Origin of the sequence: Hyphomicrobium sp. (genome assembly GCF_036780825.1) — a bacterium.
In the GTDB taxonomy this organism is placed as follows: domain Bacteria; phylum Pseudomonadota; class Alphaproteobacteria; order Rhizobiales; family Hyphomicrobiaceae; genus Hyphomicrobium_C.
This window is the reverse complement of record NZ_DAIQCD010000004.1, coordinates 1-57671: the sequence shown is the minus strand read 5'-3', so window position 1 is coordinate 57671 and position 57671 is coordinate 1. Positions and strand designations below refer to the sequence as shown.

Annotated in this window: 48 protein-coding genes (1 of these 48 running past the window's edge); 30 read left to right on the top strand and 18 right to left on the bottom strand. The window is 66.2% G+C overall.

Annotated features, from left to right (window positions below; translation table 11 throughout):
• Positions 1-737 carry the 5' portion of an ArsR/SmtB family transcription factor gene (locus tag V7P99_RS03380; RefSeq protein WP_333793414.1) on the bottom strand. 277 nt of this gene lie to the left of the window's left edge, so only the first 737 of its 1014 coding nucleotides appear in the window; its start codon is at positions 735-737; its stop codon lies off the left edge, out of view.
• A 332-nt stretch (positions 738-1069) separates the two neighbouring features.
• Here V7P99_RS03380 and V7P99_RS03375 point away from each other — a divergent pair, with 332 nt between their 5' ends.
• The 3 genes from V7P99_RS03375 to V7P99_RS03365 all read left to right on the top strand — a co-directional run bounded on the left by V7P99_RS03375 (position 1070) and on the right by V7P99_RS03365 (position 5826).
• Positions 1070-1669 carry an ABC transporter substrate-binding protein gene (locus V7P99_RS03375; protein WP_333793413.1) on the top strand — a complete coding sequence of 200 codons (600 nt, stop codon included), beginning with the start codon at positions 1070-1072 and terminating at the stop codon, positions 1667-1669.
• Between the two features lie 168 nt (positions 1670-1837).
• Complete coding sequence (gene pepN / locus V7P99_RS03370) at positions 1838-4489, top strand: aminopeptidase N (protein ID WP_333793412.1); 2652 nt, start codon at positions 1838-1840, stop codon at positions 4487-4489.
• Between the two features lie 143 nt (positions 4490-4632).
• On the top strand, positions 4633-5826 hold the full coding sequence (locus V7P99_RS03365; RefSeq protein ID WP_333793411.1) for a sensor histidine kinase: 1194 nt from the start codon (positions 4633-4635) through the stop codon (positions 5824-5826).
• A gap of 45 nt (positions 5827-5871) precedes the next feature.
• Here the strand turns inward: V7P99_RS03365 and mgtE are convergent, their stop codons facing one another.
• On the bottom strand, positions 5872-7251 hold the full coding sequence (mgtE, locus tag V7P99_RS03360) for a magnesium transporter (protein WP_333793410.1): 1380 nt from the start codon (positions 7249-7251) through the stop codon (positions 5872-5874).
• A 422-nt stretch (positions 7252-7673) separates the two neighbouring features.
• On the opposite strand from mgtE, the gene V7P99_RS03355 reads away from it, so the two are divergent.
• From V7P99_RS03355 to V7P99_RS03345, 3 genes are all read left to right on the top strand, one after another.
• Positions 7674-8828 carry a polysaccharide deacetylase family protein gene (locus V7P99_RS03355; protein ID WP_333793409.1) on the top strand — a complete coding sequence of 385 codons (1155 nt, stop codon included), beginning with the start codon at positions 7674-7676 and terminating at the stop codon, positions 8826-8828.
• A 437-nt stretch (positions 8829-9265) separates the two neighbouring features.
• On the top strand, positions 9266-10423 hold the full coding sequence (locus V7P99_RS03350; protein WP_333793408.1) for an efflux RND transporter periplasmic adaptor subunit: 1158 nt from the start codon (positions 9266-9268) through the stop codon (positions 10421-10423).
• Complete coding sequence (locus V7P99_RS03345; RefSeq protein ID WP_333793407.1) at positions 10423-13494, top strand: efflux RND transporter permease subunit; 3072 nt, start codon at positions 10423-10425, stop codon at positions 13492-13494. Before V7P99_RS03350 ends, V7P99_RS03345 begins: the two co-directional genes overlap by 1 nt.
• 79 nt (positions 13495-13573) lie before the next feature.
• Here the strand turns inward: V7P99_RS03345 and V7P99_RS03340 are convergent, their stop codons facing one another.
• On the bottom strand, positions 13574-14323 hold the full coding sequence (locus tag V7P99_RS03340) for an SDR family NAD(P)-dependent oxidoreductase (RefSeq protein WP_333793406.1): 750 nt from the start codon (positions 14321-14323) through the stop codon (positions 13574-13576).
• Positions 14324-14688: 365 nt separating this feature from the next.
• On the opposite strand from V7P99_RS03340, the gene V7P99_RS03335 reads away from it, so the two are divergent.
• Together V7P99_RS03335 and V7P99_RS03330 are read left to right on the top strand one after the other, a co-directional pair.
• Positions 14689-16503 carry an EAL domain-containing protein gene (locus V7P99_RS03335; RefSeq protein WP_333793405.1) on the top strand — a complete coding sequence of 605 codons (1815 nt, stop codon included), beginning with the start codon at positions 14689-14691 and terminating at the stop codon, positions 16501-16503.
• Positions 16504-16602: 99 nt separating this feature from the next.
• Positions 16603-17472, top strand: a complete 870-nt coding sequence (locus V7P99_RS03330; RefSeq protein ID WP_333793404.1) for a TIGR01459 family HAD-type hydrolase — start codon at positions 16603-16605, stop codon at positions 17470-17472.
• A gap of 13 nt (positions 17473-17485) precedes the next feature.
• Here V7P99_RS03330 and V7P99_RS03325 read toward each other — a convergent pair whose 3' ends face one another.
• A complete protein-coding gene (locus V7P99_RS03325) occupies positions 17486-18022 on the bottom strand; it encodes a DUF1285 domain-containing protein (RefSeq protein ID WP_333793403.1) in 537 nt (178 codons plus the stop codon).
• A gap of 368 nt (positions 18023-18390) precedes the next feature.
• Here V7P99_RS03325 and V7P99_RS03320 point away from each other — a divergent pair, with 368 nt between their 5' ends.
• The 5 genes from V7P99_RS03320 (at position 18391) to V7P99_RS03300 (ending at position 26675) form a co-directional block, all read left to right on the top strand.
• Positions 18391-19389, top strand: coding sequence for an AAA family ATPase (locus V7P99_RS03320; RefSeq protein ID WP_442909857.1), 999 nt, complete (start codon positions 18391-18393; stop codon positions 19387-19389).
• Positions 19390-19394: 5 nt separating this feature from the next.
• A complete protein-coding gene (locus V7P99_RS03315) occupies positions 19395-20381 on the top strand; it encodes a DUF58 domain-containing protein (RefSeq protein ID WP_333793402.1) in 987 nt (328 codons plus the stop codon).
• Positions 20378-23299, top strand: coding sequence for a DUF4159 domain-containing protein (locus V7P99_RS03310; protein WP_333793401.1), 2922 nt, complete (start codon positions 20378-20380; stop codon positions 23297-23299). The genes V7P99_RS03315 and V7P99_RS03310 overlap by 4 nt, the downstream gene beginning before the upstream one ends.
• A gap of 50 nt (positions 23300-23349) precedes the next feature.
• A complete protein-coding gene (locus V7P99_RS03305; protein ID WP_333793400.1) occupies positions 23350-25473 on the top strand; it encodes a hypothetical protein in 2124 nt (707 codons plus the stop codon).
• Between the two features lie 293 nt (positions 25474-25766).
• Positions 25767-26675 (top strand): MBL fold metallo-hydrolase, encoded by a 909-nt coding sequence (locus V7P99_RS03300; protein ID WP_333793399.1) that lies wholly within the window; start codon positions 25767-25769, stop codon positions 26673-26675.
• On the opposite strand, the gene V7P99_RS03295 is transcribed toward V7P99_RS03300, so the two are convergent.
• A complete protein-coding gene (locus V7P99_RS03295; RefSeq protein ID WP_333793398.1) occupies positions 26608-27477 on the bottom strand; it encodes a DUF1499 domain-containing protein in 870 nt (289 codons plus the stop codon). The two genes, V7P99_RS03300 and V7P99_RS03295, sit on opposite strands and share 68 nt — an antisense overlap.
• A 198-nt stretch (positions 27478-27675) precedes the next feature.
• On the opposite strand from V7P99_RS03295, the gene V7P99_RS03290 reads away from it, so the two are divergent.
• The 4 genes from V7P99_RS03290 (at position 27676) to V7P99_RS03275 (ending at position 31639) form a co-directional block, all read left to right on the top strand.
• Positions 27676-28650 (top strand): CHAD domain-containing protein, encoded by a 975-nt coding sequence (locus tag V7P99_RS03290; RefSeq protein WP_333793397.1) that lies wholly within the window; start codon positions 27676-27678, stop codon positions 28648-28650.
• A gap of 244 nt (positions 28651-28894) precedes the next feature.
• Positions 28895-29953 (top strand): ferrochelatase, encoded by a 1059-nt coding sequence (hemH, locus tag V7P99_RS03285; RefSeq protein ID WP_333793396.1) that lies wholly within the window; start codon positions 28895-28897, stop codon positions 29951-29953.
• A 120-nt stretch (positions 29954-30073) separates the two neighbouring features.
• Positions 30074-31054, top strand: coding sequence for an SPFH domain-containing protein (locus tag V7P99_RS03280; protein WP_333793395.1), 981 nt, complete (start codon positions 30074-30076; stop codon positions 31052-31054).
• A 120-nt stretch (positions 31055-31174) separates the two neighbouring features.
• The gene (locus V7P99_RS03275; RefSeq protein WP_333793394.1) at positions 31175-31639 is read left to right on the top strand and encodes an NfeD family protein; all 465 of its coding nucleotides are present in this window, start codon (positions 31175-31177) and stop codon (positions 31637-31639) included.
• A 28-nt stretch (positions 31640-31667) separates the two neighbouring features.
• Here the strand turns inward: V7P99_RS03275 and V7P99_RS03270 are convergent, their stop codons facing one another.
• The 6 genes from V7P99_RS03270 to fabD form a co-directional block, all read right to left on the bottom strand.
• Positions 31668-32555 (bottom strand): YicC/YloC family endoribonuclease, encoded by an 888-nt coding sequence (locus V7P99_RS03270; protein WP_333793393.1) that lies wholly within the window; start codon positions 32553-32555, stop codon positions 31668-31670.
• Positions 32556-32649: 94 nt separating this feature from the next.
• The gene (gene mltG / locus V7P99_RS03265; RefSeq protein WP_333793392.1) at positions 32650-34002 is read right to left on the bottom strand and encodes an endolytic transglycosylase MltG; all 1353 of its coding nucleotides are present in this window, start codon (positions 34000-34002) and stop codon (positions 32650-32652) included.
• 377 nt (positions 34003-34379) lie between these two features.
• Positions 34380-35642 (bottom strand): beta-ketoacyl-ACP synthase II, encoded by a 1263-nt coding sequence (gene fabF / locus V7P99_RS03260; protein ID WP_333793448.1) that lies wholly within the window; start codon positions 35640-35642, stop codon positions 34380-34382.
• A 300-nt stretch (positions 35643-35942) separates the two neighbouring features.
• Positions 35943-36185, bottom strand: a complete 243-nt coding sequence (locus V7P99_RS03255) for an acyl carrier protein (RefSeq protein WP_020086632.1) — start codon at positions 36183-36185, stop codon at positions 35943-35945.
• A 327-nt stretch (positions 36186-36512) separates the two neighbouring features.
• Positions 36513-37256 (bottom strand): 3-oxoacyl-[acyl-carrier-protein] reductase, encoded by a 744-nt coding sequence (gene fabG / locus V7P99_RS03250; protein ID WP_333793391.1) that lies wholly within the window; start codon positions 37254-37256, stop codon positions 36513-36515.
• Positions 37257-37295: 39 nt separating this feature from the next.
• Entirely contained in the window at positions 37296-38240 is a 945-nt protein-coding gene (gene fabD, locus V7P99_RS03245; RefSeq protein WP_333793390.1) for an ACP S-malonyltransferase, read from the bottom strand.
• A gap of 185 nt (positions 38241-38425) precedes the next feature.
• Between fabD and V7P99_RS03240 the strand changes: the two genes are divergently transcribed.
• The 7 genes from V7P99_RS03240 to V7P99_RS03210 all read left to right on the top strand — a co-directional run bounded on the left by V7P99_RS03240 (position 38426) and on the right by V7P99_RS03210 (position 44174).
• Positions 38426-38611, top strand: a complete 186-nt coding sequence (locus V7P99_RS03240) for a 2TM domain-containing protein (protein WP_333793389.1) — start codon at positions 38426-38428, stop codon at positions 38609-38611.
• Positions 38612-38912: 301 nt separating this feature from the next.
• The gene (rpsF, locus tag V7P99_RS03235) at positions 38913-39434 is read left to right on the top strand and encodes a 30S ribosomal protein S6 (RefSeq protein ID WP_333793388.1); all 522 of its coding nucleotides are present in this window, start codon (positions 38913-38915) and stop codon (positions 39432-39434) included.
• A gap of 2 nt (positions 39435-39436) precedes the next feature.
• Entirely contained in the window at positions 39437-39685 is a 249-nt protein-coding gene (gene rpsR, locus V7P99_RS03230) for a 30S ribosomal protein S18 (RefSeq protein ID WP_333793387.1), read from the top strand.
• A gap of 206 nt (positions 39686-39891) precedes the next feature.
• A complete protein-coding gene (locus V7P99_RS03225; RefSeq protein ID WP_333793386.1) occupies positions 39892-40890 on the top strand; it encodes a DUF2232 domain-containing protein in 999 nt (332 codons plus the stop codon).
• Positions 40891-40920: 30 nt separating this feature from the next.
• Positions 40921-41538 (top strand): 50S ribosomal protein L9, encoded by a 618-nt coding sequence (gene rplI, locus V7P99_RS03220; RefSeq protein ID WP_333793385.1) that lies wholly within the window; start codon positions 40921-40923, stop codon positions 41536-41538.
• Positions 41539-41718: 180 nt separating this feature from the next.
• Positions 41719-43173, top strand: coding sequence for a YcjX family protein (locus tag V7P99_RS03215; protein WP_442909859.1), 1455 nt, complete (start codon positions 41719-41721; stop codon positions 43171-43173).
• Entirely contained in the window at positions 43170-44174 is a 1005-nt protein-coding gene (locus V7P99_RS03210; RefSeq protein WP_333793383.1) for a TIGR01620 family protein, read from the top strand. The genes V7P99_RS03215 and V7P99_RS03210 overlap by 4 nt, the downstream gene beginning before the upstream one ends.
• 81 nt (positions 44175-44255) lie before the next feature.
• On the opposite strand, the gene V7P99_RS03205 is transcribed toward V7P99_RS03210, so the two are convergent.
• A complete protein-coding gene (locus tag V7P99_RS03205; protein WP_333793382.1) occupies positions 44256-45500 on the bottom strand; it encodes a threonine ammonia-lyase in 1245 nt (414 codons plus the stop codon).
• A gap of 119 nt (positions 45501-45619) precedes the next feature.
• Here V7P99_RS03205 and V7P99_RS03200 point away from each other — a divergent pair, with 119 nt between their 5' ends.
• Positions 45620-46510, top strand: a complete 891-nt coding sequence (locus V7P99_RS03200; RefSeq protein WP_333793381.1) for an NAD(P)-dependent oxidoreductase — start codon at positions 45620-45622, stop codon at positions 46508-46510.
• A gap of 6 nt (positions 46511-46516) precedes the next feature.
• On the opposite strand, the gene V7P99_RS03195 is transcribed toward V7P99_RS03200, so the two are convergent.
• The 3 genes from V7P99_RS03195 to V7P99_RS03185 form a co-directional block, all read right to left on the bottom strand.
• Positions 46517-47008 carry an Lrp/AsnC family transcriptional regulator gene (locus tag V7P99_RS03195; RefSeq protein WP_333793380.1) on the bottom strand — a complete coding sequence of 164 codons (492 nt, stop codon included), beginning with the start codon at positions 47006-47008 and terminating at the stop codon, positions 46517-46519.
• Between the two features lie 90 nt (positions 47009-47098).
• The gene (locus tag V7P99_RS03190; RefSeq protein WP_333793379.1) at positions 47099-47731 is read right to left on the bottom strand and encodes a uracil-DNA glycosylase family protein; all 633 of its coding nucleotides are present in this window, start codon (positions 47729-47731) and stop codon (positions 47099-47101) included.
• 19 nt (positions 47732-47750) lie between these two features.
• Positions 47751-48494 (bottom strand): MBL fold metallo-hydrolase, encoded by a 744-nt coding sequence (locus V7P99_RS03185; protein ID WP_333793378.1) that lies wholly within the window; start codon positions 48492-48494, stop codon positions 47751-47753.
• Between the two features lie 275 nt (positions 48495-48769).
• On the opposite strand from V7P99_RS03185, the gene V7P99_RS03180 reads away from it, so the two are divergent.
• The 5 genes from V7P99_RS03180 to V7P99_RS03160 all read left to right on the top strand — a co-directional run bounded on the left by V7P99_RS03180 (position 48770) and on the right by V7P99_RS03160 (position 53687).
• Entirely contained in the window at positions 48770-50371 is a 1602-nt protein-coding gene (locus V7P99_RS03180; protein ID WP_333793377.1) for a sensor histidine kinase, read from the top strand.
• 106 nt (positions 50372-50477) lie between these two features.
• The gene (locus V7P99_RS03175; protein WP_333793376.1) at positions 50478-50666 is read left to right on the top strand and encodes a DUF1289 domain-containing protein; all 189 of its coding nucleotides are present in this window, start codon (positions 50478-50480) and stop codon (positions 50664-50666) included.
• A 2-nt stretch (positions 50667-50668) separates the two neighbouring features.
• The gene (locus V7P99_RS03170; protein WP_333793375.1) at positions 50669-51376 is read left to right on the top strand and encodes a retropepsin-like aspartic protease family protein; all 708 of its coding nucleotides are present in this window, start codon (positions 50669-50671) and stop codon (positions 51374-51376) included.
• 63 nt (positions 51377-51439) lie between these two features.
• Positions 51440-52000, top strand: a complete 561-nt coding sequence (locus tag V7P99_RS03165; protein WP_333793374.1) for a retropepsin-like aspartic protease family protein — start codon at positions 51440-51442, stop codon at positions 51998-52000.
• Positions 52001-52187: 187 nt separating this feature from the next.
• A complete protein-coding gene (locus V7P99_RS03160; RefSeq protein WP_333793447.1) occupies positions 52188-53687 on the top strand; it encodes a phosphomannomutase/phosphoglucomutase in 1500 nt (499 codons plus the stop codon).
• Between the two features lie 8 nt (positions 53688-53695).
• On the opposite strand, the gene V7P99_RS03155 is transcribed toward V7P99_RS03160, so the two are convergent.
• From V7P99_RS03155 to V7P99_RS03145, 3 genes are all read right to left on the bottom strand, one after another.
• Positions 53696-54538 (bottom strand): sulfite exporter TauE/SafE family protein, encoded by an 843-nt coding sequence (locus V7P99_RS03155; protein WP_333793373.1) that lies wholly within the window; start codon positions 54536-54538, stop codon positions 53696-53698.
• A gap of 8 nt (positions 54539-54546) precedes the next feature.
• On the bottom strand, positions 54547-55548 hold the full coding sequence (gene dusA / locus V7P99_RS03150; RefSeq protein ID WP_333793372.1) for a tRNA dihydrouridine(20/20a) synthase DusA: 1002 nt from the start codon (positions 55546-55548) through the stop codon (positions 54547-54549).
• A 201-nt stretch (positions 55549-55749) separates the two neighbouring features.
• A partial coding sequence (locus V7P99_RS03145) for an efflux RND transporter permease subunit (RefSeq protein ID WP_333793371.1) occupies positions 55750-57671 on the bottom strand: 1922 nt, incomplete at its 5' end.

Sequence of the window (57671 nt, the reverse complement as noted above, 5' to 3'; positions counted from 1 at the left end):
ATGCGCGCCGCCTCGCGAACGGCATGCGCCGGCTCCGAGAGATAGTGCAGCACCTGGTGGATGACGACGCCATCGGCTGCCCCATCGGGAAGCGCTACGTTGTAGATGTCGCCATGGCGCACTTCCGCGTGAGTGAGGCCCGCCGTCTTGAGCCGGCTCCCCGCATACGCCAGCATCGACTGGTTCACGTCGAGGCCAAGGCCGCGCTGGTAGCGGCCCGACAAAACCTCGAGCATGCGCCCCGTGCCGGTGCCGAGATCGACCAGCATGCGCAAAGGCTGCCCGCCGAATGCTGCGACGACCGCCGATTCTACGGCTGTGTCTGAAACATAGAGCTTGCGAATCCGGTCCCAATCAGCCGCGTGCTTTCGGAAATAATCCTGCGCGGTGGCCTCTCGCTCGTGCTTCAAGGCCTCCGCCCGGGCCGCATCACGGCGCAGGACAGGGTCGCTCACGTCCGCCGCGTCGAGAATGCGCCGCGCGAGGCGCCCGCCGCCCGAGCGGTCTGAGACGTGAAAATACACCCAGCTTCCTTCCCGGAACCGCTCGATGAGGCCGGCCTCGGCCAAAAGCTTCAGGTGGCGGCTGATGCGCGGCTGGCTCTGGCCCAGGATCTGGGTCAAGTCCTTGACGTTGAGCTCCCCGGCCGCAAGCAGGAGCAGGATTCTGAGGCGCGTGGTCTCGGCCGCGGCCTTGAGGGCCAGCACGAGGTTTTCGCTGTCAAGAGATCCAGTCATGGCGGCTTCGGCTCCAATCGCCGACAAACATATAAACATATGTTTATGTGTCAAGCATGAGCATTGCCGAAATCAGTCTCACCATCGCCGAATTTCCGTCGCGGGTGGTCGCTAGCATTCCGCGTGCGCATGGACGCTCAACGGCCCTTGGCCCGTTCGCGGGGGATGCTGTCGGCGCGGCTCTCACGGGGCGCGCGGCACGGCTTGGAACGGGACATATTCCCGGCTGCACAGGGCTTTGACTTGTGGCGTAACGCCATGCTCAATGGTAAATGCGGTTGATTTCTCCGCAGGGAGGATTCGGACCGGCAGGAATTGCGGAGCGAAGCTCGATGACGACGGTTTGGCAGCGCCTGGCCCGGGGGGGCGCGATTTTCACGCTCGCGGCAACGGTACTCTCGCTGGTCGCCCTCGCCGGCCCCGAAACGCAGGCCCAGTCGGAAACGCCCGCAAAATTCATGCAGCGCGTGGCAAACCAGCTCATCGCCGCTCAGCGCTCTGGCTCTGAGGCCGAATACGCGACCGTCCTGCGCAGCCATGCCGACGTGCCGAGCATCGCCATCAGCGCCCTTGGCTCCTACGCCCAGAGCCTCGCCAAGTCGGACCGGCCAGCCTATTACGCCGGCATGATCAATTTCATCTCCCGCTACGCCGCCAAGGAAGGCCCACGCTATCCCGTCGCGCGCGCCATCATGGTGGGCCAGACGAAGGAGACGGCGAGCGGTGTCTACGTCGATAGCCGGATCACTCTGAAGAGCGGAGACACCTACGACGTGCGCTGGCGCCTCGTCCGCCGCGGCGGCGTCTACAAGGTGCGCGAGGCCGAGATCATCGGCTTCGAGATGACCACGTTCCTCAACACGTTGTTCCAGAACTACATCGCGGAGAACGGCGGCAACCCGCGCACCCTCGTCATCGCACTCAACCGCTGAGGCGGCAGGCGCTTACAAGGCAGCAATGCCGGAGCTCGCTCCGAGGCCGCGCCAAGCACCTTGCCTTCAAACGGGCTCGCGACGCTATCTATGAAGACACCGGGCCGGCCTGTTCCGCAACGCGATGGCCGTAGCTCACGGCCGGTTCCGCATGCTATCTGAGTTTCCATGAAGACCGACACGCCCCGCCCGCGCCGCCTCAAGGATTACCGACCGCCGGACTACCTCGTCGACCACGTCGACCTCGACGTGGCCCTCGATCCGGAGCGCACGGAGGTGAAGGCGGCACTCAGGATCCGCCGCAACCCCGCAGCCGGCGCGGCCTCGCGCCCCCTCGTCCTTGACGGCGAGGAGCTGGCGCTCACAGCGATCGCGATTGACGGCAAGCCGCTGGCCGCACGGGCCCACACGCAGAGCGAAACCGCGCTTCATATTCCGAGCCCGCCCGCTCGCCCCTTTACGCTCGAAATCACGACGGTCATCAATCCCGACGCCAACAAGGCCCTCGAGGGCCTCTATCGCTCGCGCGGCGTCTTCTGCACGCAGTGCGAAGCCGAAGGCTTCCGCCGCATCACGTTCTTCCCCGACAGGCCCGACGTGCTGGCCACCTACACCTGCCGCATCGAGGCCGATCGCGCCTTGGCGCCGGTGCTGCTTGCCAACGGCAACCCCGTGGCACGCGGGCGCCTCGCGAAGGGCCGGCATTTCGCCGTCTGGCACGATCCGTTCCCCAAGCCCTCCTATCTCTTCGCGCTTGTCGGCGGCGATCTCGGCCACATCGCATCGACCTTCAAGACCGCCTCCGGCCGCAAGGTCGCCCTCAAGATCTATGTCGAGCATGGCAAGGAGGCGCGCGCCGAATGGGCCATGGACGCCCTCAAGCGCTCCATGCGTTGGGACGAGCGGCAGTTCGGGCGCGAGTACGACCTCGACGTGTTCAACATCGTCGCCGTCTCCGACTTCAACCTCGGGGCCATGGAGAACAAAGGCCTCAACATCTTCAACGACCGCCTGATCCTCGCCTCACCGGAGACGGCGACGGATATCGATTTCGAATCCATCGAAAGCGTCGTCGCGCACGAGTATTTCCATAACTGGACCGGCAACCGGATTACCTGCCGCGACTGGTTCCAGCTCTGCCTCAAGGAAGGCCTCACGGTCTACCGCGACCAGGAATTCTCGGCCGACGAACGCTCCGCGACGGTGCAGAGGATCGCCGACGTGCGCAAGCTGCGCGCCACGCAGTTCACCGAGGACGCGGGCCCCCTCGCACATCCGGTGCGGCCGGAGAGCTATATCGAGATCAACAACTTCTACACGGCAACGGTCTACGAGAAGGGCGCGGAGCTCGTCCGCATGATCGAGACCATTCTCGGCGCCGAAGACTTCCGGCGCGGCATGGATCTCTATTTCGACCGCCACGACGGACAGGCGGCGACCATCGAAGATTTCCTCCGCTCCTTCGAAGACGCATCAGGGCGCGACCTCTCCCACTTCATGCTCTGGTACGCGCAGGCGGGAACGCCCGAGCTCGTCTCCACCCTGAGCTATGACAAGGCAAAAAAGCAGGCCGAGCTCAAGATCGAGCAGGTCCTTCCGCCGACGCCAGGCGAAGCCCGGAAGAAGCCGCTGCACATCCCGGTGCGCATCGGACTCATCGGCCGCGACGGCGAGGAGATCCCGCTCAAGCGCGACAAGGACGACGCGATCGACAGTTGCGTGCTGCACGTAACGAAGCGCTCGCAGACGTTCCGCTTCGTGGACGTGCCATCCCCGCCCGTGGCATCGATCCTGCGCGGCTTCTCGGCGCCCGTGAACGTGACGCAGAACCTTTCCGATCGCGACCTCGCCTTCCTGATGGTGCACGACCAGGATCTGTTCAACCGCTGGCAGGCCGCGAACACCTATGCCACGCGGGTCCTGGTCGACATGGTGAAGAGCCTGCGCAAGGGCGAGCGCGCAGGCGCGCGCGCGGTTGACTTCATCGCGGCGCTCGGCGCCTCGATCGCAAAGAGCGAGCTCGAGCCCGCCTACAGAGCCGAGCTTCTGAAGCTCCCGAGCCAGGCGGATATCGCCCGCACCATTGGGCGCAACGTGGACCCCGGCCTGATCTTCCGCGCCCATCGCCAGCTCTCCAAGCTTACGGGCAAGGCACTCGGCGCCGACCTCGAAGCGATCTACGCCGAGATGCGGCCGCCGGCGCGCTTCTCACCAGATGCCGCCAGCGCAGGGCGGCGCGCGCTGCGCAACGGAGCCCTGACGCTGCTCGTCGCGCGCGGCACGGCCGCCGATGAAGCCCGCCTCGCCGATCATTTCTTCACGGCGAGCAACATGACCGACGAGGCTCACGCGCTGACGCTCATCGCGGCCGGCACGGGCGACGTCCGCGAAAGGGCCCTGCAGCATTTTTTCGAGCGCTGGCACGACGACCATCTCGTCATCGACACCTGGTTCTCGGCCCAGGCCCGCTCGCCGCAACGCGCGGCACTCCGCCAGATCCGGGCGCTCACCCGCCATCCCTTGTTCAGCCTCACGGCTCCCAACAAAGTTCGGGCCCTGATCGGTGTCTTCGCACTTCAGAATCCGGTCCAATTCCACCGGCCGGACGGCGCCGGCTACGAGTTCCTCACCCGCCAGGTGCTCGCTATAGACCGCTTCAATCCTTCCATCGCAGCCCGCATGCTGGCCGCTTTCCGCGTCACGCATTCCCTGGAGCCGGTGCGCCGGGCGGCGTCAAAAAGGGCGCTGCAACACATCGCTCGAAATCCCGGTCTGTCACGCGACGTGTTCGAGATCGTGAGCAGAATGCTCGATAAGTAACACGCCGGAAAACTCTGATAGCGCTCATTTAATCTCCCTCGACAGGCGCGACTCGAATCGGTGAAGTAGACATGTGATTCGCCGGGCGGCCGGTGATCCTTCGTCACGCGCAACACTCGAAAATTTGGAATTGGAGACGCAGGATGGCTGGGACCCTGTCGGCCTGTACACGGGAGGAGTCTGGCCTCGGCGACGCCGCGCCGGCCACCTCTCGCACAGAGGCCGAAGCCCGGTCCGGAATCGGCTCCGGCAGGCTATGGCTTCTCCGCGGCGCGCTGGCGCTCCACGTCTCGGCGCTGGCTTTCGCCTGGCTCCATTCCACGTCCCTGCCCTCGCAGGTGCTTCTTGTCAGTGGCATTGCCATCGCGCTGTTCGCGATTGCCGTGCCAAGCGTAGTCCTCCCGTTCCGCACGGCTTCGCCGGTTCGGCCAGCCTCTCAGCCCAAGGCTCCGCCGCACGCCGAGACGTGTGTGAACGCTCTCTCCCCGCAAGAACAGGGCAGCGGGGCCTCGCCCTCCCCGCTGCCCTTCATGGGGGACCGCATCATGCCCGCCGGGCTTCCCGCCGACCTCGGCGGCCTGACCCGCGCCGCCGCTCGCCTCAACCGCCTCGCAACACCCTGCACGCAGCCGTGGGGCGATCTCATGGCCCGGGTCAGCCACGAGTTGCGCACACCTCTCAACGCCGTGATCGGCTTCTCCGACGTCATGCACTCCGAGCTGCTCGGGCCCGTCGGACACCCTCGCTACCGCGAATATGCCCGCCACATTGGCGAGTGCGGCCGCGATCTCCTGAAATCGGCCGAGGATACCTTGGCCATCACCTGCCTCCTCGATCATGACCCGGCCGCAGCCGTCATCTCTCCCGTCGATCTGGCGACCATGGTCGACGAGGCCTGGTCCTTCCATTGCAGTCCGAGCAGCACCCATGGCCTGACGCTCGAAGCGGAGATCCCGGAAGGGCTGTCGCTGCTCGTGGAGCGCCGCCCGATGCGGCAGATCCTCATCAACCTCCTCGCCGAGGCCGTACGGCGCGCCGATGCCCGCGGCACCCTGGGCGTCGTCGCCACCGCGGACGGCGATCTGGCACAGATCGAGGTGTATCTGCGCGGCCAGCCCGGCGCGCCGAGCGTCGGCCAGCCGTCACTGCCGATGTGTCTCGCCCGCGCCCTGCTCGAGCTTGCCGGCGCTTCGCTGATCGAGGTCGACGATCCCTATTCCACGTGGCGCGCCGTCACCGTGCTCAAGTGCGCGGCCCAGCATGACTTCTTCTCTCGTCTTCCCGAGATGAAAGCCCCGGTGCAGGCGGAGCCGCACCACCAGCTCGCCTGCCCCTGAGTTGCATGGGCGAGCGTGCCTCAGAGCCAAGCTCGATATCCGGGCCTAAAAGAGGATCAGGGACGCGAGCCCGAGAAAAGCGAAGAATCCCACGCAATCGGTGATCATGGTGACGAACACGCCCGATGCCGGCGCAGGGTCCAGCTTGAAACGATAAAGGACCAGCGGAATAAGGATGCCGGCCAGCGCCGCCGCGAACAGGTTGACCACCATCGCCGCACCGATCACCGTTCCGAGCTTCGTCGAGCCGAACCACAGGAACACGATAGAGGCCATGATCAGCGACAGCACGAAACCATTGAGCAGACCGACGGTCGCCTCGCGCGAGATGATCCGGCGCGCGTTGATGGCGCCGAGCTTGTTGGTGGCGAGCGCACGCACGGTGACGGTCATCGTCTGAGTGCCCGCATTGCCGCCAATCGACGCCACGACCGGCATTAGTACGGCGAGCGCTACCATCTGCTCGATGGTGGCGTCGAACATCTTGATGACGAACGATGCCAGCACCGCCGTGCCAAGGTTGACGATCAGCCACGGCACGCGGCTCTGGGCCGTCTGGATGACGGTGTCGCCGATGCTCTCGTCGCCGACGCCGCCAAGGGCGCGCATGTCCTCGTCGGCCTCGGACTGGATGATCTCCACCACGTCATCGACGGTGATCACGCCGACAAGCTTGCCGTTCTCGTCGACGACGGGCGCCGAGATCAGGCTGTAGCGCTCGAACTGGCGCGCCACCGACTCCTGATCGTCGGTAGCGAGCACGACTTGCAGATCCGCCTCCATGATGTCCGAGACGGGAACGTCGCGCCTCGTCCGCAGGAGTCGGGAGAGATCGACGCTGCCAAGAACCCGGAATGCAGGATCCACGACGAAGATCTCGGCGAACGTATCTGGAAGGTCGTCGGTCTCCCGCGCATGCTCGATCACCTGGTCGATGGTCCAGTAGGGCGCCACGGCGACGAAGTCGCTCTGCATCAGGCGCCCGGCCGTCTCCTCAGGATACTCGAGCTGGCGCTCGAGGGCCGCCCGCTCGCCCTTGGGCAGGTGGGCAAGAATCTCGTCCCGGTCGGCCTGCTCGAGGTTCTCGATCAGGTAGGCGGCGTCATCCGTGTCGAGTTCGGTGACTGCCTTCGCCAGAAGCTCGTTGGGAAGTGCCTCGGAGAGCTGGTCGCGGACTCCCTCGTCGATCTCCGACAGAACCTCGTAATTGAAGGCCGGCCCCAGCGCCTGGATGAGCGCGACGCGATGCTCCGGGGAGAGAAGTTCGACGACATCCGCGAGATCGCGAGGGTGTAGGCCGGTGACGAGCGCGGCTGCGCGCGGATTGTCCCCGTCGTGCAGCGCGAGCGCAACCTCGCGCACCAGATCCGCGATGCTGACGGCTTCGACATCCGGAGCAACTTCTGTCTCGTCTACACTTGTCATCAATGCTCCATCACGCCATCGCCCGCTATGCGGAGGGTTCGGGGGCGCGACCGCCAGCGGCGGCATCGGCTTCCGCAGCCCGGCCCGCGCCGCTTCGGCGAGAGAGCCGGGAGCTTTGCCATGCGCAGTAGCAGCCGCGTCGCAGAGACAAGACCGAGCGCCCAGCGCCCGCATCGGATGTGGACCAGCTTCTCAAACGGCAGCTTCGAGCACGATCGCACATCGCCGTCCAACCAAAAGCGCCCGTGCTCTAGCATAGCCGTCACCTCTGCGACACTGCGATTGGCGAAAAATATGCCGCTGCCGAGAGCGGTTGCAATTTGGCTACAAACTCATCTACCAACGTTAAGGGGATGCGACGGGCAGAGCTTGCGCCGTCCCGGCCAAGTTCGATCAAGGCCTGCACGAGAGGAGATGACCGGATGAGCGCCAGTCGGTGCACATGGCTGGCCCTGGCGTTCGCCGCTGTGGCCGGCGCCATGTTGGTCTCCGGAAATGTCCGGGCCGAGACCGGCTTCGACGTCCCTCACCCACATGCGCCCCACGGCACACACGATGGCGGCGGCCATGATGGCGGATACGCTCTTTCGGTCGGCCCCGCAGTCGCCACCGTCGATAGGCCGGACATCACGTCCGGTTGCCACGCGCGGCCCGACGCGCTTGGCACCTCGAGGGTGGTCGAGATCGACGCGACCGGCGGGCTCGAGTTCGGAGAGCAGTACCTCAAGGACGAGCCCAAGTTTCTCGAACCCGGCGAAGTCGTCCTGACGTTCGACGATGGCCCCTCACGCCGCTACACCGTGCCCATTTTGAACGCGCTCGACGCGGATTGCGTCAAGGCGACATTCTTCTCGGTCGGCCGCATGGCGATCTCCGATCCGGCGACTCTGCGCGAAGTAGTCCGCCGCGGCCACACCGTCGGCACGCACACGTGGTCGCACAAGAACCTAGCGAGCCTGGGTGACGCTGCTATGAAGCGGGAATTCGAGCTCGGTCTCTCCGCCGTGGCCGCCGCCGTCGGCGGGCCCGTCGCACCGTTCTTCCGTTTCCCCTATCTCGGCCACAGCAAGGCGACGCGCGACTACATCAAAAGCCGGGGCTTTGGCATCTTCGGAATTCACGTCGATTCGAAGGACTTCCGCACCAAGAGCCCGGGCATCGTGCTGCGAAACGTGCTCGCCCAGCTCGACCGCACCAAAAAGGGCATCCTGCTCTTTCATGATATCCAGCCCTCCACGGCTGGCGCCCTGGCGAGCCTTCTCGCCGAGCTCAAAGCCCGCGGCTATCGGGTCGTGCACATAGAGAGCGCGCATCCGGCCATAACGCTGCCTGAATACGATGCGATCGCGGAAAAGGCCCTCGCGTCGAAATCCGCCGCGGCAGCCAAGGCCCCGCTGGCCGACCGCGCCGCGACCTGGCCGATCTCCGGCCCTGACGAGCACGGCAGCGCGCCGCATCCCGCTCCGTCGGCCCGCGCCAGCAAGCCCGCCGCACCAGCCAGCCACCCGGCCAAGCCCCACGACTGGGCAAATCCGGGCAACGATCCCTGGCAGCTCCGCTCCTTCGGCTGGGATTGAGCGGCCGGTCGCCCGCGAGCCGTTATGACTGTGGCTCCGGCCACATTTCGAGCGTAAGCTCCCCTAGGCTGGACCCGTTCAGCCGCGGTTCAGATACGATGCCGCAAAATAGCCTGATCAGACCGAAATGTGGGGCCATTCCCCGTGCTTCCATCGACCGGGGCGTATCCAGAGCCTGATCGTTCGCGATGCGCGTGCTCCGGCTCCGCATCGGGCCCACATCGGGCATGTGACGCCGTCTTACGGCAGACATCTGGAGCGCGCTTATTCGGCGTGCCCAATCCCAACGGAGCGTAAGCGCCCTAGAAACGACGGATTGTGCGTGCTTGGCCCGTTGTTCGGGGCAACTGACACCAGAGGATGCCGCGGACGCGCGGCCGCATTCGTCTCAATCGGTTGTCCGGCCGCGGAACAAACCCCTGGGCAGAAGGACACGCATGGTTAAGGTTTTCATCGCAGGCGCACTCCTTGCGCTCACAGGCGGCGTCACCCTCTATCTTTGGGACGACAAGCCGTGGGACATGGCGCGGAACAGCGTTGCCGCCCTTTGGCAGTCTGCCGCGCCGGCCGATGCCGCCGAGGACGCCCCCGCCCGCAAGCAACGCGATGCAAGACCCGGCACGATACCGAGCGTAACCGTCGAGGCGGCTCCCGCGCTTGCCACCACGTCGACGCAGGACCTGCGCGCCATCGGCACGCTGCAATCCGACGAGAGCGTGCAGATCACCTCTGAGATCCCCGGCCGTATCACGCAGATCTTCCTCGCCGAGGGCGCGCCCGTCGCGGCCGGCGACGTAATGGTGCAGCTCGACGACGCGCTGGCCCAGGCCGAGGTGGCCGACGCACAGGCCCGCTTCACGTTCGCCGAAAGCAACCTCGGGCGCGCCAACTCTCTCGCCCGCTCCGGCAACGTCACCGAGCGCGCGCGCGACGAAGCCTCGACCAACGCCGAAACCACGCGCGCGGCCCTCGAGCTTGCCAAGGTGCGGCTCTCGAAGCATGCGATCCGCGCCCCCTTCAGCGGCGTCGCCGGCATTCGCAAGGTTTCGCCAGGTGCCTACGTCGGCGCCGGAGAAGCGATCGTCAACCTCGAGAAGATCGACGCCCTTAAGATCGACTTTAAGCTCCCGGAGCTGTTCTTGGCCCAGGTCGCCACCGGACAAACCGTCGAGATCACAGTCGATGCGCTTCCCGGCAGCAGCTTCACCGGCACCATCTACGCCATCGATCCGCACATCGACGTGAACGGCCGCGCGCTGTCGATCCGCGCCCGCCTCGAGAACCCCGGCCTCGCTCTCAGGCCCGGCCTCTTTGCGCGCGTCCGCGTAAAGGGTCAGGTGACGCGTAACGTGATCGTCGTCCCGGAAGCGGCGATCGTTCCGCGCGGCGATGACAAGATCGTCTACACGGTGGAGAACGGTCAAGCCCTTGAAGCAAGGGTCGAGCTCGGGGGCCGCAGCAACGGCATGGTGGAGATTCTGGAAGGCCTTGCGGAGAACGCCATGGTCGTGGTCGCCGGTCAGCAGAAGCTGAAGAACGGCACGATCGTCGAGGTCGTCGCCAGCAGCAGCGCACCGGCCGCGCGAGGCACCTGATGAGCCTGTCCGAGTTCTGCATCCGCCGGCCGGTATTCGCGACCGTCTTGAGCCTCGTCCTCATCCTGCTCGGCATCGTCTCCTATTCGCGTCTCACCGTGCGTGAGTATCCGAACGTGGACGAGCCGGTGGTTTCGGTGTCGACACGCTATCCGGGCGCCTCCGCGCGCATCATCGAGACCCAGGTGACGCAGATCCTGGAAGGCTCGATCGCCGGCATTCCCGGCATCGACGTGATCGATTCCCAAAGCCGCTCGGAGCAGAGCCGCATCAGTGTGCGCTTCCGCCCCGACGTCGACCAGGACGTGGCGGCGAGCGATGTGCGCGACCGCGTCTCGCGCGTGCGCGGCCGGCTCCCGGACGAGATCGACGAGCCGGTGATCGCTAAGGTCGAGGCCGATGCGCAGCCCATCATGATGCTGGTGTTCAACTCGCCGGTGCTGAACCCGCTCGAGATCACCGACTACATCGACCGCTTCGTCATCGATCAGATCAAAAACCTGAACGGCGTCGCCGACGTCATGATTTATGGCGAGCGCCGCTATGCGATGCGCATCTGGATCGACCGCGAACGGCTCGCCGCCTTCGCACTCACTGTGCAGGACGTTGAGAACGCGCTTCGCGCCCAGAACGTGGAGCTGCCGTCCGGCCGCATCGAAAGCGCCAACCGCGAGTTCAGCGTGCTGTCGCGCACCGGCCTCGTCACGCCCGACGAGTTCCGCAACATCGTCATCAAGATGTCGGGCACGCACCAGGTGAAGCTTGGCGAGGTGGCGCGCGTCGAGCTGGGCGCCTTCGACGAGCGGCGCGAAAGCCGCTTCGAGGGGGGCACGGCCATCGCCGTCGGCGTGATCAAGCAGGCCGTCTCCAATCCGCTCGACGTCTCGAAAGCCGTTCGCGCCCTGCTGCCCCGCATCAACGAAACCATGCCCAACGGCATGCAGGCCCATGTCGGCAACGACGACGCCATCTTCATCGAGCGCTCGATCGAGGCCGTCTACCACACCATCGGCGAAGCGATCCTGCTCGTGGTGCTCGTCATCATCTTCTTCCTGCGCTCGCCGCGTGCCTCTCTGATCCCGATCGTCACCATCCCGATCTCGCTGATCGCAACGTTCACGCTGATGCTCATATTCGGGTTCAGCGTGAACACGCTGACCCTCCTGGCCATGGTGCTCGCCATCGGCCTCGTCGTCGATGATGCGATCGTGGTGCTCGAGAACATCTATCGGCACATCGAGGACGGCATGAAGCCGCTGGAGGCAGCGATCAAGGGCACGCGCGAGATCGGCTTCGCCGTCATCGCCATGACGCTCACGCTGGCCGCCGTCTACGCGCCGATCGCCTTCGCGCCGGGCAAGACCGGCCGCCTCTTCCTCGAGTTCGCGCTGACGCTCGCCGGCGCCGTCATCATCTCGGGCTTCGTCGCGCTCACGCTGACGCCGATGATGTGTGCACGGCTGTTACGCCACAATCCCGAACCCGGCCGCATCTTCCTCTTTATCGAGCGGATCCTGACCGGGCTCGAGAGCGGCTACCGGCGCTCGCTGACGACAGTCGTACGTCACGGCGTTCTCGTGCTGATGCTTGCCTTGGGCGTTGCCGGCTCGAGCTACTACTTTTTCATCAATCTCAAGTCCGAGCTGGCCCCCGTCGAGGACCGCGGCGTCATCCGCGTGCGCGGCACCGGACCGGAAGGGGCGACCCTCGCCTACACCAGCCGCTATAGCGCTGAGGCCGACGCCATTCTTGCCGGCGTGCCGGAGATCGCCTCGCGCCTCGTCATCAACGGCAACCCGGAGGTGTCCGGCTTCCTGATCTTCGCGCCTCTCAAGGACTGGAGCGAGCGCACCCGCTCGCAGCAGGAGATCACCCGCGAGATCAGCCCGAAGGTGCGCCGCATCACCGGCGTCTTCGCCTTCACGCCCAACCCGAACGCCTTCGGCCAGCGCGGCTCCTCGAAGCCGGTCGAGTTCGTCGTGCAATCGTCGGGCACCTATGAGGAGCTCGACCAGATGGCCACGCGCCTCCTCCAGGCGCTCGAAAGCTATCCCGGCCTCGAAAGCCTCGAGAGCGACCTCAAGCTCAACACGCCGGAGTTCCGCATCGAGATGGACCGGGCCAAGGTTTCGGACCTGCGGCTTGACGTCAACGTCGTCGGGCGCACCCTCGAGACCCTGCTCGGCGGCCGCCAGGTGACGCGCTTCGAGATGAATGGCGAACAATACGACGTCATGGTGCAGCTCGACATTCCGGACCGTTCGAGCCCCGCTGCCTTGGACACCATCTTCCTGCGCTCGCCTTCAGGCGAGATGGTGCAGCTTTCCAACATCGTCCGCGTCGTGGAAAGCGTCGCGCCGAAGGATCTCAGGCGCTTCAATCAGCTTCGCTCGGTGACGATCTCCGGAAACATCGCATCAGGCTACGCCCTCGGCGAGGTTCTCGATCACATCGAGCGCACCGTCGACGAGGTGCTGCCCCAGGGCATCCAGACCGACGTCAATGGACAGAGCCGTGACTATCGCGCCTCGAGCGACAGCCTCGCCATGGTGTTCGTGATGGCGCTGGCATTCATCTACCTCGTGCTCGCGGCCCAGTTCGAGAGCTTCCGCGATCCGCTGATCATCCTGATCACCGTGCCGCTCTCGATGTGTGGCGCGCTCGGGCTGCTCTACGTCGTCGGCGGCTCGCTCAACGTCTATTCGCAGATCGGCCTCGTGACTCTGGTGGGCCTCATCACCAAGCACGGCATCCTCATCGTCGAGTTCGCCAACCAGCTCGAGCAGGCCGGCCGCAAATGGAAGGACGCCGTCATCGAGGCTGCGACGCTGCGCCTGCGCCCGATCCTGATGACGACCGGCGCCATGGTGCTCGGCGCCGTACCGCTCGCCATGGCCACGGGCGCCGGCGCCGAGAGCCGCCAGCAGATCGGCTGGGTCATCGTCGGCGGCATGTCGCTCGGCACGCTCCTGACGCTGTTCGTCATCCCGACGGTGCTAAGCGCCATCGGCTCGTCGCGCCGCACGGCAGAAGACGCCGAGCCGCATCCGACGCCTGCGCCGGCGGAATAGAGCCCTTCGTCGCGATGGAAGCCGAGGTTCATCGCCCTCGGTCCAATGTATTCAGGAGGTCGTTTCTTGGCCGTCGGCCTCAGCAGCAGTGCCCCGCGCTGCCGGTGGCGTCGAGCACATGCCCCGACACGCCCCGTCCCTTTCGGCTCGCAAGCTCGATCGCGACCGCGGCCAGATCGGCCTCCGAGGCCTCCGTCTCTCCGGTGAGGACCGCAACCGACGACGGCGGAGCCACGGCATTGATGCTGATCCCGTGCTCGGCCCACTCGCGCGCAAGGCCGCGCGTCAGGGCTGCGAGCTCAGCGCGCAGCACATCGGCCAGCATCATCGCCCGCCCGCCGGACGCGCTGGACATGCGCACCGCGTTCAGAATGACGCCCTCGCGCCAGACGAGGCGCATGCGGTTGGCCGCCACCTCCGTGAGCCGCAGCGGCAGTCTCAGCACTTCGGAAACGAGGCGCTCCACGTCACCGGGCGTCTCCAATCCGTCGACGAAGGCGCGTTCCACACACGCAAGGTTGACCATCGCGTCGATACCGCCGAGCTCCTGCGCCACGGTCTGCACCAGCCGCGCCGCGTCTGCCTCGCTGTCGAGTGGAGCATCGAAAAGATGCATCTCCCTCGCGTTGTCGGCCAAAAGAGTGGCAAGCTCCGTCAGCGCCGGGCCTGCATCCGGCGACTGGACGATGAGACGCGCTCCGCGATCGGCAAAAGAGCGAGCGACATCGAATCCGAAATCGGTGGTAAGTCCTGTAACCAGCACGCGACAGCCCGCAAGCTCGGGCAACGCCACGCAATCGCACGCGCGCGCAATAACACTCATCGACATCGGGCAACTCTCCTTCGTACGCCGGACAGAGTGAGGCGGCCCGGACATGGCGATAGCACGCCGATTCGCCTAACGACATCTAAACGGCCTCCCGATTCGGGTTCCCTCGCGGCTAGGCCATGGCTGCTTTGCGGCCCTCCCCCGCAAACATTGTAGCCGTTGCGCCACCAAACCCGGTGCATCTTGGCCACTGTCGGCCTATGCGGACGACGGCACTCGCGAAATGCTGGTGATACCGCGGGGAGGCAACGTTGCCTTGCCGGGGGAACGGTCCGACCCTGGGCGGAGCGATTCGTTGGCGGAGGAATCCGTCGTTGAGTTAGGGGGGCGGGTCGCACTGAAGTATCGAGGGAAGAGAAGAAATTATGACCGGAAATCAGACTGCCTCGCAGACCATCGTCGTTGTGGCCATGGGCTTGGTCGCGGGCGCGGCTGCGGTAGCGCTGCATCAACACGCCGGCCTGCCCGGCCCCGTCGCGGCAACGGCCGCTCTCTCGGCTTATCTCCTCCTCCTCACTGCCCATGCCGTCATGTGGCGCCGCAAGCGCCATGCGCTCGATCGGGCGCCCTCCCGTGACCGTGCGGCCGCTCCACCGCGCCATCCCCAGGACGGCATGCTGAAGGCGCCGTCCCCGGCGCCCGGCCTGCCGCAGGCGGCACCGGCATCGAAAGCGGCGCGCGCGCCCGCCCAGGATCCGCCGCCGTTCCGGGCCGACGTGCGGCCGGCGGCTCCGCAGCGCTCCACGACGAAGACCGGCGCCGGCATGCAGCCGCCGCCCCCGGCACCTTCGCGCCAAGCCGATCGCACGGCGCCGCCGCCCCTGCCGCTCCCGGCCGGACGGCCTGCCGAGAGCGCAAATCCCGCGCGCGCCGAGGACCTTCAGGATCTGTGGTCGTTCCGTCCGGCGGCCGAGCAAAAGCTTCCGCCGTTCGTCACCGGGCGCGTCCCGGGCTCCGCCGAGCTGTCTCTGCCCGGCCCCGCCCCTGCACACGACGGCGCCTCGCCAAAGGCAGCGCCGTCCCAGGCTAAGGCCTCAGCCCCGCGCGAAGCCGATGTGGAGGTGATCCAGGACGCCATCAAGCGGCTTCTCGCCGAAGTCAACGCGGCCGAACAATCCCGCGCGCAACCGGCGCCTGCGGCTGACGGCGCAGACGGAGGAAAGGATGCGTCGCGCCCTTCTGCAACCGCCGGCGCATCGCCCGACACCGCCTCCATCGAGCGCTCGATCGCCGCCCTGCGCATGACGGCCGGCACAATGCGGGCCGTCGAATCCGAAGGAAAATCCACCCCCAAGACGGCGTCTCGCGCTGAGCCGGCATCAGAGCCGCCGCCGCTTCCGCCATTCGTCCGGGGCGCTGCCGCCGCCCCGCAGGCAAAACCGCAGCAGCGCCCGCGGTCCAACGCCGACGCCCACGCGCGCCTCATGGCTGACGCCATCTCCGCTGGGCGGATCGACGTCTCGCTTGAGCCGATCCTCGGCCTCGAGGATCAGCAGACACGCCACTATGAAGTGGCCGTGCGCCTGCGCGATGCCGACGGCAACCCGCTTGAGGCAGCGCCAGGCGGTCCGGACCTGCGCGGCACCGGCCTCCTTCCCTTGTTCGACGGCGTACGCGTCACGCGCACGGCCGCCGTCGCGCGCCGCCTCGAGGAGCGGGGGAAGAGCGGCTCCGTGTTCTCGGCCTTCAGCGGCGAATCCGTCGCGGACGAGTATTTCCTCGGCGAGTTGGCCGAGACTCTGCACCAGCGAGCGAGCCTCGCCAGCCAGCTCGTGCTTTCCTTCACGCAGACCGACGTACGGGCGTTCTCGACGCCGGAATGGGATTCGCTTGCCGACATGCGTGCACTCGGCTTCCGCTTCGCGCTCTCGCACCTGACCGACCTCGACATGGATTTCGAGATGCTGGCCGAGCAGGGCTTCGTATTCGCCAAGCTCGACGCGTCCGTGTTCCTCGAGGGACTGCCCGCGCCAAGCGGCTCGATTCCGTCGAGCGACGTCTGCCGCCATCTTGCCCGCCACGGCCTGACGCTAGTCGTCGAGCGCATCGACAACGAGGAACAGCTCGCCCGAGTGTTCGGCTTCGGGGCGCTCCTCGGACAGGGCCAGTTCTTTGGCGGCGCGCGCCCTGTCAGGGCCGATGTGGTGAGCGGCCCGCGCAGCGGGCGCACCGCCGCATAAGGCGCGGCCTTGAATATGGGCATGACACGGCCCGGCTGATGGAAGGGCAAGCGCCTCGCAGCGCTTGCTCCAAGCCTCCTGAGCCAGTAGGCATGGCGCATGGATACGTCGCCCTCGCTTGCCCAATCCGTTCCCATTCTGTCATCGATCGCCGAGCTGGCGCCCGCGCGCGATGTCTGGCTGACGGACATCTGGGGCGTCATGCACAACGGCGTTCACGCTTTCGCCGCCGCTTGTGACGCCTGCACGCAGTTTCGCCGCGCCGGTGGAACCGTACTGCTATTATCCAACGCGCCTCGGCCGTCCGAGCAAATCGTGATCCAGCTGGATCGCCTCGGCGTGCCGCGCGCGGCCTGGGATGCCGTCCTGACCTCCGGAGATGCCGCGCGCGCGCTCGTCGGCGCCTATACGGGCCGGCGCGTGTTCCACCTCGGCCCTGATCGCGATCTTCCCCTTTACGAGGGGCTCGGTGTCACGCTGTCGGAGGCCGCCGACGCCGACGCGGTCTCCTGCACGGGCCTATTCAACGACGAGATCGAGACGCCAGACGATTACGCCGCCGTCCTGGCCGCGCTTGCGGAGCGCAAGGTGCCGATGATTTGCGCCAACCCCGATCTCACCGTCGAGCGCGGCTCCGAGATCGTCTATTGCGCCGGCGCCCTCGCCGCCGAGTTTATCGCTCTTGGCGGCAGCGTCTCCTATGCCGGGAAGCCCTACCTGCCCGTCTACGATGTGGCCTTTTCCATGATCGAGACGCTGCGCGGCACACCGGTTCCGCGCGAGCGCATCCTGTGCATCGGCGACGGCATCCGCACGGATATCAAAGGCGCCGCGGCCGCCGGCCTCGACAGCGTCTTCATCGCGAGCGGCATTCACGTCACGGAGCCTTTGACGAGCGAGCATCTATCGGAGCTTTTCTCTGCAGTCGAAAGACTTCCCCTCGCCGCTATGCCCGCGCTGGCATGGTGACCCTCAGCGCCGCTCAGCTCGGCAACTCGAAGAACGCGCCACCGCTCCATAGGCCTGGGCGCCCATCCGGTCCCTCGTCCGCAAGTTCGACGAGATCGTAGACCAGGGCTCTCGACAGCAATGCCTCGAGGCGGCCGCGGATGCGCACATACGGTTTGAACGCTCCATCGGCCGCGCCAATGGTAAAGCGCAGCGGGTGGTCGGCGTCACAGCGCACGACGTCATCCACGTTGGTGCGGAACAGCAGCGCCTGCTCCGTCCCGCGCCCCTGAACCTGCATCTCGACCGCGATGAAGGGCGCGTCCGCCACGGCCACATCCACCTTTTCCGCCGGCGTGACCAGATAGGTGCGCCCATCCGCATCGCGCCGCAGCACGCGTGCGAACAGCTTCACGATCTCGCGCCTCGGGATGGCGCTTCCCTGGTAGAGCCACTGGCCGTCGCCCGCGATGGCGAGCCCGATATCGCCGCAATAGGGAGGATCCCATGCTTCGACCGGAGCCGCACCCCGCGCATCGGCCTCTCTCAAAAGCTCCTCTAGTCGGTCCATCGATGCGCTGCCTGCATCCCTCACCGTCTGGAAATCGTCTGTTGGAACATAAAATTACACATTATCGTGGATTTTCCGAATGCTGCCGCAACGTTCGAGCGCATGGCGAACGGCGATCCATAAAGGGCAGGCATTCGCAAGAGTCCGGCTTATGGGCAGATGCAGGCTTGCCCTGTGGGTGCCCAATCTGCAGCATAGTCCTCTGGCAACCGCTAAGGAGATTTCCCGAAGCGTCTTACCGAGTATTAACTTGACCGGGGCCCCCGCCAGCCGGTCACATCGAGCGATGTGCAGCAGGTCGCCCGGCAGCCTCCCTGTCCGGCGTCGCACGCCGTAGCCGTAATCCGCAACCCGTGAGCTTGGCCATCATGAGCAACGTAATCCAGACCGACGAGGCAATCGTAGCCAAGCTCGAGGCCGCCGCCGAGCGTGTGAAACGGGCCCACAAGGCCGCCGCCTCCGTCATCTTCGGCCAGGATGTCGTGATCGAGCGCACGCTGATCACCATTCTCTCTGGCGGTCACGCGCTTCTGATCGGCGTTCCGGGCCTCGCCAAGACACTGCTCGTCGAAACGCTCGGGCGCGTGCTCGGGCTTGACGCCAAGCGTATTCAGTTCACTCCCGATCTCATGCCCTCGGACATCATCGGCTCCGAGGTGCTGGAGGAGGCGCCCGGCCAGCGGCGCACGTTCCGCTTCATCAAGGGACCGATCTTCACGCAGCTTCTCATGGCGGACGAGATCAACCGCGCATCCCCGAAGACGCAATCGGCGCTTCTTCAGGCCATGCAGGAGCATCACGTCACGGTGGCGGGCACGCGCCATGACGTGCCTCAGCCGTTCCATGTGCTTGCGACGCAGAACCCGCTCGAGCAGGAAGGGACCTATCCGCTGCCTGAAGCGCAGCTTGACCGCTTCCTCCTCGAGATCGATGTCACCTACCCCGACCTCGCCGCCGAGCGGCGCATGCTCTACACCACCACAGGCACCGAGGAGCGCACGGTCGAAAGCGTGCTCTCCGCTGGGGAGCTGATCGCCATCCAGCGTCTCGTGCGCCAGATCCCGGTGCCCGACAAGGTTGTCGAGGCCATCCTGAAGCTCGTCCGCTCGGCACGCCCCGGCACCGGCGCCAGCGCCGAGACCGACCGCTTCGTCGCCTGGGGACCCGGCCCCCGCGCGAGCCAGGCGCTCATGCTCGCGGTGCGCGCCAAGGCGCTGATCGACGGACGCCTCGCGCCCTCGATCGATGACGTGATCGAGCTTGCGGAGCCGGTGCTGAAGCACCGCATGGCGCTCTCCTTCGCCGCCCGCGCCGAGGGGATCGAGCTGGCGGCTCTCATCGCAAGCCTCGCCAAGGCCGTGGAGTGACGACGATGGCGCCCCGCGGGCATGCCCCCGGCCAGTCTGCGCAAGGCAGCGACGCGCGGGTGTTCACCCTCGAGCGCGACGCCCATGCCCTGGCCGACAAGCTGCCCGATCTCCTCATCGAGGCGGACCGCATCGCTCAGACCGTGGCACACGGCATCCACGGACGCCGCCGCGCCGGCCCGGGCGAGACGTTCTGGCAGTTCCGCACCTACGAATCCCAGGACTCCGCACAGCTCATCGATTGGCGCCGCTCGGCGAGCTCCGATCACCTCTATGTCCGCGAGCGCGAATGGGAGGCCGCGCACACGGTGTGGCTATGGCCCGATCTCTCGCCCTCGATGGCCTTCCGAAGCCATCTCGCCGATGTGACCAAGCGCGACCGGGCCCTGATCCTGATGCTGGCGGCGGCGGAACTTCTCGTGCGCGGAGGCGAGCGCGTGGGCCTGCTTGGCCTGACGCCGCCCACCTCCAGCCGGCGCGCCGCAACACGCATCGCCGAGGCCATCGCGTCCCACGCCGGCGCGCCGCAACTTGCCGCGGGGCGCCCCTCCTCGGCACGCGTCAGCCGCTTCTCGGGGCTGATCCTGATCAGCGACTTCCTCGATCCCATCGACGAGTTGCGCGAGAGCATGGAAGCATTGGCGGCGGGCGGCGCCACCGGCCACCTCGTGCAGGTGCTCGATCCGGCCGAGGAAACGCTCCCCTATGAGGGACGCACCGAGTTCCTGCCCTCCGAGGGCGGCGAAGCCTGGATCGCGGATCGGGCGGAAAGCCTCCGCACCCGCTATCAAGCGCGCCTCGAGGCCCATCGCCAGGCGCTGCAGGATCTCGCCTTGCGGCTTGGGTGGTCGTTCCTCGTCCATCATACCGACCGCCCGCCGACGGAGCCGCTGCTCACGCTCGTCATGCGCCTCGAAGGCCGCGAGCACGGCTATCGCTGGAGCGGCAGCGGCGCAGGCATGCGCCCATCCGGCGCGGAAGAGATGCCATGAGCCTCGGCGCGCTGGCCTTCCTCAATCCATGGCTGCTGGCGGGCCTCGCCAGCCTGCCGCTGATCTATTGGCTGCTCAAGACGGTTCCGCCACGCCCCAAGCAGGTGGAATTTCCCGCGACACGCATCCTCGTCGGCCTCGAGAACGAGGAGAAGACGCCGGCCAAGACGCCGTGGTGGCTCCTGCTGCTGCGCCTCGCCGCCGCCGCACTCGTGATCCTTGCGCTCGCCGAGCCGGTGCTCAATCCGGAGCGCGGCCGCGCCATGACGGGCAGCGGCCCCCTTGTGCTCGTGATCGACAATGGGTGGGCCGCCGCTACGGAATGGACACGGCGCTCGGCCCTCGCCGAGGAGGCTCTCGGGGAGGCACAGCGGCAGAAACGCCCCGTGATCGTGGCCGAGACGGCACCCGCGTCGCAATCGCGGACGCTGCGCCTCGAGGCGCCGGCCGACGCTCGCGCCACGCTCGCCGCCGTCGAGCCGCAGCCCTACGCTCCCGACCGTAAGGGTACGCTCGCTAGGCTTTCCACCGCTCTCGCCTCCGCCAATGTGGTCGCGCCGAACGTGCTCTGGCTCGCCGACGGCATCGACCACGATGGCGACGTGGCGAGCTTCGCGGACGGTCTCGAACAGGCGGCGGGCGAAGGCACGTTCGCCCTCGTCGAGGACGCCGCCGGCTCCGAGCCGCTCGGTCTTACGGCCTATCTTGGCGCCGACGGCAAGCTCATGGCCGCCGTGCTGCGCACCGGAGGCCCGGCCCGATCGGGGCGCATCGATGCCTTCTCGGCTCGCGGACAACGCCTGGGTGAAGCATCCTTCACGCTTCCTTCCGGCGCGACACGCACGGAGGTCGCGTTCGACCTGCCGCTCGAGCTGCGCAATCAGGTCACCCGTCTCGGGCTGGCCGGCGAGCATTCCGCTGGCGCTGTGAGCCTGCTCGACGGACGGTCCCAATGGCAGCGTGTCGGCATGCTCTCGGGGGAGAGCCAGGAGCAGGCTCAGCCGCTGCTGGCGCCGCTTTATTATCTCGAGAAGGCCGTCCAGCCATTCGCCGAGATCATCCGCCCGAAGGACCACAATCTGGCCAAGGGGATCGACACGATCTTCGAGCAGAACGCGAGCGTCCTCATGCTCGCCGACATCGGAACTCTTTCGGGCGAGATGAAGGACCGCGTGGAAAGCTGGGTCGAGCGCGGCGGCATCCTCGTGCGCTTTGCGGGCCCACGCCTCGAAAGCGGCGGCGACGACCTGCTCCCGGTGGCACTGCGCATGGGCGGTCGCACGCTTGGCGGCGCACTCTCCTGGTCGGCACCCCAACCACTTGCACCTTTCGACGACACCAGCGTCTTCGCCGGCATCACCGTGCCCCAGGACGTGACCGTCAGCCGGCAGGTGCTCGCCGATCCGGCACGGCTGACGCCCGCCGTGAAGGTGTGGGCGCGCCTCGCCGACGGCACGCCTCTCGTCACGGCCGCGGCGCGCGGCGCGGGGCAGATCGTGCTCTTCCACGTTACCGCCAACTCGGATTGGTCGAACCTGCCGATGTCGGGTCTTTTCGTGGAGATGCTGCAACGGATCACGGCACTCGGCAGCCTCGCGCCCCCGGAGGGCGCTTCGCAGGCGCCCGCCGGCACCGCCGATCGCGAGGACGACCAGAGCGCCTCCTCCCGGGCGGCCGCCACCGCAGATGTCTTCGCACCCGTGCAGGTTCTCGATGGCTTCGGCATCCTGCGCCAGCCGCCGCCCACCGCGGAAGCCATCCCGGCGGCAAAGCTCGCTTCCGTTAAGGCTAGCCGTCCGCATCCTCCGGGATACTATGGTGCCCAGGGAAGTCCGCATGCGCTGAACGTTCTTGATCCAAAGAGCACGCTGGCGCCACTTCCCAGCCTGGCAGGGGCGCAGCGTATGCTCTACGAGACCCAACCTTCGACGCCGCTTGCGCCCGCGCTGCTTGCCACGTCGCTCAGCCTGATCTTCATCGACATCGTGGCCGTGCTGGCGCTTCTCGGCTTGTTCGGCGCACTCGCCTCCTGGCGCCGGCCGCGCACGCCGACCGCCGCCGGCGCGCTCCTGGCCGGCATGCTCGCCTCGGCCGCCATCCTCGGCGCCCCGGAGCCCGCGTCCGCACAGGCACGCCAGCCGGCCGCGGACTTCTCCGCAGTGCCGGGCGGCAAGACAGCACAGACCGCCACCGCCGACGTCACGCTCGGCTACGTCCTGACCGGCGACGCCGGCGCCGATGCCACGAGCAAGGCCGGCCTCGAAGGCCTCTCGCGCGTGCTCGCTTTGCGCACCGCGGTCGAGCCGGGCGAGCCCATCGGGGTCGACATCGTCAACGACGAGGTCGCGTTCTATCCGGTGCTCTACTGGCCCGTGCTCGCGAGCGCCAAGCCGTTGCCGCAGCCGACGCTGGCCAAGATCGACGCTTACATGAAACAGGGCGGCATGGTCATCTTCGACACCCGGGACTCCGGCACGGGAATGCCGACGGCTTCGAGCTTCGAAGGCCGCAACGGTGCGGCGCTGAAGCGCCTGATCGGCACGCTTGACGTACCCCGTCTCGAGCCTGTCCCTGAGGATCACGTGCTGACGAAATCGTTCTACCTGCTGCGCTCGTTCCCGGGCCGCTGGGAAGGCGGGCAGCTCTGGGTCGAGGCGACGTCCGAAGGAGACGGCGAGAGCCGCAGGGCGCGGCGCGCCGACGGCGTGACGTCGATCATGATCACCTCGAACGACTTCGCGTCCGCCTGGGCGCTCGACAGTTCGGGCCGCCCGCTTTACCCGGTCGTTCCGGGCGGCGAAAGCCAGCGAGAGATGGCGCTGCGCACCGGCATCAACATCGTCATGCACGCGCTGACCGGCAACTACAAGGCCGACCAGGTGCACGTTCCCGCATTGCTGGAACGGCTGGGGCAATAACGGCTGCGCGGGCCGCCGGCGTGAACCCGCGCGAGGAGTAAGAGCAAGGCATGAACTGGTCGATCGAGTTCACACCGCTGGTTCCGGTTCCGCTCATCTGGGCGGCGGCTCTGCTCGCGCTTGTGCTCGTCGCCATCCTTCTCTTCCGCAGAAGCCGGGGCGCCCTTTGGCGCGGCCTCGCGCTCGCCGCCCTGATCGCCGCGCTCATGAACCCGACGCTGCGCGAGGAGGAGCGCGAAAGCCTGGCCAACATCGCCGTGGTGGTTGTCGACGAAAGCACGAGCCAGGCCCTCGACAAGCGTCCCGAGCAGAAAGCCGCCATCCGCCGCGAGCTCGAGCAGCGCCTCGGCAAGATCGCAAATCTCGAAATCAAATGGGCGACATCCACGCAGAGCGAAGACGCCGCCACCCAGGGCACGCACCTTTTCTCGACACTCAACTCCGTTCTGACGAGCACGCCGCCGGACCGCATCGCCGGCGTGGTGCTGATCACGGACGGCCAGGTGCATGACGTTCCGACATCCACCGCCGCGCTCGGCTTCGACGCCCCCGTGCACGCCCTTCTCACCGGCACGCCGGACGAATTCGACAGGCGCATCGAGATCCTGGATGCACCGCGCTATGGCCTCGTCGGGCAGTCTCGCGATATCAGGATCGCCGTGCGCGAGACCGGCCGCCGGTCGGCGGGTAGCGGTGGCGGCGCCTCGCTCCGCGTGCGCCGCGAGGGCCGCCCCGACGAGCTTCGGACGGCAAGCGTCGACGAGCCGGTGTCGATCGCGATGCCATTCCCGCATGCGGGCACCAACATCCTCGAGGTCGAGCTCGCGACCGAGCCCGGTGAGCTCACATCCGCCAACAACCGCGTCGTCATCGTTGCCGAGGGCGTGCGCGAGAACCTGCGCGTGCTGCTCGTCTCGGGCGAACCGCACGCCGGCGAGCGCACCTGGCGCAATCTCCTGAAATCCGACGCGGCCGTCGACCTCGTGCACTTCACCATTCTGCGCCCGCCTGAGAAGCAGGACGGCACGCCGATCAATCAGCTCTCCCTTATCGCTTTCCCGACCAAGGAGCTGTTCTCGGACAAGATCCGCGACTTCGATCTCATTATCTTCGACCGTTACGAGCATCGCGGCATCCTGCAGCTCGCCTACTACGACAACATCGCCCGCTATGTGGAAGGTCACGGCGGGGCCGTGCTGGTAGCGGCGGGCGACGACTATGCCGGCATGACGAGCCTTTACCGCACGCCCCTGTCGCCCGTCCTTCCCGCCGCACCAACGGGGCGCGTGCTCGTGGAGCCGTTCCGCGCCAGCATCACGGAGGAAGGCTTCCGTCATCCAGTCACCCAGGGCCTGCAAGGCGCCAACACCCTCGCGCCCGCCCATCCGGCCACCTGGGGACATTGGTTCCGCCAGGCCGAGGTGCGACCGGACCGTGGCCGCGTCGTCATGCAGGGAGCGGAGAACCAGCCGCTGCTCGTGCTCGACCGCAAGGGCAATGGCCGCGTGGCCCTCCTCACCTCGGACCACGCCTGGCTATGGGCGCGCGGCTATGACGGGGGCGGACCGCATACGGATCTCCTGCGCCGCCTCTCCCACTGGCTGATGAAGGAGCCCGACCTCGAGGAGGAGCGGCTGCTCGCCTCCGCCCGTGGTCTCAAGCTCACGCTCGAGCGGCATACGCTCGAGGATAGCGTGGCGCCGGTCACCGTCTCGGCGCCGGGCGGCGAGCGCAGTGAGGTGACGCTCGAGCGCGAGCGCCCCGGTATCTGGCGGGCGACACTCGATGTGAAGCTTCCCGGTCTCTACAAGGCCGAGACGCAGGCATCCTCGGGTCCGCTGACCGCCGTCGCCCATGCGGGGATCGAGGATCCGCGCGAGATGAGCGAGGTGGTAGCGACCGACCGCAAGCTGAAGCCGCTAGTCGAGCAGACGGGCGGCGGCGTCTTCTGGACGCGCACCGATCCGGCAAGCGCCAGCGACGACGTTGCGGTGCCGCGCGTCTCGATGATGTCGGGTGCCCGCGTCCTCGCGGGATCGGGCTGGATGGGCCTTCGCGATCGCGAGGCTTATGTGACCAAGGGTGTCAAGCTCACTCCGATGTTCACAGGCTTCCTGGCCCTCGCGGCACTGCTGGCCGTCATGGCCATGGCCTGGTGGCGCGAAGGACGTTAGATCCTGGATGCGGACACGCATTCACCGAGAACGTGAAACAGTTTCTCAAATAAAAACTTAGAGCTGCCAGCACCCGGACTGCGCCACATATGCAATCGCCTGGATCCGCACGGCTTAAGCAAAACTTCAGAGCCGCGTTAGGTTTCCGCCCGCTCGTGCTTCCTTCCGCCCGCGTGAGCCTGTATGCCTCCGCCAGTCATTGCGGCATGGTGTCCTCATTCCGACATGACCGGTTCCCGCTTTTCCGGAAGCTCTCTTAAGTCTCGCGCCCAAGGCGGCGTCGCATAGGTCCAATGACCCACGAGCTCAAATTCCAGACTGCGATGCAGTTCGCCTACGGCGAGCCCGCGCCCATCAGCCCCGGCATCGTGCGCGTCGTCGCTGAAAATCCGAGCCCTTTGACCTTCAAAGGAACCAATACGTATCTCCTCGGCATGACCGAACTCGCCGTGATCGATCCGGGGCCAAAAAACGCCGCCCACCTCGAAGCGATCCTCAAGGCGGCTCATGGACGCCCGATCCGCCAGATCATCGTCACGCACGCACACCGCGACCATGTGGACGGCGCAGAAGCCCTCAAGGTCGAGACCGGCGCCCCCGTCTACGGCTATGGCCGCGAGACCTTCCCTCCGGTCGGTCCCGACACCAATCCGCAAGGCTCCGAGTTTATCGATTACGTGTTCACGCCCGACGTCACGGTCATGCACGGAGATGTCATCGCGGAAAAGGAATGGCGGCTCGAGGCCATCCATACGCCAGGCCACGCGCCAGATCACCTGTGCTTCGCGCTCGCCGGACGCAACATCATCTTCTCGGGCGACCATGTGATGGCGTGGAACACGACGCTCGTCGCGCCTCCGGAAGGCGCCATGGCCGACTATGTCGAATCCCTCGCCCGGCTCCTCGTGCGCCCCGAAAGCACCTATTTGCCCGGACACGGGGGACGGCTGGAGAACGCTCAGCGCACGGTGCGCGCTTACCTGCTGCATCGCCGCTGGCGCGAGGAGCAGGTCCTCGACGCCATCCGCCACGGCGCCGGCACCATCCAGTCCATCGTGCCGCTGATCTATCCGACCATCGACCCCGCGCTATCCGGCGCCGCGGCGCTGTCGGTGCAGGCCCACGTGGAGCATCTCATTCAGCGCGGGCTCGTGACTTGCGACGGGGCTCCGAGTTCGGAGCGCCCGCTTTCTCTTGCCTAGTGCGGCGGCCCGATCGTGCATCCTCGGCCGTGGGCATGGTCGCATCCGCACGCGCCTCGATCTCCTTGATGAGTTCGCGCACGCCTTCGGCGTTCTGGCCGAGGTCAAAGCGTCCGAAGCGCGAAGCGGAGCGGATGTCGATGCGCGCCTGCTCGCCATCTCCCGAGACACGAATGGCCACGTCCCCGTAAAGGCCCAGCACGAGCGTCCGGCTCACGGCCTCGATGGCGCCGGGTGCGCCGGTTTCAGGATCGGGTGGCGCTTCGCGGACGATCTCCATCTTGAGCCGCCTCACCGCATCTCCGACGAGCGCCTGCGCCTCCTCGCTCGAGCGCGCAATCCGCACCGGGACGATGTCGGGATAGGCGCGCCTCTGCTCCTCGGCAAGCCTCCGGCTGTAGACGACAGGATTATCCCCCGGCCCCCGCAGCTCCGCAGCCGCGATGAGCTGGGGCGGACGCTCGACGTCGGTTGTGACATCGTTCAGCGGCGGAAAATCGCGTGACCATACGAGCAGGACGAGCGGCAGAGACAGCAGCGCCAGGCTGAGCCCGGTCGCGAAGAGCACGCGCGCCGTACCGGGGCGTCCCGTCCGCCAGATGATGACGGCGGCCACCGCGGCGCTCGCAATCGAAGCCATCGCGATCCCCATCGATACGGCGGCAAGATTGTAGGCGATGGGCGACGGCAGCCCGAACAGCCGGAACAGCAAGGCGGCCGAGACGAGCAAACCGAAGGCGAACAGAGCCGCGCGCGTTGCCCATCGGCTGGCGGCGGGCTCTCTCTCGGGTGTGGCGAGCATGGACGATCGGAACTGTTGCCTGGACGGTCGGATTCGGCCGAGAATAACCTTGAATTCCGATGAAATGTAGCGCCTCGCACACCGCTCCGGAAAGGTAAACGCGCGAGCCGCCCGGGCCGAAGCGTGGACATAGAAAAGCGTCACCGAGGGCCGATATACTCCCGGTAGCACACCCCATTGGCGAGCGGGCATTTCTACATGGCTTTTCGACTGAAGATTGGCGAGCCGATCGCCAAGAGCTTTCGGCGCGTCGGCGTTTCAGAGATCGAGCGAGCGCGCCGGCAACTGGCGGCCGATTCCGACCCGGCAACCACGATCCACGAGGCCCGCAAGTGCCTGAAACGGATCCGTGCTCTCTTGCGGCTCGGGCGCAAAGGCCTGGGCGAGGAGGTGTTTCGCTCCGAGAACGAAGCCCTCCGTTCCATCGCCCAATCGCTCGCCCCGGCCCGCGATGCGCACGTCCTGCTGCAGACCATCGCCAAGCTCAGTGCAGAGGACAACGCGAAAGCCGCAGGCATGCTTGCCCGCCTCAAGGATGCCATCCTCGCCAATACGTCCCCAGCCTCGGTCTCGGACGGCGCAGCGGACGCACGCGCCGAAGCCGATGTGGCGCTCGCCCGCGCCGCCCGGCGCTTCAGACGCCTGCGGCTCACCCCCGACAGCTTCGCCACTCTGGAGCACGGCTTCGTGCAGAATTATGCAAAGGGCCGCGAATGGTTCGATGCGGCCTACGTCGACGGGGAGGACGAATCGTTCCACGAGTGGCGCAAGCGCGTGCAGGCGCTATGGCGGCATCTGGCGCTACTTTCGCACTCCTGGCCCGCTCTTTTCGCCACCTACATCGAGGCCACTCGCGAGCTCTCACGGGTCCTTGGAGACGATCACGATCTCGCCCTGTTGCGCGCGGAGCTGAGAGCGCTGCCGGCCGGCGGGCTCTCGCGCAAAGAGGCGCAAGCGCTCGAGGCGCTCATCGCCGACCGGCAGGCCAGGCTGCGCCGCGCCGCTCACGCCCTTGGTAAAAAGGTGTTCGCCGAACGACCGAAAGCGATCGGCCGGCGAATCTCGGCCATATGGGACGCAGCCGCCGAAGCCGAGCGCAAGGATGCAAGCGACGACGTCCACAAACCTGACAAGGCTCCGCGGGCCCGGGCACCGGATCAACAGCGCAGTTGAGCCGATGGCCAGATGCGCTAGATTGCTTCCGGAAACCCGCAACCGCTCATGACGAGCCATGCGAGCACGAGTGTCCGGCACCACGCATCGATCACACACACGCTTGAGAGTGCTTTCGAAAACGTGGGGACCGGTTTTTCGACAAGAAGCACGATCAAACAAAAGCCTAGTGTGATGCCCTATGCGTCTGCGGACGGTCCGCAGCCAGATCGGCAGGACGAGAATTCCGGATGACAGGGAGACGATGCTGACCAAAGCAGATACCGCTTTCACCCCCGATCGCAGCCATTGGCCTGAGAACCATCCCAATGTGGAGCACGGCCGCATCGGCGTCCTGCTGCTCAACCTGGGTACTCCGGACTCCACGGACTATTGGCCCATGCGCCGGTATCTCAAGGAGTTCCTTTCGGACCGGCGCGTCATCGAGGAGCCGCGATGGAAATGGTGGCCGATCCTCAATCTGATGATCCTCACGTCCCGGCCGCGCACGAAGGGCCGCGATTACGCGACGATCTGGAACAACGAGCTCAACGAAAGCCCGATCAAGACCATCTCGCGCTCACAGGCCGAGAAGCTGGCACAGCGCCTCGCCGGCCATCCGCGAGTGGTGGTGGATTGGGCGATGCGCTATGCCAATCCCTCAACCGATAGCCGCATCAAGGCGCTGGCGGCGGCGGGGTGCGACCGCATCCTTCTCGTCCCACTCTATCCGCAATATGCCGCGCCGACGACCGCAACCGCGGCCGACCATGCCTTCCGCACCCTGATGACGATGCGCTGGCAGCCCGCCGTCCGCGTTGCGCCCGCCTACCACGACGATCCCGTCTACATCGACCGGCTCGCCGTCTCTATGCAGAAGAGCCTCGCGGCGCTCGATTTCGAGCCCGAGCGCATCATCGCCACATTCCATGGCATGCCCGAAGCCTATCTCGCCAAGGGCGACCCCTACTATTGTCAGTGCCAGAAAACGTCGCGGCTGCTGCGCGACACGCTCGGATGGCCTGAGGAGCGCTGGCTGACGACATTCCAGTCGCGCTTCGGCAGCGATCCCTGGCTGCAGCCCTACACCGACGAGACGGTGGCGCGGCTCGCGAAGGAAGGCGTGAAGCGGCTTGCTCTCGTGGCGCCCGGCTTTTCGGCCGACTGCCTCGAGACCCTCGAGGAGCTCGACGGCGAGAACCGGGAGATTTTCGAGACGGGCGGCGGCGAGAAATTTGCCTACCTTCCGGCCCTCAACGATTCGGACGAAGGCCTCGACGTCATCGAGGCCGTCGTGCGCCGCGAGCTTTCGGGCTGGATCTGAAATCTCATCCGACCGACGAGTTGGTCGATACCCGGGCGTTCCGCGATTTTGCAGAATGCGAAGCGCTCCGGGTTTGACGATCTCTGAGGGATGGCTTTCGCTCTGGAAGGAAACGCATCCATGTTCGGCTTCGAGCTTTTCGGCCTGCTCCTGATCGTGCTTGCCGCCGCCGTTCTGTGGTCGACCGTCAAGGTCGTGCCGCAGGGTTACCACTATACGGTGGAGAACTTCGGGCGATTCACGCGCACGCTCACGCCGGGCCTGCATTTCCTCGTTCCGGTGATGGAGCGTGTGGGCCATCACGTCAACGTCAAGGAGCAGGTGATCGAGATCCCGAGCCAGGACGTCATCACGCGCGACAACGCCATGGTGCGCGTCGACGGCGTCGCCTTCTTCCAGGTTCTCAACGCCGCCAAGTCCGCCTACGAGGTCGACAACCTCGAGAACGCCATCGTCAATCTGACCATGACCAACATCCGCACGGTGATGGGTTCGATGGACCTCGACGATCTCCTCTCCAACCGCGACAAGATCAACGCGCAGCTGCTGTCCGTTGTCGATCATGCAACGGAGGCCTGGGGCGTCAAAGTCACCCGCATCGAGATCAAGGATATCGCCCCGCCCCGCGATCTCATCGACGCCATGGCGCGGCAGATGAAGGCCGAGCGCGAGAAGCGGGCACAGATCCTGGAAAGCGAAGGCCTGCGCGCCGCGGCGATCCTCAAGGCCGAGGGCGAGAAGCAGGCGGTGGTGCTCGAGGCCGAGGGCCGGCGCGAAGCCGCCTTCAAGGATGCGGAGGCGCGCGAGCGCGAAGCCGAAGCCGAGGCCAAAGCCACCTCCCTCGTCTCCGAGGCCATCGCCAAGGGCAACGTGCAGGCCATCAACTACTTCGTCGCCAACAACTACGTGAAGGCGCTCGAGGAACTGGCCAAGGCGCCAAACCAGAAGGTCATCATGATGCCGCTCGAAGCCTCCTCGGTGATCGGGTCTCTCACGGGGCTTGCGGAGATCACGAGCGAAGCCTTCGGACGCCGGGAGCAACCTTCATCCGCGCCGCCGCAATCCGGCCGCACGGGCAGCGTGCCGTCATCGAGGGGCTGATTTGCCAGCCCGCAAATAAAAGCAGACTCATCCGCTCCCCTCAGGGCGGAGGAATTATGTCTTGCTTGACGCGGCGTCGGTATAATTCTCTTCCGGCGCATCACAAAAACGGGCTCCGTCATGACCGCCTTGATCGATCTCTTCGACAGCCTTGGCCCCTGGAGCTGGGTCATTCTCGGCGTATTCCTCATCGCGCTCGAGACTGTGGTTCCGGGTGTCTATTTGGCGTGGTTCGGAATCTCAGCGATCGTCGTCGGCACCCTGATGTTCGCTGCGGGCGACGCGATCAGCCTGCCCTGGCAGCTCGTGCTGTTCGCGGTCGTCGCGGTGGCAACCGTCCTGGCCGTGCGCCGTTTCGCCAACAAGCAGGACGTCGAGAGCGAGGACCGGGACCTCAATCAGCGCAGCGCGCAGTATCTCGGGCGCGTAGTCGTCGTCGAGGATGCGATCTCAGGCGGCCGCGGCCGCGTGCGCGTCGGCGATACCCTCTGGCCCGCCTCGGGCGCCGATACGCCCAAAGGCGCGCGGGTCCGCATAACCGGCGCCAACGGCATGGTGTTCACGGTAGAGCCGGTGACCGAGTAGCGCACCGAGGACGGCCCTGGAACGGGTCTCACTCGATGTTCTGCACCTGCTCGCGGAGCTGATCGATGACGACCTTGAGCGCCAGCCCCGTGCGCGCGATCTCCTGATCGACGGCTTTCGACGTCAGCGTGTTGGCCTCGCGGTTGAACTCCTGTGCGAGGAAATCCAGCTTGCGCCCGATCGCCCCTCCTTCAGCAAGCAACGCGCGCGCCGCTTCCACGTGCGCCCGGAGCCGCTTCAGCTCCTCCTCGACATCGGCGCGCGTGGCAAGCAGCACCGCCTCCTGGTGGAGACGCGCGGGATCAAGGGTCTGCCCCGTCTCCATCAAGCGCGCCACCTGCTCGGCAAGACGGGTCCGGATCGCCTCGACGGAGCGCGAGGGTGCTGCTTCGACGATCCCATAGAGCCGCGCGATCTCATCGATCTGGCGCCCGATGACCTCCTTGAGGCGTGCGCCCTCTTCGCGCCGCGCCGCCGCGAGGCCGGCAAGGGCCGTCTCGAGCCCTTCGAGCATAGCCGCCTGCTCAGCCGTTTGCGTCTCCTCGTCGTTGGCCTCGTCAACGATGTCGAGCACGCCCTTCAGCCCGAGCAGCGTCTCGATGCGCGGCTTCTCAGCGCCGGTCTCGGCGCTCAGGCGGCTTGCGATGGCGAGCACGCGGTCGAGCGCGACCTGGTTGAGCCGCACATCGCCCATGCGCGCGCTGCGCTGCACGCTGAGGGCGGCATTGACGCTGCCGCGCGCCATCACCTTTGCGATACGGTCGCGCACCTTGGGCTCCAGGGCCTCGAAACCGGGCGGCAGGCGTAGGCGGATGTCGAGACCCCGGCCGTTGACGCTGCGCAGCTCCCAATGCCAGGCGGTACCGTCGAGAGCGCCATCGCTGCGGGCGAACCCGGTCATGCTTTGCAACGTCATCGGAAAGCCTTCTGAGGGGAGAGCCGTGGGAAGTATTTTTTCTGCATCAAGGGGTACGCGGCCCAGCCGTCGGCCGCAAGGACCCTGGGGAGGCTTACCGTTTGGGCTTCCTCACCGGCAACGGAACGTCCGGGCCGGACGCCGTCGCTTCGACGGAAGCTGCACCCGCATCGGCCGTCGCTGACACGGGCCGTGCCTGAGCGCCCGCGCCATTATCCTCGGCAGGCGGATTGGGGAGCTCCGTCACCGGGTTCGCCACAGGGCCGCCACCGGTGGCTGTCTTATCCGCAGCCTCCGCCTGCCGGGCGCGCATCTCCCGCTCGACCTTGCGCCAGTTTACGACGGCCGCGTTGTGCTCCCTGAGCGTCGCCGAAAAGACATGCCCGCCCGTCCCATCGGCCACGAAGAAGAGCTCGCCGTGATCCGAGGGGCTCAGCGCCGCTTCGAGCGCCGGACGCCCCGGGTTGCAGATCGGCGTCGGAGGAAGGCCCTTGATCTGATAGGTGTTGTGCGCGTTCCTGGCGTCCTTCTCCGATTGCAGGATCGGCTTGCCCCACGAGACGCCGCCCCCATGAACGCCGTAAAGGATGGTGGGATCCGACTGGAGCGGCATGCCGCGCCGCAGCCGGTTTACGAATACGCCTGCGATCCGCTCGCGCTCGTCGGCCCGTCCCGTCTCTTTCTCGATGATGGACGCCAGCACCACCGCTTCCTCCGGCGTCTTGAGCGGCAGATCGCTGCGGCGGCGCTCCCAGGCGCGCGCCAGCATCTGCTGCTGCTTGAGCTGCATGCGCTCGAGCAGTTCCTGGCGCGGCATGCCTTTCTCGATGCTGTAGGTCTCGGGCAGGAGCGAACCCTCCGGCGGAATCTGGGTGATGTCACCCGAGAGGTGCTCTTCCGCCTTCAGCCGCTCGACGATCTGCTGGCTGGTCAGGCCTTCGGGGATCGTCACCCGATATTGGACGGACTTGCCTTCGGAGAGGATCTCGAGCACCTCGCGGATGGAAACGCCCGGCTTGAACAGGTACTCGCCATGCTTGAGCGAGACCTCCTCGGGGTGCATGCGGCTCTGCACGAGGTAGTTGATCATGAACGCCCAGCGGCTCGAGACGACGCCCTCTTCCTCGAGTTCGTCGGCGATCTTGTTCGAGCTTGTCCCCTTCGGGATGACGACGGTCTGGGCGATGGTGAGCGGCCCGGGCTTGCCATAGAGATGACCGACGAGCAGCGTCAGCCCGCCGGCTGCGACCATCACCACGAGCAGGACGGTGAGCACGCCGCTCACGATACGGACGATCGCGGACATGGCTCGCGACTCGCGGCGCTGGCGCACGCCATGGGGCCGCGGCGGTGCACGCCCCGGCTCGAGCGCTTCGGCCGGGCTCCGCGGGCGAACGCCATCGCGCCGCGACAGCGTCGGCTGCGCATTCCGGCGCACATTCGTCATCGTCGTCCAGCTCCCGTTCGTCGTCTCTTGCACGCGCTCCCGCGCGCGACAAGCCAAGCCGCCATCGCCACCGCGCCGACGTGATCAAGCGAATGTGGCGAAACCCCGACCGGCCCCGGCGGCGCGCCTCATGATCCCCGGGCCTCAGCCTGAGAGATCTCTCGGCCGGCATCTATAGCACGCCAGTGGAGGCGTCACTGCGAAGCAGGGCCAAAAACGTCGATAAAACAGTGTGCAATATGTGGGCGAACGTGCCTGTCGCCAAGACGTTGGCGCAGAGAATACAGCTCTGCTGTCTTGAAAGGCGTGGAGGCGAAGCCCGGCTCGGTGCCGCTTCGCCCCCAATCACGATCCCACGCTCCGCGCCGTGACGGACGCTAAGCCACCTTGCGCATGACGAGCGAGGCATTGGTGCCGCCGAAGCCAAACGAGTTCGACAGCACCGTATTGATCTCGCACTTGCGCGGCGTATTCGGCACAAGGTCGATGGCCGTCTCGACGGACGGGTTCTCGAGGTTCAGCGTCGCCGGCGCCACCTGGTCGCGGATGGCGAGCACCGAGAAGATAGCCTCGACGGCCCCCGCCGCACCCAGCAGATGCCCGATCGACGACTTGGTCGACGACATCACCACCTTGGCCTGCGTATTGCCGAACAGCCGCTCGACAGCCCCGAGTTCAATCTCGTCACCCATGGGCGTCGAGGTGCCATGCGCATTGATGTAGTCAATATCGCTCGGCGCGGCGCCAGCGCTCTTGAGAGCCGCACGCATACACCGGAACGCGCCGTCACCGGTCTCCGACGGCGCCGTGATGTGATAGGCATCGCCGGACATGCCGTAGCCGATCACCTCGGCGTAGATCTTGGCACCGCGCGCCTTCGCATGCTCGTAGCTCTCGAGTACCACGATGCCGGCACCCTCACCCATCACGAATCCGTCGCGATCCTTGTCGTAAGGACGCGAGGCCGCGGTCGGGCGATCGTTGAAGCCAGTGGAGAGCGCGCGGCACGCGACGAAGCCCGCCATGCCGATGCGGCAGATGGAGCTTTCGGTACCGCCCGCAACCATCACCTCCGCATCGCCGAGCGCCACGATGCGTGCCGCGTCGCCGATCGCATGCGTGCCCGTGGCGCACGCCGTGACGACGGCGTGGTTCGGGCCCTTGAGGTCGTGCTTGATGGATACATAGCCGCCGGCGAGGTTGATCAGGCGCCCGGGGATGAAGAACGGCGACACCCGCCGCGCGCCCTTCTCCTTGAGCAGGAGCGACGTATCGGCGATGCCCGAAAGCCCGCCGATGCCCGATCCGATCAGGACGCCGGTCTCCTCCTGCTTCTCAGGCGTATCCGCCTTCCAGCCGGCATCCGCGAGCGCCTGGTCGGCCGCAGCCACGGCATAGAGAATGAAGTCGTCGACCTTGCGCTGCTCCTTAGGCTCCATCCAATCATCTGGATTGAATTTGCCTTCAGACGTGGGGCCGCGCGGGACGAAGTTCGCGATCTGACAAGAGAGGTCGGACACATCGAATTCCTCGATGCGCCGCGCGCCGCTCTTTCCAGCCAGCAGATTGTTCCAGGATGCTTCGACCCCGCATCCAACCGGGGTCACAAGTCCGAGTCCAGTGATAACGACACGGCGCAGGGATTTCATATCGCTTCTATCGATCCGTGAAAAAGCTGCCCGTCAATGCTCCGCCGGTCCTTGCTCCAAGCGTTGCGGGTTTGTGTCGTGGCCTGACGGAGCGAATGGAACGGGATCCCCACTCCGCTTTTTCCGGCCTCGCCTCTGCCCATCGGACCCGGAGATCATGTGTCCCGCCGCTCCTGCTTCGGCAAGACACAGAACTCGGGAGCCATCGGGCTGCCGCCGGTCCGGGCAAAAGCCACCAGCGTGCCCGGCGCAGAAGGCGCCAGACATGCGGGTGAGCCGGACCGCCGGCTATCACGCGGCCGTGGCGTTCTTCTCCAGGAACTTCACGGCATCGCCGACGGTCAGGATGTGCTCGGCGGCATCGTCCGGGATCTCGCACCCGAACTCCTCCTCGAACGCCATCACCAGCTCGACCGTATCCAGGCTGTCAGCGCCAAGATCGTCAATGAAGCTCGCGTTTTCGGTGACCTTGTCAGCCTCGACGCCAAGATGCTCAACTACGATCTTCTTCACGCGCTCTGCGACATCGCTCATCGTCTTCCCTCGTCCTGTCCCTGCTCTGTGTCTGATTGGTATGCTTCGTCTTCTCGGATCCCGTCATTGCCGGGGCGCCCGGAAGTCAACTCCTGTCTCGTTCCAGGTGCTGGGCGGCGCTATCGAGGTCACGCCCGGACGACAGCGCGTGAGCGTCGATCGTTAGGACTTTTCCGAGAGCTGCGCAGCAAAAAAACGAGGCTCGTTAACACATCTCCTGAAGCTTGGCCAGCATCCGGACCCGACAGTGAACCCCCCTTGGCGGGGTGACACTTTGCCCCCCGTCCGGCCGCGGGGCGGAGGGAGCGGCGGAGCCAGCAGCCTCTATTACACCATAGCCATTCCGCCGTTCACATGCAGCGTCTGGCCGGTCATATAGCCCGCCTCGTCGCTGGCAAGGTAAACCGCTGCGGCCGCAATATCTTCCGGCGTGCCGAAGCGCTGAGCCGGAATGTGCTGGGCGATCTCCGCCTTCTGCTTGTCGGTGAGCACGTCCGTCATGGCCGTGCTGATGAAGCCGGGCGCGATGGAATTCGCCGTGATGCCCCGGTTGGCCACCTCACGCGCGAGCGACTTGGTCATTCCGATCATGCCCGCTTTCGACGCGGCATAATTGCCCTGCCCAGGATTGCCCATGACGCCCGAGACGGACGAGATGTTGATAATGCGTCCATAGCCGGTCTTGGAGCGCAGCATATGGCGCGTCGCGGCTCGCATCAGCATGAAGGTGGACGTCAGGTTGACGGCGATGACGTCGTCCCACTGCTCATCCTTCATCACCATGAAGAGATTGTCGCGCGTGAGGCCCGCATTGTTGACCAGAATGTCGACGCGGCCGAGCTTGGCGATCGTCTCGTCGATGAGCTTGCCGACGGCCGCCCGGTCCGCAAGGTCGCACGCGATGACATGGACTCGCTCGCCGAGCTCCTTGGCCAGGGCGTCGAGCTTCTCGGTCTGGCGCCCGGAGAGCGCCACCTCTGCACCCGCCTTGTGGAAAGCGCGCGCGATCCCCTCTCCGATGCCGCCGGTCGCGCCCGTGACCAGGGCCTTCTTGCCAGACAAATCGAACATGTTTGCAGATCCTTTTCGGACGGAATGGGTTCGGGAGAATCAAGCGAGGCGTGAGAGCGCCGCCTCGACGTCATCAGGCGTGCCGATGCTCGACGCCTCGAGCGAAGCCACGATGCGCTTGGCAAGGCCCGCCAGCACCTTGCCGGAGCCCAGCTCGAACAGCTCCGTGACGCCGTTCTCGGCGAGATAGCCGACGCATTCGCGCCAGCGTACGGAGCCCGTGACCTGCGCCACGAGCAGCCGGCGGATCTCTTCGGGATCGCTCACCGCGCTGGCCACCACGTTGGCGACCACCGGCACGGCTGGCGGCTGGATCGTAACGTTTGCAAGCGCTTCCGCCATGGCGTCGGCCGCCGGCTGCATCAGCGCGCAGTGGAAGGGTGCCGACACGGGCAGCGGAAGGGCACGGCGCGCGCCATGCGCCTTGCCGATCTCCGCCACGCGATCGATCGCGGCCTTGGCTCCGGAGAGCACCACCTGGGTCGGGTCATTATCATTGGCGACTTGGCAGACCTCGCCCTGAGCCGCCTCCGCCGCCACCTTCTCCGCGACATCACGGCCGACGCCGAGCAGCGCCACCATGGCGCCCTCGCCCACCGGAACCGCAGCTTGCATGGCCTGGCCGCGCAGCTTCAGGAGGCGCGCCGCATCGGCGAGCGAAAAGGCTCCGGCCGCCGCCAGGGCCGAATATTCGCCGAGCGAATGGCCGGCCACGAACTTTACGGTGTCGGCGAGCTTGATTCCCTTCTCGCGCTCGAGCACGCGCACGACCGCCATCGAAACGGCCATCAGCGCCGGCTGGGCGTTCTCGGTGAGCGTAAGCGTCTCCTTGGGGCCGTCCCACATAATGGCCGACAGCTTCTGTCCGAGCGCCTCGTCCACCTCATCGAAAACCTCGCGGGCGGCCGCAAAGCTCTCGGCGAGGGCACGGCCCATGCCGACGTCCTGGCTCCCCTGGCCGGGAAATACGAATGCGCGTGCCACGCTTGCTCCTTTTTGGTTCCGGCGCCGCGAAGCCGCTCTCGGCTTCGCATGCTCGGTCATCCTCGCTCCGGCGCTTTCGACATGCTGGCTCCGCGATTGTCAAGAGCCGTGGCCGAAAGCCCCGCGGCGCGCTACTGTTTCACCTCGCGCCGCTGCAAAGCGGCTTTCTATCGCGGAGGCCTCCGTTGGCAGGCATTTCAGAGCGCTTGCGCCAGACCGGCGTTCTCCTCCACGCGTCCATCTTCGCCGTGGTCGTCGCCGGGCTTGCGATTCTCGATTGGTATACGGCGGAGCCCTATTGGGTTCATTGGGTTTTTCTGGGCTGGGGAGCCGGCGTTGCGCTCCACGCTTGGTTGGCGCTGCGGCGTTAGCGCTGCCCTTGCTTAACGAGCATGGCCGCCCAGCCGCTTTCCCCTTGCCCGCCGGGTGAAATCCCGTATAAGTCCCGCTGTCACGCACTTCGGTTGGAGGCTGAACGGGGCCGCGGGCTCGCTTGAGTCTGGCGGCAAGGTGCTTTGGGCCCGTCGTTTCGGGTTCTTTTGCAAGCGCTTGTTCCCCGGTGTCTTCGCTCTTTGGGTGCCTTTGGGCCTTCAGGGCCCATAAGGGGCTTTGCGCCGAAGCTGCTGATCCGCTGGCAAAAGCTGGCGGCAACCTGATAGGGAAAGGCCACACATGCCCCTTTACGAGCATGTCTTCCTGGCACGCCAGGACGTTTCGCAACAGCAGGTCGAAGCGCTGACCAAGGAATATTCCGACGTCATCGCCGAAGGTGGCGGCAAAGTCACCAAGACTGAATACTGGGGCCTCAAGGGCCTCGCTTACAAGATCAAGAAGAACCGCAAGGCACACTATTCTCTGCTCAACATCGAAGCCCCGGCCGCGGCCGTCGCTGAGATGGAGCGGCGCATGGGCCTTTCGACGGATATCCTCCGCTTCATGACGCTGCGCGTCGAGGAGCTCGAGACCGAGCCGTCGGTCATGATGCGCAAGCAGGATCGCGACGAGCGTGGCGATCGCGGCGGCTTCCGCGGCGGCGACCGTGGCGGCTTCCGCGGCGGCGGGTTCCGCGGCGGTTCGGAGGGCGGCTCGACGTTCAGGGGCCGTCCGCCGCGTGAAGGTGGAGATGCAGGACGCGGTCCGCGTCCGGCGCGTACGGGCAGACCGGATGCCGGCGGCACCGGATCGGAGAGCTGATCATGGCAGAGATTCAACAGATCGCCGCGCGTCGGCCGTTCCATCGCCGCCGCAAGACCTGCCCGTTCTCGGGCGATCAGGCGCCGAAGATCGACTACAAGGACGTGCGTACGCTCGGCCGCTACATCTCCGAGCGCGGCAAGATCGTCCCCTCGCGTATCACCGCCGTTTCGGCGAAGAAGCAGAGAGAGCTGGCCCGCGCCATCAAGCGCGCCCGCTTCCTCGGCCTCCTGCCGTACGTGCTGAAATAAGCATCCGGCATTCGGGCCTCGCCCACGGAGGCGAGGCCCCCTGAAGAATCACGGAAAAGCGGGGTCCGCCGCTTTTCCGATAGCCGCAAGGCAAATGAAAACGGAGCCGCCCGGGGGTGTAACGACACCGGGACAGCTTCTGGAGGTTGGATGGGCGGCGAAAGCCTGCTCACCCTAACCGCATCGAATGCGGGACAGCTGAGAGCATGAGAACGCCTTTCCTTATCGGAATCGGATTGGGGCTGGTTGCTGCGGTGGTGTTCGCCTCTGCGGCGACAGGTCCGTTCCTCGCCCGCTTTGTTCTTATGTTCATCACGCCGCTCCCGATTGCGCTCGCCGGATTGGGCTGGGGCTGGCGCACGGCGGTGATCGCCGGCGCGGCCGGAAGCGCCCTTATCCTCCCCTTTGCCGGCCCCGCCATGGCGGCCGCCTTCCTGCTCACGCAGGCGGCGCCGATGGTGGTGCTGACCTATCTCGCCATGCTGAGCCGTCCCCTGGCGCTCGAAAGCGACACGGCTCCGGCTGCAGACGACGGCGCTCCCATGGAGTGGTACCCACCCGGCCGCCTCGTGGTCTGGGCCGCGGCCATGGCCGGTCTCGTGAGCGCCGTCATGCTCGTAACCATCGGCGGCGACCTCGAAACCCTGCGCAAGTCACTCGCCGAGATCATGACGACCGCACTCGAGGCGGGCCTCCCCCAGGGAGAGGGCGGCGTGAAGCTCAGCGAAACCGAGATCACGGCCTTGTCCGAGATCGCGCTTGGCATGCTGCCCGCGGCGTTCGCCATCTCCTGGATGGCGAGCCTGGTGTTCAATCTATGGCTCGCCGGCCGCGTCACGCTCGCTTCAGGCCAGCTCGGCCGCCCCTGGCCAAATCTCGCCGCAACGGCCTATCCCGCCGGCACCTCGCTGGCATTCGGCACAGCCCTGATCGCGAGCATGCTCTCGGGCCTTCCCGGGCTCGCCGCATCCGCTTTCGCCGGCGCGCTCTTCATCGCCTACCTTCTGCTCGGCCTCGCCGTCATCCACTATACGACACACGGCCGGCCCTGGCGCACGTTCGCGCTATGGGCGCTCTACGGCTCGCTCTTTATCGTCAATTTCTGGGCGGCGATCCTCATCGCCATGCTCGGCCTGGCGGAAAGCGTTCTGCACCTTCGGGCGCGCTTCACGGCCTCAACCGGCGCGCCCCCTTCGCAAACTTGAAGTTGACTACCGAAAAGGAGAAACCACCCCATGCAAGTCATTCTGTTGGAGCGCATCGGCCGTCTCGGCCAGATGGGCGACGTCGTCACGGTGAAGGACGGCTATGCGCGCAACTATCTTCTGCCGCAGAAGAAGGCGCTGCGCGCCACTGACGAGAACCGCGCCCGCTTCGAGACGCAACGCGCTCAGCTCGAAGCCAACAACCTCGAGCTCAAGAAAGAGGCCGAGGACATCGCCGCCAGGCTCGGCGGCAACATCTTCACCGCTATCCGCTCCGCCGGCGACACCGGCCAGCTCTACGGCTCGGTCTCGACGCGCGACATCGCCGATGCGATCACCCAGGGCGGCTTCACCATCGACCGCCGCCAGGTGGTGCTCGAGCGCCCGATCAAGACGCTCGGCGTGCACGAAACGAAGGTGCGTCTCCACCCCGAGGTGATCGTCGGCGTGATGCTGAACGTTGCCCGCACCGAGGAAGAGGCCGCGCGCCAGGCAGCCGGCGAGGACGTTACCGTCGTCAAGGATGAGGCGCTCGAGATCGAGACCTTCAATCCCGACGCCGAGTTCGACGAGGACGAGGCCACCGACGAAGCCGGCGAGACCGGCGAGACCGGCGAGCCCGAGGGCAACGCCGAAAACGCGAGCTGAACCCGATTGGCGGCGCGTACCAGCGCGGCCCCGCCATCGGTGTCGATTTCTCCTTTACCCGTCATGCCGGAGCATTCCCGGCGTGGCGGGGTCGGGAGCGGAACCATCTGCGAACGCGCGCCTTCGGATTGAGGTAAGGCGCGCCGCAGTCAGGCGGGGGATGCACTCGGCGAGGTGATCTTGCGCGTCAGCGATCTCTCTTCCTCGGTATCCGATAGCCTTGCCCATGCGGGCCACCGGCTGGCGGGACTGTTCACGCCGACATTGCGTCTCGGCGTCACCGGATTGGCGCGCTCCGGAAAGACTGTCTTCATCACGGCGCTGATCCGTAATCTGACGCAAGGGGGGCGGCTGCCGTTCTTCGAGCCCTACGCGGCAGGGCGGATTCTGGCGGCAACCCTCGAGCCGCAACCCGATGACAACGTCCCGCGATTCGACTACGAGCGCCATCTCGACGCCCTCTCCGCCGATCCGCCACACTGGCCCGAGAGCACGCGGCGCGTCTCGGAGCTGCGCGTCTCGCTAGCTTTCGTCTCGACCCATCCGCTGCGCCGGGCCCTCGGCATCCGCCGACTCAATCTCGACATCGTCGATTATCCCGGCGAATGGCTGCTCGATCTCGCGATGCTCGGCGCAAGCTATGCCGATTGGTCGCGCGAGGCACTGGCGCAGGCGCGAGAGCCTGGACGCACCGGCCTTGCCGCCGAGTGGCTCGCCTTCGCCTCGAGCCTCGATGCAGACGCACCGGAGGATGAGACGGCGGCCCTCGAAGGCGCACGCCGCTTCACGGATTATCTGCAGCGCGTGCGCGCCACCTCCGCCGTGGCCGCGCTTGGCCCCGGGCGCTTCCTGATGCCGGGCGATCTCGAAGGCTCGCCGCTGCTGACGTTCTTTCCACTCGACACCGCTCCAGGCACCGCACCCCGCCGCGGCAGCCTCGCAGCCATGATGGCGCGGCGCTATGATAGCTATGTGCAGCATGTCGTGCGCCCCTTCTTCCGCGAGCACTTCAGCCGCCTCGATCGGCAGATCGTGCTCGTTGACGTTCTCGGCGCCCTCAATGGGGGAGCGGCCGCAGCGCTGGAGCTCGAGCGCGCGCTCGCGTCCGTGCTCGAGGCGTTCCGCCCCGGAGCGGCAAGCTGGCTTGCGAGCCTCGCCGGCGCACGACGCATCGATCGCCTGCTGTTCGCTGCCACGAAAGCCGATCACATCCATCACACCAGCCACGATCGCCTGGAAGCGATCCTGCGTCTTCTGACCGAGCGCGCCGCAGCCCGCGCGGGCGCGGCAGGGGCCGAAGCGCGCACCATGGCGCTCGCCGCCCTGCGCGCGACGCGCGAAGTCGAAGCGCGCGATGGCGCGGCGGTGCTTCCCTGCATTGCCGGCGTGCCCTTGCCGGGCGAACGGGTGGGAAATGAGCTTTTCGACGGCAAGCGCGAAGTGGTCGTATTTCCCGGAGACCTGCCGGCCGATCCGGCTGCCGCCCTGGCGGGAGAGGCGCCCCTTGGCGCGACATTCCCGCGCTTCCGCCCTCCGAGGCTCGCACCGGCGACGACCGCGGGCGACGTGCCTCCGCCCCCGCACATCCGCCTCGATCGCGCGCTCGACTTTCTGATCGGAGACTGGCTCTCATGAGCGATCCAGCCGGCACCAGAGGCCCTCGCGTCTTCGCGCCTGACGACCCCAAGATCGTCGCCGAGGCAGCCCCGGAAGAGGACAGCGTCCTTGCCGACAACCTCGCCACGCCGCCATCCGCTCACGCTTCGGCCAAACGAGCGACGGTGGGGGGCCTGTTCCTGTCGGCCATCGCGGCCCTCATCGCACTGGCGCTGACGGCAAGCCTCACGAGCTTCGTCTCGACGGCGCTCGCGCGCAACGATTGGATCGGATGGACAGCGACGAGCCTTCTCGCGATCGCGTTCGCCACAGGGCTCGTGCTCGTGGGGCGCGAGGCTGTGGCGCTCATCCGGTTGGGCAAACTGGCCCGGCTGAGGCGCGACGCGGAAACGGCGCTCAGCACGCACGACATCGCCCTGGAACGTCGGACGGTGGCGGCCCTCTCGGAAACACTGCGCGGCCGGCGTGAGCTGTGGTGGCATCTCGCGCGGCTCCGCGATCACGCCCGCGACGTGCGCGATCCGGGCGACTTGCTCCGGCTGGCGGATCGCGAGGTCATGGCCCCGCTCGATACCGCCGCACGCCGGCTCGTGCTGGGCTCCGCCAAGCGCGTCTCGGTGGTGACCGCCCTAAGCCCCATGGCATGGCTGGCGATGCTCTATGTGGCGGTCGAGAACCTGCGTCTTCTGCGCAAGCTCGCCGCACTCTACGGCGGCCGGCCCGGCGGCCTCGTCGCGCTGCGGCTCGCACGCATGGTCGTCGTGCACATCGTAGCCACCGGCGGGGTGGCCATGACGGACGATTTGATCGGTCAGTTTCTCGGACAGGATCTCTTGCGCAGACTATCGCGACGCCTCGGCGAGGGTGTCTTCAACGGCGCGTTGACAGCCCGCATCGGCACCGCCGCCATCGCCGTGACGCGGCCGATCCCCTTCCTAGAGGCCGAGCCGGTCCGCGTCCGCGATCTTCTGCCCGAACTGCTGCGCCGCGCGAAGTCCGACGAAGGGAAAGCGACATGACCGCTCCCGATACGGGCTGGAAGGCTCGCATCGGGAACGGGACAGTCCGTCTCTCAAACGAATGGTGAGAGCGGCCGCAAGTTAAGCTGCGGCCGTGCTGCTCTTGACGACGACGCGATAGCCCTTCGCCTCGAGCTGAGCCAGCACGCCCTCGAGATGCGAGCGGTCGCGCGTCTCGATGACGAGGTTGAGCTCCGTGCCGCGCGCCGGGAGATCGGTGAACACGCGCTGGTGATACACCTCGACGATGTTGGCGCCTGCCCCACCGACCACACCGGCAACGCGCGAAAGCTCGCCCGGCCGGTCCGGAATATCGATGGTAAGGCGCGAAAGACGCCCCTCCCGCGCCAGCTCACGCGTGAGCACGCTCGCGAGCAGGCGGGGATCGATGTTACCGCCGGTCAGCACGACGCCGCACTTGCGGCCCTTCCAGCGCTCGCGATCGGCCATGATGGCGGCGAGACCGGCCGAGCCGGCGCCCTCGACCACCGTCTTCTCTTTCATGAGCAGCGCGAACGTCGCGCGCTCGATATCCGTCTCACTGACCAGAACGACGTCATCGACCAGACGCTTGATGATCTCGCCGGCAATGACGCCGGGATCCGAGACGGCGATGCCCTCGGCGAGCGTATCGCCGCGCGCCGGCATCTGCGTGCCCTTCACAAAGTTGTACATGGAGGGATAAAGCGCCGCCTCCACGCCGATGACTGTAATATCGGGCTTGATGGCCTTTGCCGCCACCGCGACACCCGCCAGCAGGCCGCCGCCGCCGATCGGCACGAAGATCACGTCAAGATCGGGCACGTCCTCGAGCATCTCGATTCCGGCCGTGCCTTGTCCAGCCACGATCTTGGCATCGTTGTAGGGGTGGACGAACACGAGCCCGCGCTCGTCGCCATATTTGCGTGCAAAGCGCCCCGCCTCCTCGAGCGAGTGCCCTTCGAGGATCACGTGCGCGCCCCAGCGCTTGGTGTTCTCAGCCTTAACCGCAGGCGTACCGACCGGCATGATGATGGTAGTCGGAATCCCAAGCCGCCCGGCGTGATAGGCGACGCCCTGTGCGTGGTTGCCGGCCGACATGGCGATGATGCCGCGCTTGCGCTCCTCCTCGGTCAGCGACAGGAGCTTGTGCAGCGCGCCGCGCTCCTTGTAGGACGAGGTGCGTTGCAGGTTCTCGCACTTGAGCCAGATGTCGACGCCGAGGTCCTGGCTCAACATGAAGCTGTGGTGGAAAGGCGTGCGAACGATCTGCCCTTCGACGATCTTTGCAGCGCCGCGGATGTCATCCAGCGTGACGGAAGCGGGCGTCTCCGTGTTATCGGCCATGGTGTCCTTCTATGGGATTTTACTGCGTGCCCGGAGGCGCTTTCGCGCCTGTGAGGCGGTTTGAGGTCTGAGTGTAATTCGCTACAACGGCGGGCTGTAGGGAACAGGAGGTGGGATGCATGGCCAAAGTGGCATGGATTGGCTTGGGCGTCATGGGTTATCCCATGGCCGGTCACCTTTTGACGAGGGGCGGCCATGAGCTCGCAGTGTACAATCGCAGTCCTGCCAAGGCCGCGTCTTGGATTGATGCGTATAACGCCGGAACGCAGCATGCAACGCCCGCCGCTGCCGCAGCCGGCGCCGATTTCGTCTTTGCTTGCGTCGGCAACGATGACGACTTGAGGGAAGTGACGCTCGGCCCCGACGGCGCATTCGCCGCCATGCGGGCGGGCACCGTCTTCGTCGATCACACGACGGCTTCGGCCGAGGTCGCCCGTGCGCTCCACGCCGAAGCCCAAGCGCGCGGCTTTTCCTTCATCGACGCCCCCGTTTCGGGCGGACAGGCCGGTGCCGAAACGGGCCAGCTCACCGTCATGTGCGGCGGCGATAAAGAGGCCTTCGAGCGGGCGGAATCTCTGATCCGCTGCTTTGCCCGCGCCGTGCGGCTGATCGGCCCCGCCGGATCCGGCCAGCTCTCCAAGATGGTGAACCAGATCGCCATCGCCGGCATTGTCCAGGGCCTGTCCGAGGCCATCGCCTTCGCCGAAAATGCCGGGCTCGACGTTCCCGCCGTGGTCGAGACCATCTCGAAGGGAGCCGCCCAATCCTGGCAGATGGACAACCGCTGGGAGACGATGCACGCGCGGCGCTTCGATTTTGGTTTCGCCGTCGACTGGATGCGCAAGGATCTCGGCATCTGCCTCGCCGAGGCTGACCGCAACGGCTCGGCACTCCCCGTGGCCGAGCTGGTCGACGGCTTCTATCGTGACGTGCAAGCCAAGGGCGGCGGCCGCTGGGACACTTCGAGCCTGATCACGCGCCTTCCCGGCCCTGGGCCTGAGCGCACGTGACGCCGCTCACCCGCTCTTGCGCTTTTCAGATGGCGGCCGCGCATAGGTGAGCGGCAGCGCCGTCGTATGCTTGATCTCCTCCATGGCGAAAGCGGAGGAAACCTTGGCGATCTCGACGTTCGAAATCAGCTTCTTGTAGAACACGTCGTAGGCGGCGATGTCGGGCACGACCACGCGGAGCAGATAGTCCACGTCCCCCGACATTCGGTAGAACTCGACCACCTCGGGAAATTCCGCCACCGCCTCATGGAAGCGCTCGAGCCACGTCAGGCTATGCTGATCCGTCTTGATCGAGATGAAGACGGTGACGCCGGCGTTGACCTTGACCGGATCCAGCACCGCCACGCGCCGCTTGATGACGCCGAGCTCTTCGAGTTTTTGAATGCGACGCCAGCACGGCGTCGTCGATAGCCCGACCTCCTTGCCGATTTCCGCCACGGGACGCGTGCAGTCCTCCTGCAGGATGGCGAGGATCTTGACGTCCATATCGTCGAGCATGGGATTGCGCCGGGTTGAAATGGAATTTTCAATTATCGCGGTTTCTTAATATTGAATTGTCACGCACCGCGGTCAAGCGCGGCAAACTGTTTATTTTCGTTCGATAGGCCGAAGCATGGCCCTCACCTCGCGCTGCAGCTCTGGCACGAGCTCGGCGTCGAACCAGGGATTGCGGTTAAGCCACGCATTGTTACGCCAGGAGGGATGGGGAAGCGGGAAGAACCGCGGCGTTGCCGATGTCGCGAGATAGTGGCGATAGGCGTGGACCGTCTCTCCGAGCGAGGCTTTGGCTGCGCCACCGAGATGCCAGCGTTGCGCATAGAGGCCGACGAGCAGCACGAGCTCAACCTGGGGCAGCAGCGCAAACAGGCGCGGCCGCCAGAGGGGCGCGCATTCCCGGCGCGGCGGCAGATCGCCGCCCGTGCTGGTCAGCCCCGGAAAGCAGAACCCCATCGGGATGATGGCGACGCGGGCTTCGTCGTAGAACTCATCCTCGCTGACTCCCATCCAGGAGCGCAGCCGCACGCCGGAAGGATCAGTGAAAGGCCGGCCGGAGGCGTGCACGCGCGTTCCCGGCGCCTGGCCGACGATGGCGAGGCGAGCCGTGGCGCTGGCGCGGATCACGGGGCGCGGATCATGGGGCAGCGGCGCACCGTCCGGCGCATCCACGCACCGCCGGCAGCGGCGGATTTCGCTCACAAGACGGTTGAGGGCGCGTGTCACCCGATTTTATCCCAACGGGTCAAAGGTCGTAGACGAGCCCATCCTCGGCGAGGCTCACGCGTGGGTGGCGTATCGCGTCGCGGTTTGCCAGGGCTTCGGGGCCGAGATGCGTCAGAAGCACGTGCTTGGCGGAGAGGCGCGGCAGGTTGGCTTCGATCGTTCGCCAGTTCAAATGATAGCGGGCCTCACGCGCGAAGGCGAAGCATTCGCAGATGAAAAGATCGGCGCCTTTCGCCGCGGCCGTGAGCGTTTCCACCCATTCAGTATCGCCGGAGACTGCCAGCGTCTTCCCGTCCGCCTCGAAACGCAGCGCATAGGGCGTGGCACCGCACGGATGGCTGACGACGAACGGCGTTGCCGTGACGCCCGCCTCCTCGAGCGGCTCGAAGTCGCGCCAGGCCCGAAACCGCAGCTCGAAGCGCCGTTCTGCGGTCGTCGAGCCCGGAAAGAGGGCTTCCGAGGCCGCCGTGAACCGCGCCTCGAGGCCGGCCGGACCCACGATGGTCAAAGGCGCCGTGCGCCGGGAAACGTGAACCGCATGGATCAGCCACCACGTCAGTCCGCCGAAGTGATCGCCATGCAGATGCGTTACGAAGATGGTCGATATCCGATCTGGATCAAGACCTTGCCGGAACGCACCGGTGAGCGAGGTGGCCCCGCAGTCGATCAGAAACTCGCCCCCGCTCACAGCGACATGAAAAGAAGTCTGCAACCGGCCGCCGGAGCCGAAGGCGTCACCCGATCCGATGATGGTCAGCTTCATGTCGGCTTTCCGTGCTGGTGCTGGGCCAGCGTCTCTCGCTCTCGAGGCTGTCGCATCGCCCCGGCGCCTACCGTGCCGTCCACCGCCGCCTGCCGACCGTTCCCGGCGGACCAGGGCAGGCGTGCCGGGATAAACTCATCGTTAGCTAATTGCCCCGAGAATGACCGCGGGCAGGCCCCACGACCTATCACCCTCCCGAGATGCGCGGCAAGGCCTCGCCAGGCCGAGGACCGGAGGTGTGGATCAACCGTCGTGACCCGCCGCGCGGCGGACGTATGGACAAAGAGACCAGAAAAAAGATTCTCGCCGACCTGAGGCAGCGCCACGAGGCTCGGAAGCGCACGGACGATGGCATCCGCGCGGCGCGGGAGCGGCTGACGCGGCGAAGCGAGATTAAGCCCGAGTTCGAATATGAGCTCATGGCGATCTTTGCTCAGAATGAGCTCTCGGCCGCCGTCACCATCTGGGCGTTGGCGGCAATTTTCGCGCTCGCCTCCATGTTCTGGGCCCCCTGGGCGGAAAGCTCGCTCTGGCTGGGCCTCGTCATTGCTTCGAAGGTTCTGCTGCTCGACATCTGCCGCCGCTTCGTCGCCCAGTCGCGCCCCGATGAAGATTTCAGGCCCTGGCGGCGCCGGTTCATTCTGGCGGAACTCTTTTCCGGCCTCGCATGGGCCGGCTTCGCGCTCGTCGGCTTCAGCACCCAGCAGGAAACCGCCCATCAGGCGATCTTCTCCTCGCACGTCTTCATCTTCGCATCGTTGATCGTGCTGCTCGCCGTCCGCATGACCTTCACCTCGACGGTGATGAGCCTGCTCTACGTCGGCACCATCCCGATGACGATCGCCGTCTCCGCCCGTCTCGTCATGCTGGGCGAGCCCTTCTATTACGCACTCGCCACGATGGCGGTCGGCGTGCACATCTATTTCATCTTCCTGGCCAAAGGCCTGCAGCAAACCACGCTGCAGATGCTGGCGTTCCGCGCCCAGAAGGACATCCTGATCGCCGAGCTCGATGAGGAGCGGCTGCTCTCCGACGAGGCGCGCCGGCGCGCAGAAGCCGGCAGCAAGGCCAAGTCGCGCTTCCTCGCCACCATGAGCCACGAGCTCCGGACCCCGCTGAACGCCATCATGGGCTTCTCCGAGGTGATGAAGGACGAGATGTTCGGGCAGCATACGGTGCCCACCTACCGCGAGTACGCGAGCGACATCTATGACAGTGGCCGCCATCTTCTCGAGCTGATCAACGAGATCCTCGACCTCTCGCGCATCGAGGCCGGGCGTTATGAGCTCGTCGAGGAGCGCGCCCACCTCGGCGACCTCGCGCAGGATTGCCGCCGCCTGCTCGCGCTTCGGGCGAACAGCAAAGGCCTTCAGGTTCAAGTCTCCGTCGAGCCCGATCTTCCCCAGGTCTGGATCGATGTGCGCGCGATGCGCCAGATCTGCCTCAATCTGCTGTCCAACGCCCTCAAGTTCACGCCCAAAGGCGGCACCGTGACCCTCACCGTTGCTCCCACGCCCGAAGGCGGCCAGTGCCTCACGGTGCGCGACACCGGCCCCGGCATTCCCGCCGACGAGATCCCGAAGGTGATGCAGGCGTTCGGCCAGGGCTCACTCGCCCATGAAACGGCAGAGGGCGGCACGGGCCTCGGCCTGCCGATCGTGCGGAGCCTGGTCGAGCTGCACGGGGGCACGTTCGAGCTCGTTTCGGAGCTGCGCAAGGGCACCGAGGCCGTCGTCGTCCTGCCTCCCCAGCGCGTGCTCACGAGCGTGGCGCCTCTCCAGCCGCTCGGCGCCGAGCGCCACCGCCAGCCGCCGCCACCGCCCTCGGTGCGCCAGCCGCGCCTGCGCGTCGCGCCCCATCCGCCGCGCGTCGCCTGATGTCAGCGCGGACTGACTGAAAAGAGACCGGCCGTTGCGCGCCGCTGCACGTTTGCCGCGCCGGCGATGCTTGAGCACGCGCAGTCCGACGCGTAGATTGCGCGCGATGGAAACCCCGTGCATTAAAACCTGCGTCATTGATCCGGCCGACGGCCTGTGCACGGGATGCCGGCGCTCGCGCCACGAAATCGCCCGCTGGTCGGCCTTCACTGACACCGAGCGCCGTGCCATCATGGACGCGCTCAAGGCTCGGCCGCCCGCAACGGCGCGCTCCACGACGCCGGACACTCCTTAGCCATGCTTTTCGTCCTGCTCGCCATTCTCGCCGGACTGATCGCTCTCTTCTGGTCGCTCAGCGGCGACACGGGGGAGATGTCCGGCCTGCTCGCCGACAATATCGGCTATATCGCCGGCCTGCTGGCGCTCGGTCTCCTCTATCTCGCCACCCTCGGCGGCGACTATCACGGCCGCAGGCGCGACGCCGTCCGCCACGCTGCGGTGTGGCTCGGCATCGGTCTGGCGGCGATCGTCGCCTACACGTATCGCGAGGAGCTCCGAACCGTCGTCTACCGCGTCGCCGGCGAAGTGCTTCCGCCCGGGCATACGATCCTTGTCGATACGGCGCCAACCGGTGAGCAGGCCGTGCGGCTGCGGCGCCAGGACAATGGGCACTTCGTTGCCCGCGGTGCCGCGAACGGGGTGAGCCTCGCGCTTCTCGTCGACACTGGCGCCTCGACTGTCGTGCTGAAACCCGCCGACGCCGCTCGCATCGGCATCGACACCAGCGCCCTCTCCTTTACGACGCCGGTCTCGACCGCGAACGGAACCACCTACGCCGCCCCCGTCCGCCTCAAGTCGGTCTCCGTCGGACCGCTCGAGGTTCGCGATGTCGAGGCCCTCGTCGCGCAGCCCGGCGCGCTCGGCGAGAACCTGCTCGGTATGAGTTTCTTAAAACGTCTGCGATCCTATGAGTTTTCCGGCGATTTCCTGACCCTTCGGGGCTGACGGCCGCCGCGTGCAACGAGCCTCCGCCAAAGGGATGGCCTTTCACCGGGAGCGTTTCGCGCCATGAGCCTTTCGTCCGGTACGCGATCGCTGCTCGGTGAGCTGGTGAGCTGGGGCGCCGCGGCCGCTATCCTCATTGCCTGCGTCGTCTATTACGAAGCGCTGCATAGCGCGATCGGCCACGTTTTGGGCATCGAGCGCACCGCCGCTCCCGACATTGCTGAGACGACAGCTCCCACGTCCCCTGCGAAAGGCCGCATCGAAGAACTCGCGGCCGGCGCCGACGGCCACTATTACGCCAGCGCCGAGATTAACGGGCGCTCGTTCGACGTCATGGTCGATACCGGAGCCTCCATGGTTGCATTGACATACGAGGATGCCGAGCGGGCCGGGCTTCGCCTCAAGCCGTCCGACTTCACGGCGCAAGCGAGCACGGCCAACGGCACCGCAGCCGTCGCTCCGGTCGTTCTCGATCGCGTGAGCATCGGGCGGATCATGATCCGCAACGTCCGCGCCGCCGTGTGCGAGCGGGGCCGCCTCGAAAGGACGCTGCTCGGCATGAGCTTCCTATCAAGGCTCGCCCGTGTCGATATCAGCGCCGGACGGCTCACCCTCGTCGAGTGAGCCAGGCGGGCCCATTGAACGATTGGCCACGGCGCGCGTTGTTGCGCTACCCTCCCTGCTCCGGCTCAAGGCGTGGCTGGCTCGGCATCCGTCTCCGCTTGCACCAGTTTCGCCGCATTCCGCCCTCATCACCCAGTCCGGCCTTTCGGGCTCTCCTCCCATCAACGTCTCCACGCAAGGCTTCTCGATGTTCCCCAAACCCCGTGCCGATCTCGTCCCCAACACCGCCGACTTCGAGCGCCTGCCACTCGTGAAGCCGACCGGCTTTCGCGAGTACGACGCACGCTGGCTGTTCCCCGACGAGATCAACCTGATGGGCCTCACCGCCGTCGGCCTCGGCATGGCGGAGCTGTTCGACGAGCGCGGCGTGCCGCGCCGCATCGTCGTCGGCCATGACTTCCGCTGGTACTCCGGCGCCGTGAAGCAGGCGCTGATCACCGGGCTTCTCGCCGGCGGCTTCGAGGTGCACGACATCGGCCTCGCGCTCTCGCCCATGGCCTACTTCGCGCAGTTCGAGCTCGACGTGGAAGGTGTGGCGATGGTCACCGCTTCGCACAACGACAACGGCTGGACCGGCATCAAGATGGGGCTCGCGCGTCCCCTCACCTTCGGCCCAGATGAAATGGGCCGCTTGAAGGAGATCGTGCTCGGCGGCGCGTTCAAGCCGAGGTCCGGCGGTAGCTATATCTTCGTTCCCGATCTCGCCGAGCGCTATATCAAGGCGCTGACCGACCGCCCGAAGCTAAAGCGCAAGCTCAAGGTCGTCGCCGCCTGCGGCAACGGTACGGCGGGCGCGTTCGCGCCCCGCGTACTGGAAGCCATCGGCTGCGAGGTGGTGCCGCTCGATGCGGACTTGGATCACACCTTCCCGCGCTACAATCCGAACCCCGAAGACATGAAGATGCTCCATGCCATCGCCGAGGCGGTGATGGCCAACAACGCCGACGTGGGCTTCGGCTTCGATGGCGACGGCGACCGCTGCGGCGTCGTCGACAACGAGGGTCAGGAGATCTTCGCCGACACCGTGGGCGTGATGCTGGCGCGTGACATCGCGGCCATTCACAAGAACCCGGTGTTCGTCGCCGACGTGAAATCGACCGGCCTCTTCATGACCGATCCCGTGCTCAAGGCCGCCGGCGCCAAGACGCTCTACTGGAAGACCGGCCATTCCTACATGAAGCGCTACACTTTCGAACAAAAGGCGCTGGTCGGCTTCGAGAAGAGCGGGCACTTCTTCTTCCAGCCACCGCTCGGGCGCGGCTACGACGACGGGCTCGTCGCGGCGCTCGCCGTTTGCGACATGCTCGACCGCGCCGAGGGCAAGACCATCGCCGACCTGCGCCGCGAGTTGCCTAAGACCTATCAGTCGCCCACCATGTCGCCCCACTGTGACGATGAGAAGAAGTATGGCGTCGTGGAAAAGGTCGTGGCCGACTATGAGGCGCTGGCGAAGAACGGCGGCACAGTCGCCGGCCAGAAGATCCGCGATCTCGTCACCGTCAACGGCGTGCGCGTGACGCTCGAGGACGGCACGTGGGGCCTCGTGCGCGCCTCCTCCAACAAGCCGGAGCTGGTGATCGTGGTCGAAAGCCCGGTGTCCGAAGAGAACAAGATCGCCATCTTCCGCGACATCGAGGCCCGTCTCGCCAAGTTCCCCGAGGTCGGCGCGTACAATCAGAAGATCTGAGCTCCGGTTCAGATCATCGAGACGAGCAGCCTCGTCGCCACGGCCGTGAGGAACGCCGCGAACGCCAGTTCGAGCTTGCGCCGCGAGATACCATGCGCGACGCGCACGCCGAGCGGGGCCGTCAGCACGCTGGCCGGGATGATGATCGCCGCGCCGAGCAAGCTCACGAAGCCGAGCGAGGCGGGCGGCAATTCCGGATTGCCCCAGCCCGCCCATACGTAGCCGAGAAGCCCCGGGATTGCGATCAGCGGTCCGAAGCCGCTCGACGTCGCGACGGCCTTCAGAATGGGCCAGCCGCAGAGGGTGAACAGCGTCACCAGGAACATGCCGCCGCCGATGCTCATCAGCGTCGAGACCATGCCGATGCCAAATGCCGCGAGCATGACCCACGCGTTCATGGGCACATCATCCGCGAGCCGCCACTCCTCACGCCCGAACGCCATCTTCGCCGCGAGAAAACCGGCGCAAACGATCCAGACCCATTTGAGCGCATCACCCGAGGCGCTCGACACGAGCACGATGCCCGCCAGCACGCCGGCAATGACCCACGGTCCGAGCCGGCGGAGCACGGCCGTATCGACGGCCCCGCGCGCGAGGTGCGAGCGATAGGAGCGGATCGCCGTCGGAACGATCACCGCGAACGAGGTGCCGAGCACGAGATGCATGCGGATGCTGTCCGGCACGTCGAGGAACGTGAAGGTCTCGAAGAGCACCGGCACGAGCACCCCGCCGCCGCCGATGCCGAGAAGCCCGGCGAGAAACCCCGTGGCGAGCCCGCCGGCGAGAAGCGCAAGGATGAGCCACAGCAGCCCGCCGTCAGCAATGAGCTGGCCCATCATGCCGCTGTCCATGGGAGGCCCTACTCCGCCGCCGCGCTGAGCGCCGCTTCGCGCCCCTCGGCCATCGCCATCGCCTCGAGCAAGATGTCGAGACCGGGGCCCTCGCCAACCCCATGCTCGGACAGGTGGCGGCGGAACAGCCGCGCCCGCGGCTGCCCGTGATAGAGCCCGAGGATGTGCCGGGTGACGGAATTGAGCCGGCCGCCCCGCGCCAGGTGCTTTCGCACATAAGGCACGAGCCGCACCAGCACCTCGCCGCGCGCAAGCCTCGGCTCATCGGAGCCGAACAGCTCCTGGTCGACACTCGCGAGCAGATACGGCCTCTGATACGCCGCGCGCCCGAGCATCACGCCATCCACGTGCGCCAGATGCGCCGCGCATTCTTCAAGCGACCCGATGCCCCCGTTGAGCACGATGGTGAGATCCGGACGTGCTGACTTGAGGCGATAGACACGCTCATAATCGAGCGGCGGGATCTCCCGGTTCTCCTTCGGCGAAAGGCCGCCGAGCAGCGCCTTGCGCGCGTGCACGACGAAGATGGTGCAGCCGGCATCCGCGACGATCCCGATGAAGCGCGAGAGATCCTCCTCGCTATCCTGATCGTCGATACCGATCCGGCATTTGACGGTGACCGGAATGCGCACGCTCTCGCGCATGGCGCGGACGCACGCCGCGACCAGCCCCGGCTCGGCCATCAGGCACGCGCCGAAGCGCCCTTCCTGCACGCGCCCCGACGGACAGCCGACGTTGAGATTGATCTCGTCGTATCCCGCTGCCTCTCCGATGACCGCCGCCTCGCCGAGCTTCGCCGGATCGGAGCCCCCGAGCTGCAACGCCAGCGGCCGCTCTTCGGCGGAGAAACCGATGAGCCGCGCGCGATCCCCATGGATCACGGCTTCGGCCGTGACCATCTCGGTATAGAGCCGCGCATGCCGCGTCATGAGGCGATGGAAGGTCCGGCAGCGCCTATCAGTCCACTCCATCATCGGTGCAATGCAGAACCTATGAGATTGAATTCGCAAGAGTTTTCCTGATTAACTCAAAAGCGTGCAACCATGCACATGCTTACGCTTATTCGCAGAAGCTCTTACCTACAATGAGGCGTTTTCTGCTCTGACGTTACCCGGATTACTTCACTCTGCACCGCTTGCGCGCAAGCCCCGCGCGCGATGCCAGTCTATCCAATCGACGCCGGAAACATAGCTCGATCGTTCCACTCGCCCTCACCTCGCCTGCTCCCTCGCGTCCGCACCCCTCCACGTAAACCACGCAACATAAAGCGCGGGAAGGAACACGAGCGTCAGCAGCGTGGCGACGAGAAGTCCGCCCATGATCGAGAACGCCATCGGACCCCAGAAAACGGTCGGAGCTATCGGGATCATGCCGAGCACAGTCGAAATCGCTGTCAGCATGATGGGACGGAAGCGGGTCGAGCTCGCGTCGATGACGGCGGTCGCGACATCCTTGCCCTGAGCCCGCTCTGCCTCGATCTGCCCGATCAGGATGACGGCGTTCTTGGTGATGATGCCGAGCAGCGCAAGGATGCCGAGAATGGCAACGAAGCCGAGCGGCCGCCCAGAGACGAGCAGAGCGCCGACGACGCCGATCAGGCCCAGCGGGCCGACGCTGAGCACGAGGCCGAGGCGCTGAAAGCTCCTCAGCTCGACCATCAGGACAGTCAGCATGATGAGCAGCATAAACGGCACGACGGCCACCACGGAGGCTTGCGACTTCCGGCTCTCCTCCACCGTGCCGCCTTCGACGATGTCATAAGACGCCGGCAGCTCCTTTCGCAGCGCCTCGATCTCGGGGCCAAGGGCGTGGACGACCGTTGCCGGCAGGGTGTCGGCCGCAACATTCGCCTGCACGGTCAGCGTGGGTACGCGGTCGCGCCGCCAAATGACGGGCTGGTCTTGCGCATATTCGAAAGAGGCAAACTGGCTCAGTGGAACCGTTCGCCCGCTCGCAAGCGGCACCTGGATGTTGCGCAGCGTCGCGAGCGAGATGCGCTGCTCGTCAGTGGCGCGGGCTATGACGTCGATGAGATAGATGTCGTCGCGAACCTGGGTCAGCATGCTCCCAGAGACCACGGTATTCAGCACTCCGGCCAGCGCTTCGGAGCTCAAGCCGAGCTGGCGTGCCTCGTCCTGGTTGACCACGATGCGAACTTCCCGCGTGGGCTCGATCCAGTCGAAGTTGACATGCTCGATTTGCCGGTTTCCTGCGATAACGTGGGCAAGCCTCAAGGCGAGGTCCCTCACGACCGCGATGTCCGGTCCGCTCACGCGGTATTGCACGGGCCACCCGACCGGCGGCCCGAGCTCAAGCGGAGAGATACGCCCGACCAGATTGGGGAAGTCCTCGGCTAACGTTTTTTCAAGCGTCTTGAACAGCCGTTTCCGCGCCGGGAGATCCTTGGCGACGACGACGGCCTGCGCAAAGAAGGCGTTGGGAAGCTGGACATCGAGCGGCAGATAGAAACGGATGGCGCCCCGGCCGACATATGTGCTCCAGCGCGCGACGTCCTCGTTGCCGCTCAGGCGTTGGTCCAGCTTCCTCGCGATCTCCTCGGTCGCGAAGATCGATGCGTTCTGAGGCAGCCTCAGATCGACGAGCAGCTCCGGGCGGTCCGACGAAGGAAAGAACTGGTTGGGGATGAGAGGCAGCGCCAACAGCGATGCAGCGAACACGCCGAGAGTTGCGGCAATCGTCAGGCCCTTTGCCTTGACGGCGCGAGAGAGAAACCCACGATAGGCCTCGAGGATCCTGCTTGGCGCATGGGTTGCTGACGGCTCGGGCGGCTTCAGGATCATGGCGCAGAGAAGCGGCGCGAAGATCACGGCGACGAACCACGATACGACGAGCGCGATGCCGACGACGGCGAACAGAGAGAAGGTGTACTCGCCAGCCGAGCTTGCCGCAAAGCCGACCGGAACGAAGCCGGCAATGGTGACGAGCGTGCCGGCCAGCATCGGAAACGCATAGGTGCGGAATGCAAATGTAGAGGCGTCCTCCTTGCTGTCTCCCTGGGCGAGGCGCGTCAGGGTCGCATCCGTCATCGTCATGGCATCGTCGACGAGAAGCGCCAAAGCGATGATGAGCGCGCCGAGCGAGATGCGCTGCATGTCGATGCCGGTCAGGTCCA

Coding starts and splice junctions, on each gene's coding strand:
- V7P99_RS03375 (WP_333793413.1), top strand. CDS start 1,070: ATGACGACGGTTTGGCAGCGCCTGGCCCGGGGGGGCGCGATTTTCACG.
- pepN (WP_333793412.1), top strand. CDS start 1,838: ATGAAGACCGACACGCCCCGCCCGCGCCGCCTCAAGGATTACCGACCG.
- V7P99_RS03365 (WP_333793411.1), top strand. CDS start 4,633: ATGGCTGGGACCCTGTCGGCCTGTACACGGGAGGAGTCTGGCCTCGGC.
- mgtE (WP_333793410.1), bottom strand. CDS start 7,251: ATGACAAGTGTAGACGAGACAGAAGTTGCTCCGGATGTCGAAGCCGTC.
- V7P99_RS03355 (WP_333793409.1), top strand. CDS start 7,674: ATGAGCGCCAGTCGGTGCACATGGCTGGCCCTGGCGTTCGCCGCTGTG.
- V7P99_RS03350 (WP_333793408.1), top strand. CDS start 9,266: ATGGTTAAGGTTTTCATCGCAGGCGCACTCCTTGCGCTCACAGGCGGC.
- V7P99_RS03345 (WP_333793407.1), top strand. CDS start 10,423: ATGAGCCTGTCCGAGTTCTGCATCCGCCGGCCGGTATTCGCGACCGTC.
- V7P99_RS03340 (WP_333793406.1), bottom strand. CDS start 14,323: ATGTCGATGAGTGTTATTGCGCGCGCGTGCGATTGCGTGGCGTTGCCC.
- V7P99_RS03335 (WP_333793405.1), top strand. CDS start 14,689: ATGACCGGAAATCAGACTGCCTCGCAGACCATCGTCGTTGTGGCCATG.
- V7P99_RS03330 (WP_333793404.1), top strand. CDS start 16,603: ATGGATACGTCGCCCTCGCTTGCCCAATCCGTTCCCATTCTGTCATCG.
- V7P99_RS03325 (WP_333793403.1), bottom strand. CDS start 18,022: ATGGACCGACTAGAGGAGCTTTTGAGAGAGGCCGATGCGCGGGGTGCG.
- V7P99_RS03320 (WP_442909857.1), top strand. CDS start 18,391: ATGAGCAACGTAATCCAGACCGACGAGGCAATCGTAGCCAAGCTCGAG.
- V7P99_RS03315 (WP_333793402.1), top strand. CDS start 19,395: ATGGCGCCCCGCGGGCATGCCCCCGGCCAGTCTGCGCAAGGCAGCGAC.
- V7P99_RS03310 (WP_333793401.1), top strand. CDS start 20,378: ATGAGCCTCGGCGCGCTGGCCTTCCTCAATCCATGGCTGCTGGCGGGC.
- V7P99_RS03305 (WP_333793400.1), top strand. CDS start 23,350: ATGAACTGGTCGATCGAGTTCACACCGCTGGTTCCGGTTCCGCTCATC.
- V7P99_RS03300 (WP_333793399.1), top strand. CDS start 25,767: ATGACCCACGAGCTCAAATTCCAGACTGCGATGCAGTTCGCCTACGGC.
- V7P99_RS03295 (WP_333793398.1), bottom strand. CDS start 27,477: ATGCTCGCCACACCCGAGAGAGAGCCCGCCGCCAGCCGATGGGCAACG.
- V7P99_RS03290 (WP_333793397.1), top strand. CDS start 27,676: ATGGCTTTTCGACTGAAGATTGGCGAGCCGATCGCCAAGAGCTTTCGG.
- hemH (WP_333793396.1), top strand. CDS start 28,895: ATGCTGACCAAAGCAGATACCGCTTTCACCCCCGATCGCAGCCATTGG.
- V7P99_RS03280 (WP_333793395.1), top strand. CDS start 30,074: ATGTTCGGCTTCGAGCTTTTCGGCCTGCTCCTGATCGTGCTTGCCGCC.
- V7P99_RS03275 (WP_333793394.1), top strand. CDS start 31,175: ATGACCGCCTTGATCGATCTCTTCGACAGCCTTGGCCCCTGGAGCTGG.
- V7P99_RS03270 (WP_333793393.1), bottom strand. CDS start 32,555: ATGACGTTGCAAAGCATGACCGGGTTCGCCCGCAGCGATGGCGCTCTC.
- mltG (WP_333793392.1), bottom strand. CDS start 34,002: ATGACGAATGTGCGCCGGAATGCGCAGCCGACGCTGTCGCGGCGCGAT.
- V7P99_RS03255 (WP_020086632.1), bottom strand. CDS start 36,185: ATGAGCGATGTCGCAGAGCGCGTGAAGAAGATCGTAGTTGAGCATCTT.
- fabG (WP_333793391.1), bottom strand. CDS start 37,256: ATGTTCGATTTGTCTGGCAAGAAGGCCCTGGTCACGGGCGCGACCGGC.
- rpsF (WP_333793388.1), top strand. CDS start 38,913: ATGCCCCTTTACGAGCATGTCTTCCTGGCACGCCAGGACGTTTCGCAA.
- rpsR (WP_333793387.1), top strand. CDS start 39,437: ATGGCAGAGATTCAACAGATCGCCGCGCGTCGGCCGTTCCATCGCCGC.
- V7P99_RS03225 (WP_333793386.1), top strand. CDS start 39,892: ATGAGAACGCCTTTCCTTATCGGAATCGGATTGGGGCTGGTTGCTGCG.
- rplI (WP_333793385.1), top strand. CDS start 40,921: ATGCAAGTCATTCTGTTGGAGCGCATCGGCCGTCTCGGCCAGATGGGC.
- V7P99_RS03210 (WP_333793383.1), top strand. CDS start 43,170: ATGAGCGATCCAGCCGGCACCAGAGGCCCTCGCGTCTTCGCGCCTGAC.
- V7P99_RS03205 (WP_333793382.1), bottom strand. CDS start 45,500: ATGGCCGATAACACGGAGACGCCCGCTTCCGTCACGCTGGATGACATC.
- V7P99_RS03200 (WP_333793381.1), top strand. CDS start 45,620: ATGGCCAAAGTGGCATGGATTGGCTTGGGCGTCATGGGTTATCCCATG.
- V7P99_RS03195 (WP_333793380.1), bottom strand. CDS start 47,008: ATGCTCGACGATATGGACGTCAAGATCCTCGCCATCCTGCAGGAGGAC.
- V7P99_RS03185 (WP_333793378.1), bottom strand. CDS start 48,494: ATGAAGCTGACCATCATCGGATCGGGTGACGCCTTCGGCTCCGGCGGC.
- V7P99_RS03180 (WP_333793377.1), top strand. CDS start 48,770: ATGGACAAAGAGACCAGAAAAAAGATTCTCGCCGACCTGAGGCAGCGC.
- V7P99_RS03175 (WP_333793376.1), top strand. CDS start 50,478: ATGGAAACCCCGTGCATTAAAACCTGCGTCATTGATCCGGCCGACGGC.
- V7P99_RS03170 (WP_333793375.1), top strand. CDS start 50,669: ATGCTTTTCGTCCTGCTCGCCATTCTCGCCGGACTGATCGCTCTCTTC.
- V7P99_RS03165 (WP_333793374.1), top strand. CDS start 51,440: ATGAGCCTTTCGTCCGGTACGCGATCGCTGCTCGGTGAGCTGGTGAGC.
- V7P99_RS03160 (WP_333793447.1), top strand. CDS start 52,188: ATGTTCCCCAAACCCCGTGCCGATCTCGTCCCCAACACCGCCGACTTC.
- V7P99_RS03155 (WP_333793373.1), bottom strand. CDS start 54,538: ATGGACAGCGGCATGATGGGCCAGCTCATTGCTGACGGCGGGCTGCTG.